This is a genomic window from Pseudomonas sp. NPDC077408 (assembly GCF_050269105.1).
In the GTDB taxonomy this organism is placed as follows: domain Bacteria; phylum Pseudomonadota; class Gammaproteobacteria; order Pseudomonadales; family Pseudomonadaceae; genus Stutzerimonas.
The window spans coordinates 338,245-394,227 of the sequence record NZ_JBNNHS010000002.1 but is presented as its reverse complement, the minus strand read 5'-3'; the positions used below and the strand labels follow the sequence as shown (position 1 = coordinate 394,227).

The 55,983-nt window shown below is 63.2% G+C and carries 53 protein-coding genes, 1 pseudogene and 2 riboswitches (2 of these 56 cut by a window edge); of the genes and pseudogenes, 19 read left to right on the top strand and 35 right to left on the bottom strand.

From position 1 onward, the window contains the following. Both bcsQ and ACQKEK_RS06905 read right to left on the bottom strand, forming a co-directional pair. A protein-coding gene (gene bcsQ / locus ACQKEK_RS06910; protein ID WP_499141751.1) for a cellulose biosynthesis protein BcsQ crosses the window boundary here: on the bottom strand, nt 1-852 show its 5' portion. It extends 357 nt beyond the left edge of the window; the window shows 852 of its 1,209 coding nt (coding positions 1-852); it begins with the start codon at nt 850-852; its stop codon lies off the left edge, out of view. Nucleotides 853-1,311: 459 nt separating this feature from the next. Then, nucleotides 1,312-2,271: a threonine dehydratase gene (locus tag ACQKEK_RS06905; protein ID WP_499141749.1), complete on the bottom strand. Its 960-nt coding sequence runs from the start codon at nt 2,269-2,271 to the stop codon at nt 1,312-1,314. Nucleotides 2,272-2,350: 79 nt separating this feature from the next. Here ACQKEK_RS06905 and ACQKEK_RS06900 point away from each other — a divergent pair, with 79 nt between their 5' ends. Together ACQKEK_RS06900 and amn are read left to right on the top strand one after the other, a co-directional pair. After that, nucleotides 2,351-3,691, top strand: a complete 1,341-nt coding sequence (locus ACQKEK_RS06900) for an aminotransferase-like domain-containing protein (protein WP_499141747.1) — start codon at nt 2,351-2,353, stop codon at nt 3,689-3,691. Nucleotides 3,692-3,767: 76 nt separating this feature from the next. Further along, on the top strand, nt 3,768-5,240 hold the full coding sequence (amn, locus tag ACQKEK_RS06895; RefSeq protein WP_128120723.1) for an AMP nucleosidase: 1,473 nt from the start codon (nt 3,768-3,770) through the stop codon (nt 5,238-5,240). Between the two features lie 22 nt (nt 5,241-5,262). Here amn and ACQKEK_RS06890 read toward each other — a convergent pair whose 3' ends face one another. The 7 genes from ACQKEK_RS06890 to ACQKEK_RS06860 form a co-directional block, all read right to left on the bottom strand. Further along, nucleotides 5,263-7,335: a pyrroloquinoline quinone-dependent dehydrogenase gene (locus ACQKEK_RS06890; RefSeq protein WP_499141745.1), complete on the bottom strand. Its 2,073-nt coding sequence runs from the start codon at nt 7,333-7,335 to the stop codon at nt 5,263-5,265. Further along, on the bottom strand, nt 7,332-7,703 hold the full coding sequence (locus tag ACQKEK_RS06885; protein WP_499141743.1) for a glucose dehydrogenase: 372 nt from the start codon (nt 7,701-7,703) through the stop codon (nt 7,332-7,334). The genes ACQKEK_RS06890 and ACQKEK_RS06885 overlap by 4 nt, the downstream gene beginning before the upstream one ends. A 119-nt stretch (nt 7,704-7,822) precedes the next feature. After that, nucleotides 7,823-8,398, bottom strand: coding sequence for a HupE/UreJ family protein (locus ACQKEK_RS06880; protein ID WP_499141741.1), 576 nt, complete (start codon nt 8,396-8,398; stop codon nt 7,823-7,825). Between the two features lie 157 nt (nt 8,399-8,555). Beyond that, on the bottom strand, nt 8,556-9,170 hold the full coding sequence (gene ureG, locus ACQKEK_RS06875) for an urease accessory protein UreG (protein WP_045424108.1): 615 nt from the start codon (nt 9,168-9,170) through the stop codon (nt 8,556-8,558). 28 nt (nt 9,171-9,198) lie between these two features. Then, nucleotides 9,199-9,876 (bottom strand): urease accessory protein UreF, encoded by a 678-nt coding sequence (locus ACQKEK_RS06870; protein WP_499141739.1) that lies wholly within the window; start codon nt 9,874-9,876, stop codon nt 9,199-9,201. Next, nucleotides 9,873-10,373: an urease accessory protein UreE gene (ureE, locus tag ACQKEK_RS06865; RefSeq protein WP_499141737.1), complete on the bottom strand. Its 501-nt coding sequence runs from the start codon at nt 10,371-10,373 to the stop codon at nt 9,873-9,875. Before ureE ends, ACQKEK_RS06870 begins: the two co-directional genes overlap by 4 nt. 165 nt (nt 10,374-10,538) lie before the next feature. After that, nucleotides 10,539-11,021 (bottom strand): GNAT family N-acetyltransferase, encoded by a 483-nt coding sequence (locus ACQKEK_RS06860; RefSeq protein WP_499142221.1) that lies wholly within the window; start codon nt 11,019-11,021, stop codon nt 10,539-10,541. A gap of 319 nt (nt 11,022-11,340) precedes the next feature. Between ACQKEK_RS06860 and ACQKEK_RS06855 the strand changes: the two genes are divergently transcribed. From ACQKEK_RS06855 to ACQKEK_RS06845, 3 genes are all read left to right on the top strand, one after another. Then, the gene (locus tag ACQKEK_RS06855) at nt 11,341-12,213 is read left to right on the top strand and encodes a DMT family transporter (RefSeq protein ID WP_128120729.1); all 873 of its coding nucleotides are present in this window, start codon (nt 11,341-11,343) and stop codon (nt 12,211-12,213) included. Nucleotides 12,214-12,307: 94 nt separating this feature from the next. Further along, a complete protein-coding gene (locus ACQKEK_RS06850) occupies nt 12,308-13,171 on the top strand; it encodes an isocitrate lyase/PEP mutase family protein (protein WP_499141735.1) in 864 nt (287 codons plus the stop codon). A 60-nt stretch (nt 13,172-13,231) separates the two neighbouring features. Continuing rightward, nucleotides 13,232-14,389 (top strand): MFS transporter, encoded by a 1,158-nt coding sequence (locus ACQKEK_RS06845; RefSeq protein WP_499141733.1) that lies wholly within the window; start codon nt 13,232-13,234, stop codon nt 14,387-14,389. An 11-nt stretch (nt 14,390-14,400) separates the two neighbouring features. Here ACQKEK_RS06845 and ACQKEK_RS06840 read toward each other — a convergent pair whose 3' ends face one another. Then, the gene (locus tag ACQKEK_RS06840; RefSeq protein ID WP_499141731.1) at nt 14,401-15,120 is read right to left on the bottom strand and encodes a TorF family putative porin; all 720 of its coding nucleotides are present in this window, start codon (nt 15,118-15,120) and stop codon (nt 14,401-14,403) included. Between the two features lie 285 nt (nt 15,121-15,405). On the opposite strand from ACQKEK_RS06840, the gene ACQKEK_RS06835 reads away from it, so the two are divergent. Beyond that, entirely contained in the window at nt 15,406-15,672 is a 267-nt protein-coding gene (locus ACQKEK_RS06835) for a DksA/TraR family C4-type zinc finger protein (RefSeq protein ID WP_499141729.1), read from the top strand. A gap of 97 nt (nt 15,673-15,769) precedes the next feature. Then, complete coding sequence (locus ACQKEK_RS06830) at nt 15,770-16,216, top strand: hemerythrin domain-containing protein (RefSeq protein ID WP_499141727.1); 447 nt, start codon at nt 15,770-15,772, stop codon at nt 16,214-16,216. Here ACQKEK_RS06830 and ACQKEK_RS06825 read toward each other — a convergent pair. From ACQKEK_RS06825 to ACQKEK_RS06795, 7 genes are all read right to left on the bottom strand, one after another. Then, a complete protein-coding gene (locus ACQKEK_RS06825; protein WP_499141725.1) occupies nt 16,213-17,400 on the bottom strand; it encodes a GAF domain-containing sensor histidine kinase in 1,188 nt (395 codons plus the stop codon). The two genes, ACQKEK_RS06830 and ACQKEK_RS06825, sit on opposite strands and share 4 nt — an antisense overlap. Nucleotides 17,401-17,503: 103 nt before the next feature. Beyond that, complete coding sequence (locus ACQKEK_RS06820) at nt 17,504-18,976, bottom strand: NCS1 family nucleobase:cation symporter-1 (RefSeq protein ID WP_499141723.1); 1,473 nt, start codon at nt 18,974-18,976, stop codon at nt 17,504-17,506. A 558-nt stretch (nt 18,977-19,534) separates the two neighbouring features. Beyond that, nucleotides 19,535-21,235 (bottom strand): urease subunit alpha, encoded by a 1,701-nt coding sequence (ureC, locus tag ACQKEK_RS06815; RefSeq protein ID WP_499141722.1) that lies wholly within the window; start codon nt 21,233-21,235, stop codon nt 19,535-19,537. Between the two features lie 118 nt (nt 21,236-21,353). Continuing rightward, nucleotides 21,354-21,659, bottom strand: coding sequence for an urease subunit beta (locus ACQKEK_RS06810; RefSeq protein WP_499141720.1), 306 nt, complete (start codon nt 21,657-21,659; stop codon nt 21,354-21,356). Next, the gene (locus tag ACQKEK_RS06805) at nt 21,656-22,165 is read right to left on the bottom strand and encodes a GNAT family N-acetyltransferase (RefSeq protein WP_499141718.1); all 510 of its coding nucleotides are present in this window, start codon (nt 22,163-22,165) and stop codon (nt 21,656-21,658) included. Before ACQKEK_RS06805 ends, ACQKEK_RS06810 begins: the two co-directional genes overlap by 4 nt. 72 nt (nt 22,166-22,237) lie before the next feature. After that, entirely contained in the window at nt 22,238-22,540 is a 303-nt protein-coding gene (gene ureA, locus ACQKEK_RS06800; RefSeq protein ID WP_127840168.1) for an urease subunit gamma, read from the bottom strand. Between the two features lie 142 nt (nt 22,541-22,682). Continuing rightward, the gene (locus tag ACQKEK_RS06795; protein WP_499142220.1) at nt 22,683-23,516 is read right to left on the bottom strand and encodes an urease accessory protein UreD; all 834 of its coding nucleotides are present in this window, start codon (nt 23,514-23,516) and stop codon (nt 22,683-22,685) included. 488 nt (nt 23,517-24,004) lie between these two features. Between ACQKEK_RS06795 and ACQKEK_RS06790 the strand changes: the two genes are divergently transcribed. The 5 genes from ACQKEK_RS06790 to ACQKEK_RS06770 are packed head-to-tail and all read left to right on the top strand — an operon-like array spanning nt 24,005 to nt 28,520. Beyond that, nucleotides 24,005-24,868, top strand: a complete 864-nt coding sequence (locus tag ACQKEK_RS06790; protein ID WP_499141716.1) for a branched-chain amino acid ABC transporter permease — start codon at nt 24,005-24,007, stop codon at nt 24,866-24,868. Then, nucleotides 24,868-25,896 carry a branched-chain amino acid ABC transporter permease gene (locus ACQKEK_RS06785; RefSeq protein ID WP_499141715.1) on the top strand — a complete coding sequence of 343 codons (1,029 nt, stop codon included), beginning with the start codon at nt 24,868-24,870 and terminating at the stop codon, nt 25,894-25,896. The genes ACQKEK_RS06790 and ACQKEK_RS06785 overlap by 1 nt, the downstream gene beginning before the upstream one ends. After that, on the top strand, nt 25,889-26,656 hold the full coding sequence (locus ACQKEK_RS06780; RefSeq protein WP_128120742.1) for an ABC transporter ATP-binding protein: 768 nt from the start codon (nt 25,889-25,891) through the stop codon (nt 26,654-26,656). The genes ACQKEK_RS06785 and ACQKEK_RS06780 overlap by 8 nt, the downstream gene beginning before the upstream one ends. Further along, nucleotides 26,643-27,350: an ABC transporter ATP-binding protein gene (locus ACQKEK_RS06775; protein WP_499141713.1), complete on the top strand. Its 708-nt coding sequence runs from the start codon at nt 26,643-26,645 to the stop codon at nt 27,348-27,350. Before ACQKEK_RS06780 ends, ACQKEK_RS06775 begins: the two co-directional genes overlap by 14 nt. Nucleotides 27,351-27,374: 24 nt before the next feature. Next, entirely contained in the window at nt 27,375-28,520 is a 1,146-nt protein-coding gene (locus ACQKEK_RS06770) for an ABC transporter substrate-binding protein (protein WP_499141712.1), read from the top strand. A 297-nt stretch (nt 28,521-28,817) separates the two neighbouring features. Here ACQKEK_RS06770 and ACQKEK_RS06765 read toward each other — a convergent pair whose 3' ends face one another. From ACQKEK_RS06765 to urtA, 6 genes are all read right to left on the bottom strand, one after another. Further along, entirely contained in the window at nt 28,818-29,579 is a 762-nt protein-coding gene (locus ACQKEK_RS06765; RefSeq protein WP_499141711.1) for an SDR family oxidoreductase, read from the bottom strand. Nucleotides 29,580-29,849: 270 nt separating this feature from the next. Then, on the bottom strand, nt 29,850-30,548 hold the full coding sequence (urtE, locus tag ACQKEK_RS06760; protein WP_045424176.1) for an urea ABC transporter ATP-binding subunit UrtE: 699 nt from the start codon (nt 30,546-30,548) through the stop codon (nt 29,850-29,852). Between the two features lie 170 nt (nt 30,549-30,718). After that, nucleotides 30,719-31,564: an urea ABC transporter ATP-binding protein UrtD gene (gene urtD, locus ACQKEK_RS06755; RefSeq protein WP_499141710.1), complete on the bottom strand. Its 846-nt coding sequence runs from the start codon at nt 31,562-31,564 to the stop codon at nt 30,719-30,721. Beyond that, nucleotides 31,561-32,640 (bottom strand): urea ABC transporter permease subunit UrtC, encoded by a 1,080-nt coding sequence (urtC, locus tag ACQKEK_RS06750; protein ID WP_499141709.1) that lies wholly within the window; start codon nt 32,638-32,640, stop codon nt 31,561-31,563. Before urtC ends, urtD begins: the two co-directional genes overlap by 4 nt. A 169-nt stretch (nt 32,641-32,809) precedes the next feature. Continuing rightward, nucleotides 32,810-34,381: an urea ABC transporter permease subunit UrtB gene (urtB, locus tag ACQKEK_RS06745; RefSeq protein ID WP_499141708.1), complete on the bottom strand. Its 1,572-nt coding sequence runs from the start codon at nt 34,379-34,381 to the stop codon at nt 32,810-32,812. 268 nt (nt 34,382-34,649) lie between these two features. Next, nucleotides 34,650-35,918 carry an urea ABC transporter substrate-binding protein gene (gene urtA, locus ACQKEK_RS06740; protein WP_216707143.1) on the bottom strand — a complete coding sequence of 423 codons (1,269 nt, stop codon included), beginning with the start codon at nt 35,916-35,918 and terminating at the stop codon, nt 34,650-34,652. A gap of 400 nt (nt 35,919-36,318) precedes the next feature. Here urtA and ACQKEK_RS06735 point away from each other — a divergent pair, with 400 nt between their 5' ends. Then, nucleotides 36,319-36,885 carry a pseudouridine synthase gene (locus ACQKEK_RS06735; protein ID WP_181690016.1) on the top strand — a complete coding sequence of 189 codons (567 nt, stop codon included), beginning with the start codon at nt 36,319-36,321 and terminating at the stop codon, nt 36,883-36,885. 40 nt (nt 36,886-36,925) lie between these two features. Here the strand turns inward: ACQKEK_RS06735 and ACQKEK_RS06730 are convergent, their stop codons facing one another. The 5 genes from ACQKEK_RS06730 to pmcY all read right to left on the bottom strand — a co-directional run bounded on the left by ACQKEK_RS06730 (nt 36,926) and on the right by pmcY (nt 39,962). After that, nucleotides 36,926-37,144, bottom strand: coding sequence for a DUF2788 domain-containing protein (locus ACQKEK_RS06730; RefSeq protein WP_046161811.1), 219 nt, complete (start codon nt 37,142-37,144; stop codon nt 36,926-36,928). A gap of 161 nt (nt 37,145-37,305) precedes the next feature. After that, a complete protein-coding gene (locus ACQKEK_RS06725) occupies nt 37,306-37,698 on the bottom strand; it encodes a globin (protein WP_128120749.1) in 393 nt (130 codons plus the stop codon). Nucleotides 37,699-37,828: 130 nt separating this feature from the next. After that, nucleotides 37,829-38,308 (bottom strand): Lrp/AsnC family transcriptional regulator, encoded by a 480-nt coding sequence (locus ACQKEK_RS06720; RefSeq protein WP_045424198.1) that lies wholly within the window; start codon nt 38,306-38,308, stop codon nt 37,829-37,831. Nucleotides 38,309-38,613: 305 nt separating this feature from the next. Next, nucleotides 38,614-39,546 carry a cation diffusion facilitator family transporter gene (locus tag ACQKEK_RS06715; RefSeq protein WP_499141707.1) on the bottom strand — a complete coding sequence of 311 codons (933 nt, stop codon included), beginning with the start codon at nt 39,544-39,546 and terminating at the stop codon, nt 38,614-38,616. Continuing rightward, the gene (gene pmcY / locus ACQKEK_RS06710; RefSeq protein ID WP_499141706.1) at nt 39,546-39,962 is read right to left on the bottom strand and encodes a periplasmic Zn2+ metallochaperone PmcY; all 417 of its coding nucleotides are present in this window, start codon (nt 39,960-39,962) and stop codon (nt 39,546-39,548) included. Before pmcY ends, ACQKEK_RS06715 begins: the two co-directional genes overlap by 1 nt. A gap of 177 nt (nt 39,963-40,139) precedes the next feature. Here pmcY and hrpB point away from each other — a divergent pair, with 177 nt between their 5' ends. Continuing rightward, entirely contained in the window at nt 40,140-42,665 is a 2,526-nt protein-coding gene (gene hrpB, locus ACQKEK_RS06705; RefSeq protein WP_499141705.1) for an ATP-dependent helicase HrpB, read from the top strand. 10 nt (nt 42,666-42,675) lie between these two features. On the opposite strand, the gene cobM is transcribed toward hrpB, so the two are convergent. Together cobM and ACQKEK_RS06695 are read right to left on the bottom strand one after the other, a co-directional pair. Then, nucleotides 42,676-43,431, bottom strand: a complete 756-nt coding sequence (gene cobM / locus ACQKEK_RS06700; RefSeq protein ID WP_499141704.1) for a precorrin-4 C(11)-methyltransferase — start codon at nt 43,429-43,431, stop codon at nt 42,676-42,678. 11 nt (nt 43,432-43,442) lie between these two features. Then, the gene (locus ACQKEK_RS06695) at nt 43,443-43,904 is read right to left on the bottom strand and encodes a cobalamin biosynthesis protein (protein WP_499141703.1); all 462 of its coding nucleotides are present in this window, start codon (nt 43,902-43,904) and stop codon (nt 43,443-43,445) included. 114 nt (nt 43,905-44,018) lie between these two features. Beyond that, nucleotides 44,019-44,237: riboswitch (cobalamin riboswitch) on the top strand. Between the two features lie 95 nt (nt 44,238-44,332). Here ACQKEK_RS06695 and cobW point away from each other — a divergent pair. The 5 genes from cobW to cobF all read left to right on the top strand — a co-directional run bounded on the left by cobW (nt 44,333) and on the right by cobF (nt 51,844). Further along, nucleotides 44,333-45,388 carry a cobalamin biosynthesis protein CobW gene (gene cobW / locus ACQKEK_RS06690; RefSeq protein WP_499141702.1) on the top strand — a complete coding sequence of 352 codons (1,056 nt, stop codon included), beginning with the start codon at nt 44,333-44,335 and terminating at the stop codon, nt 45,386-45,388. 6 nt (nt 45,389-45,394) lie between these two features. Further along, nucleotides 45,395-49,126 (top strand): cobaltochelatase subunit CobN, encoded by a 3,732-nt coding sequence (gene cobN, locus ACQKEK_RS06685; protein ID WP_499141701.1) that lies wholly within the window; start codon nt 45,395-45,397, stop codon nt 49,124-49,126. Nucleotides 49,127-49,345: 219 nt separating this feature from the next. Further along, nucleotides 49,346-50,359, top strand: a complete 1,014-nt coding sequence (locus ACQKEK_RS06680; protein ID WP_499141700.1) for a magnesium chelatase ATPase subunit I — start codon at nt 49,346-49,348, stop codon at nt 50,357-50,359. After that, the gene (locus ACQKEK_RS06675; RefSeq protein ID WP_499141699.1) at nt 50,341-51,039 is read left to right on the top strand and encodes a vWA domain-containing protein; all 699 of its coding nucleotides are present in this window, start codon (nt 50,341-50,343) and stop codon (nt 51,037-51,039) included. The genes ACQKEK_RS06680 and ACQKEK_RS06675 overlap by 19 nt, the downstream gene beginning before the upstream one ends. A 34-nt stretch (nt 51,040-51,073) precedes the next feature. After that, on the top strand, nt 51,074-51,844 hold the full coding sequence (cobF, locus tag ACQKEK_RS06670) for a precorrin-6A synthase (deacetylating) (protein WP_499141698.1): 771 nt from the start codon (nt 51,074-51,076) through the stop codon (nt 51,842-51,844). Nucleotides 51,845-51,868: 24 nt separating this feature from the next. Here cobF and ACQKEK_RS06665 read toward each other — a convergent pair whose 3' ends face one another. From ACQKEK_RS06665 to cobG, 5 genes and pseudogenes are all read right to left on the bottom strand, one after another. Continuing rightward, nucleotides 51,869-52,519 carry an energy-coupling factor ABC transporter permease gene (locus tag ACQKEK_RS06665; RefSeq protein WP_499141697.1) on the bottom strand — a complete coding sequence of 217 codons (651 nt, stop codon included), beginning with the start codon at nt 52,517-52,519 and terminating at the stop codon, nt 51,869-51,871. 36 nt (nt 52,520-52,555) lie between these two features. Beyond that, nucleotides 52,556-52,755: riboswitch (cobalamin riboswitch) on the bottom strand. A gap of 44 nt (nt 52,756-52,799) precedes the next feature. Next, nucleotides 52,800-54,470 carry a precorrin-3B C(17)-methyltransferase gene (gene cobJ / locus ACQKEK_RS06660; protein WP_499141696.1) on the bottom strand — a complete coding sequence of 557 codons (1,671 nt, stop codon included), beginning with the start codon at nt 54,468-54,470 and terminating at the stop codon, nt 52,800-52,802. A 44-nt stretch (nt 54,471-54,514) separates the two neighbouring features. Further along, nucleotides 54,515-55,264, bottom strand: coding sequence for a precorrin-2 C(20)-methyltransferase (locus ACQKEK_RS06655; protein WP_499141695.1), 750 nt, complete (start codon nt 55,262-55,264; stop codon nt 54,515-54,517). Then, nucleotides 55,261-55,887 (bottom strand): precorrin-8X methylmutase, encoded by a 627-nt coding sequence (locus ACQKEK_RS06650; protein WP_499142219.1) that lies wholly within the window; start codon nt 55,885-55,887, stop codon nt 55,261-55,263. Before ACQKEK_RS06650 ends, ACQKEK_RS06655 begins: the two co-directional genes overlap by 4 nt. A gap of 9 nt (nt 55,888-55,896) precedes the next feature. Next, nucleotides 55,897-55,983, bottom strand: a pseudogene (gene cobG / locus ACQKEK_RS06645) (precorrin-3B synthase) (its annotated part continues 1,230 nt past the right edge of the window); the annotation flags it as partial.

Below are 55,983 nucleotides of genomic sequence, written 5' to 3'. Positions count from 1 at the left end.
CTGGCGAGTGATCGCCAACGCCTGCCGCAGGTAAGGTGATGGTCCCTGCGGCGTGTCAAGAATGACGACCGCGCCATCGGCAAGCTCCATTGCTTCGAGATGACGCCCCAGCCAATACCGGTCACGGTCCAGAAGCTGCTCAAACGCTTGGCGCTCGTTCTCTTCTATCAGGCCGTGCGGCAGCAGGGCCGGTCCGGCTGTGGTTGCCATACATAATGACCGCCAGTCCGAAGTGCTTTCGCTCGTACTGGCTATGCCGCGAGCGGCATCTTCTATCGAGCGCTGATTTAGAGGCTGGGCGTGATGAATGAGTGCGTTTTGTGGGTCAAGATCTACGAGCAGCACCGATCGGCCCAGGTTGGCCAAGCCTACTGCGAGGTTTGCAGCAATCGTGCTTTTTCCGACGCCGCCTTTACTAGACATGACAGTGACTACATTCACCTGGCCCAAAGCAGGCGCGAGCGGTTCGATGAGTTGCTCTTGCGATGCTTTCGCTGTTGCGTTGGCGATAGCTTCGTTTTCAGCCAGCTTCAGCTGGGCCAGTAGATCCTGCAGTCTCTCGGCAGGCCAGTCAGTTCGCTCGGTTTTGCTTTGAGAAGGATGCGCAGCTGAGGGTGCATCAGATGGACAAGAAATTGGCGCGACGATAGATGCCTTCTTTTCCACGGTCGGGCCGGGGAGCTGAGCTGCGCTTGGTGAGTCCGCTTGCTGTTCGGGCGTTGCGCTTGCCGCTAAGGCGGGCCAGTGACCGACGGAGACTTGGTCTCGCCCTGCGCGCGAAACCTCTTGGTACTGTTCAGGGGCTACATCGATCTTTCTAAAAAGGCCGAGGATGTCGCTCGAAATGCCCATTCCGAAGCTCCAGATGTAAAACATGTTCAATGGGGATCACAGCCAAGCCTGTGTTGCGCTTATCACGGCGACACTTATCGGGTGGCAGTCTGCTTTTTGGAGGTCATGAATCTGTTGAGCGAATGATGGCATACTGCCATTTCAGATGACAGTGCCGTTTGTCAACCTTTTTCTGGCGTCTACAAATTGACGCTCTGTTTGCTTGAGGTTATCAGTGGCGGAAAACTGTCGCTCGCCGATTGCTAGCAAGTTTGATTCCCATAGACGCTCCGCTTGTCGCCAATCAATCAGTGGCTGCCGGACTAGCGGGTCGGGCCATGTGGAGAAAGGGCTAAGTCGTACTTCATGGGTAACTCAGCCTGGAGCGACAGTGGCGTTGTAGGGCGCTTCTACCGTCGTCCGGATGGACCTGTTTTCTGGTGTTCAACTGGCGGCTGGTCAGTCGGCAGATCGACTCGCTTAGCAAGCTACAGTCAATGATGCAGCCAACACGCCGCGGTCGATGTTGGCACCACTGAGCACCACGCCAATGCGCTCGCCACGGTTGTGTTCGCGCTCCTGCATCGCGGCGGCCAGCGCGGCAGCGCCGGCGCCTTCGGCGAGGTTATGGGTGTCTTCGTGGAAGGCGACGATGGCATGGCGGATTTCAGCGTCATCGACGCGCACGATGCGCGCCGCGCCTTTGCGAATGATCTCCAGAGCGTCCGGAGATGGCATGCGGCATGCCATCCCATCGGCAAAGGTGTTGGCTGTTTCCGTACAGACGATGCGGCCTTGCTCGAAGCTCTGTGCATAGGCATCGGCAGCGCTGGACACCACGCCGATGATCTCCGTGTTCAGGCCCAGCAGGTCGCGGGTTCGGATCATCCCGCAGATGCCTGAGCCGAGCCCGATGGGCACATAAACCCGTCGCAGGTCCGGCACCGCTTCGAGGAATTCCAGCGCATAGGTGGCGACGCCTTTGATCAGGTCCGGATGCAGTGAGGGGACAAAATGCCAGCCGTTGGCCTCAGCCAGCTCCGCGGCGCGCTGGCGGGCGGTATCGAAGTCGCGACCGTACTCGACGACCTCAGCGCCGCATGCACGCATGGCGGCGTTCTTCTCCGCCGAGTTGCCTTCAGGGACCAGAATCTGCAAGCGTAAACCCGCGTTGCGTGCGGCCATCGCCAGGCTGATGCCGTGATTGCCACGGGTTGCGGTGACGAGCCCCGGCAAGCGCGGTTCACGCTTGATCAGCTCATTGATATAGAGCACACCGCCGCGCACCTTGAAAGCGCCGGCCGGCGTGTGATTCTCATGCTTGACCCAGACTTGGCAGCCAAGCCGTTCGGCCAGCAGTGGCCATGTGTATTGCGGGGTTGGCGGTACGCTCTGGTGAATCAGTTCGGCTGCCTGACGCAGTTGGTGTAGATCGAACATCGACGGCTCCTTGGCGGTTTGACGTCGATCCTAGGTGGCGGGCATTGTATGGGTAAATATTTATATTGCATGGCAAACAATGTGGTTACCCAAACTCGAATCTGATGACCAACCGCGCTACCTGGCGCTGGTCGATGCCATTGCATCGGCCATTGCACGTGGCGAGCTGCGGTCGGGGGATCGACTGCCGCCGCAGCGGCGGCTGGCCTGGGCGCTCGGCCTCAATCCCAGCACGGCAATGCAGGCCTACCGCGAAGCGGCGCGTCGGCATCTCGTCGGTGGCGAGGTAGGGCGTGGTACTTACGTGCTCGCCAGCAGCCGCGAGGCCAGCCTGTTCCGGCTGAAGACGCCGGAGGCCTATCCGGAACTGGTCGACCTCTCGACCAACCTGCCGGTACTCGACCCGGACGATGAGGACATGCAGCGCAGCATGGCGGCCCTGTGCGCGACGGGTGAGCTGGCGGGCCTGCAAGGTTATCCCTCAGCGCGCAGTCTGCAGCGTGGCCAGCTGGCGGTGAGCGGCTGGCTGCGTAGTCGGGCGCTTGAAATTCCGCCGCAGCAGGTGATGCTTTGTGCCGGGGCGCAGCAGGGCGTGTTCGCTGCGCTGATCGGATTGTGCGAGCCAGGCGAGCCGGTGCTGGTCGAAGCCCTGACGTCCCCCGGTATAAAGGCCGCCGGGCGTCAGTTACGACTACCGCTGCACGGGGTCGCAATGGACGCGTTCGGTATTCTGCCGGACGATCTCGACCGCCTGGCCCGCGCTACCTCGGCCCGCGTGGCCGTCCTGACGCCCTGCATGCAGAACCCGACCGCCGTCAGCATGGATACGCAGCGCCGCGAGGCTGTCGCTGCCGTAGCGCGACGGCGAGGCTTGCTGATCATCGAAGACGATATCTACGGCGCACTTGGCGACGAGCCACCTTTGGCCGCGACGTTGCCTGAACGGACCCTGCTGATCAGCAGTCTGTCGAAGACGGTCGCGCCTGGGTTGCGCCTGGGCTTTATTGCCGGACCGGACGAGTGGTTGTCGCGTATCGATCCGGAGCGGCAGGCGACCAGTTGGGCCTTGTCGACGCTATGCCTGCAGATCGGCTGCGAATGGCTTGAAGACGGCACCGCGGCGCGTCGGCTGGCCTGGCAACGTGGGCAGATGACCCGGCGTTGGCGGCTGGCGCAGAAACTGCTTGGGTCTGCGTCGTCAAATGCCTCACCGCATCTGTGGCTGGAACTGGCAGACGATCAAAGTCTGCCGGTGCTGTGCCGTGATGCGGGGATCGAGGCGGCTGCAGCGGCCGTGTTCGCGGTCGGTCATGGCGCGCCCAATGCGCTGCGTCTGAGCCTGACCGCGGCGCCCAGCCTGGCGATATTGAAGGCGCGGTTGGAGTCGCTGGCGCTGCGAATAGCCGCGTCTAATCGATGATCGCAGCACTGCGGTGCTACCGCTGTCATTGATCAGCAGGCAAGATGCTTTCAACGAACAGACAAGGAAACCAACCATGATTCCAGCAGGCGAGACTCTTCGCATTGCCACCAGCGCTGAAGCGGCGGTGGACCATCTTGCCGAACTCCACCAGCATGCCACTCGCTCGCTTAACCAGGCACTCAAACGCTATGTGAAGACTCGGCAGGAGCCCGACGCCGCCGAACGCGCCCAGTTTCGCTATCCCGAACTGCGTCTGACCTACGAATGCCATGGCGAGGTGCCGGCTTCCACCCGTGCCTACGCCAAGGTGCAGGCACCGGGTGTTTACAGCGTGACCGTGACCCATCCGGCGTCGTTCCGCAGCTACCTGCTCGACCAGCTGCGACCGCTGATCAAGGACTTCGGCGTCAAAGTTGAGGTGGGCATCAGTGAGCGCAACATTCCCTATCCCTATGTGATCGAACAGGGCGACGAACTGGCCGGAACCGGTGTGACTGCCGCCGAACTGGCGCGGGTGTTCCCCAGCACCGACTTATCCGCCGCCACCGATGACATCGCCGACGGCCTGTATGACTGGGAGCATGCCGATCCCTACCCGCTGGCGCTCTTCGATGGTGCGCGGGTGGACTTTTCCCTGCGCCGGCTGGTGCATTACACCGGTAGCGACTGGCGCCATGTGCAGCCCTGGATCCTGCTGACCAACTACCACCGCTACGTCGATCAGTTCATCCGTCACGGTCTCGACATGCTGCGCGACGACACCCGTTTCGTGCGCATGGTGCTGCCCGGCAACATCATCATCGAGCGCGGCATGGAGGAGGGCGAAGCCCAGGCGATCATTGGCGGCGTGCTCTGGCATCGCTATCAGATGCCGGCCTATCACCTGCAGGCCAAAGATGGCGATGGCGTCACCCTGGTGAATATCGGCGTTGGCCCATCGAATGCCAAGAACATCACCGATCACCTGGCCGTCCTGCGCCCCCATTGCTGGTTGATGATCGGCCACTGCGGCGGGCTGCGGCAGTCGCAGTCCATCGGCGACTACGTGTTGGCCCACGCCTACATGCGTCGTGATGGGATTCTCGACCGGGTGCTGCCGCCGCATATCCCGCTGCCAGCGCTGGCGGAAGTCCAGCAGGCGCTACAGGAAGCGGCAGCGCAGGTGACCGGGGAGCAGGGCGAAGCTCTCAAGCGGCGCCTGCGCACCGGCACGGTGCTGACCTACGATGATCGCAACTGGGAATTGCGCTGGGCTCAGGAGCGGCCGCTGATCAACCTCTCCCGTGCGGTCGCGGTGGACATGGAGAGCGGCACCATCGCCGCTCAGGGCTATCGCCTGCGCGTGCCGTACGGGACGCTGCTCTGCGTCTCGGACAAGCCGCTGCACAGCGAGATCAAGCTGCCAGGCTCGGCCAACGCTTTCTATGAGCGCGCCGTGACCCAGCACCTGAAGATCGGCATCGCCGCGCTCGATCTCCTGCGCACCCAGCTCAATTCACTGCACTCACGCAAGCTGCGCAGCTTCGACGAGCCGCCGTTCCGCTAATGCGCGGCGGCTCGCCGGACACTCAGTCCTTCAGGAAATCCGGCAACGTGGGGTCGCCTTTGGCCGGCAGGCTGTAGGCGACCACATAGTCGCCCGGCGGCGTCTCCATGAAGTGGTGGCCGCCTGCAACGATCACTAGATACTGACGCCCGTTGGCCTCATAGGTCATCGGCGTCGCCTGCCCACCGGCGGGCAGCACGTCTTGCCAGAGCACCTCACCTGAGTCGATATCGATTGCGCGGATGAGGTTGTCGGTTGCCGCCGCAATGAAGATCAAGCCGCCTGCGGTAATCACCGGGCCCCCATTGTTGGGCGTACCGACCGTCACCGGCAAGTGCGATGAAATGCCGAACGGCCCGTTACGGCGGGCGGTGCCCAGCGGCTCGTTCCACAAGACCTCACGGGTGTTGAGGTCGATGGCCATGATGCCGCCAAACGGCGGACGTGAGCAGGGCACGCCCGTCAGGCCGTTGCGCCAGGCCTGGATGGACACGGCATAGGGCGACCCCGCCTGGGGCACCGAGCCGCCGGACGAAGTGCTGCCGCCCGGTACGCCGAGCGGGACCATGCCGCGCTCGTCGGCCTTGTCACGCGGGATGAGCTGGTCATGCATGGCGATGTGGTTGTAGTTCAGCACCAGGATGTTGCGCTCGGTGTCGACCGCCGCGCTTCCCCAGTCGTTACCCCCGTTGTAGCTCGGCCATTGGAGGAACGGCCTGTCCGCGCTTGGCGGCGTGTACATGCCCTCGTAACTGGCGCGCTTGAACTGGATGCGGCACCACAGCTGGTCCAGCGGTGTCACGCCCCAGGCGTCTGCTTCGGTCAGCGGCTCGCGGGGCGTGGATGGCATGCCGACGGAGAAGGGCTGGGTCGGCGAAAGCGTTTCGTCAGGCAGGGGGCTGGCCGGTACCGGGCGTTCCTCGACCGGCGTCAGTGGCTCGCCGGTGCGGCGGTCGAGCACATAGATGTCGCCCATCTTGGTGGGCAGTACGACGGCTGGCACCGTGTGACCGCCTTCGACCGGAAAGTCGATGAGGCTGCCCTGGGAGCCCAGGTCGTAGTCCCAGACATCGTCATGCACCGTCTGAAAGACCCAGCGCACCTCGCCGCGGGTAACGTCGAGCGCAACCAGTGCCGTGGAGTAGGGCTTCTCGAACTCGCGCCGGTTGCCGCTCCAGTAGTCGACCGACGAGTTGCCCATCGGCACATAGACCAGCCCGAGTGCCTCGTCGCCGGAGAAAATGGTCCAGGCGTTGGGTGTCCCCCGGGTGTAGACATCATCCCCCTGAGGCAGCCCGGTCTCGCCAGGGCGGCCCATGTCCCAGGCCCAGGCCAGCTCGCCAGTGGCGGCGTCGTATCCGCGGATCACGCCGGACGGGGCGTCCTCTTTCTGCCCATCGAGCACCTGATGCCCCACCACGGCGACACCGCGGACGATGGTAGGCGGCGATGTCACCGCGACGTAGCCGGGTACGGAGTCGCCCATGCCTTCCATCAAATCGACGTGCCCGGCATGGCCGAAGTCGGCGCAGGGCACGCCGGTATCGGCATCGACCGCGACCAGCTCGGCGTCGAGCGTGCCCTCGATGATACGGCGCTTGCAGGCGGCGTCATCAGGTGCATTCGGCACCTCGTAGTAGCTTACGCCGCGGCAGGTAGCCGAGTAGGGGATGTGGTCGGTGGAGACCTTCGGGTCGTAGCGCCAGCGTTCGCGGCCGCTGCTGGCATCCAGCGAAATCAGCACGTTCAACGCATCGCACAGGTAGAGGTTGTCGCCGACCTTGAGCGGCGTGGTTTCGGGCGCCCACTTCTTTTCCACCACGGACTGATCGGGCAGGTTGCCGGTGCGATAGCCCCAAACCGGTCTGAGGTCGGCGACGTTGTTGCGGTTGATCAGCTCCAGCGGCGAGTAGCGCGTTGCCGCATTGCTGCGCCCATAAGCAGTCCAGTCGGCCGGCTCAGGTTCCGCACCCGCCGGTCCCGGTGACACCGTGGTGGCAGGTTCGAGCGAAGGGTCCGCCGCGGTCGTTTGGGCGTGGCCAAGCGGTAACCAGGCCAGGCTCAACAGGGCAACCAGTCTGATCAGGTTGGTCATGGGTGCGCCTCCCTGCGAGTGTGGTGCCGCAGCACCGGAATGAATGCCAGCGTTAGAAGAGCAATCACGGCCAGCGCCATCAGGCGAGGCAACAGCGCCCAGAGATCGAACCCGACTTCCCAGATTGCCCAGACGACGGTCCCGAGGAATACCGCCCAATAGAGCCAGACACCACTGAGTCGCTGCAGAAACAGCAGTACGCCAGCTATCAGCATGCCGGCGCCGGCGATGAGGTAGTACCAAGAACCGCCGAGGCTAATCAGCCAGACGCCGCCAGCAGCAAGGGCCAGGCCGAACAGGGCAACGATGGAGGCGAATATTTTCAGCGCCCAATAGGCGAAGCCGTGGGCGTGGGGGGATGGGGACACTTGGCGCTCTCCCTAAGGGCCGGTGGATGAAGCGCCGCCGAATACGATCAGCGACAGACGTCATCTTTTGGGTCTTAGGGCGCGCTCAGGTTCCGTAGTTGTTTCGATTTGTGTCTTGCTCAGACGGCTAGCAGCCAGGCACCAGCCAACGCGGAGGCCGCGCCGGCGAGGCGGACGATGGGGGCGGCCGCCGCTGGCAGGTTACGGGCGACGGCATAGCCGAGGCCATGCAAGGCAGCGGTGGCTACGACGAAGCCTGCGGCGTAGCCCCATGGGCTGGACAGCGCGGGCAGCTCTAGACCGTGTGCCACGCCGTGGCTAAGAGCGAACAGCGCGGTCAGCCCGGCCGCAACGGCAAGCGGTGGGCGTACCGCCAGCGCCACCAGCAGCCCGAGCGCCAGCACCGAGCCGGCGATTCCGGTTTCCATCAGCGGCATCTCGAAGCCGGCGAAACCAGCTAGCCCGCCGAACAGCATCGTTACAACGAAGGTCAGCGGCAGCGCCCAGCGTGCCGTGCCGTCCTGTTGAGCCGCCCAGAGGCCGACCGCGAGCATCGCCAGCAGGTGGTCGAGTCCGAAGATTGGATGTGCGATACCGGACATCACGCCGGCCTGGTCATGGCCGGGGTGAGCGAGCGCCAAAGCCGGGCTGAGTAACAGGGCGGACGCGACGAAGAGTTTTCTGTTCAGTTTCATGGAAGGTTCCCTCTGGTGTGCATGGCGGGTCGCGAATCGTTGCTGGCGATCCACAGGAGCCGGATGACTGTCTGTCTCGTAGGAGCCAGCTTGCTGGCGAAGCGCTTGGAGCTTTGCTACTTCGCGAGCAAGGTCGCGCCTACAGGAGTGGTTCATTTCAGGCGGCGCTGAGCATTCCCTGTTTTTCGATGAAGGCGATGATCTCGTCGAGGCCCTGGCCAACCTTCTGATTGCTGAACACGAAGGGCTTGTCGCCGCGCATCTTGCGGGTGTCGCGATCCATGACCTCCAGCGAGGCGCCGACCATGGGTGCCAGGTCGACCTTGTTGATCACCAGCAGATCGGACTTGCAGATGCCCGGCCCGCCCTTGCGTGGCAGCTTGTCGCCGGCCGATACGTCGATCACATAGATGGTCAGATCCGAAAGCTCCGGGCTAAAGGTGGCGGACAGATTGTCGCCACCGGACTCGACGATGATCAGGTCCAGCCCTGGGAAGCGCCGGTTGAGCTGTTCGACGGCTTCCAGATTGATCGAAGCATCCTCGCGGATCGCGGTGTGCGGGCAGCCGCCGGTTTCCACGCCGATGATGCGCTCGGGCGCCAGGGCCTCGTTGCGTACCAGAAACTGCGCGTCTTCCTGGGTGTAGATGTCGTTGGTGACCACAGCGAGGTTGTAGCGCTCGCGTAGGGCCAGGCAGAGGGCGAGTGTCAGGGCAGTTTTGCCGGAGCCGACCGGCCCGCCGATGCCGATGCGCAGGGGTTGGGTGTTCATCGTCTGTATCCTCTTGTGAAAGCGGTGCTCATGAGCGGAACAGCCGGCTGTATTGGCGCTCGTGCGCCATGCTCGTCAGGGACAGGCCAAAGGCAGCGCTGCCCCAGTTTTCCGTCTCGATAAGGGTTGTGTCGCGCTGGGCCTGCTGCAGGGTCGGCAGCAGTTGGGAGGTCAAGCGTTGTGCCGCTTGCTGGCCGAGCGGCAGGGTTTTCATCAGCACCGCCAGCTGATTTTCCAGCCAGCCCCAGAGCCAGGCGGTCAGCGCATCTTCAGGGCCGATGCCCCAGGCACGTGCGGCCAAGGCCCAGCCCAGGGCGAGGCCTGGCTCGTCGATGCGCTGAAACAGCGCGCGGGCAGGGGCGTCGAGTTCGGGCAGGTTGTTCAGCAGTTGCTTCAGCGAGTAGCCCATCTGCCGGCTTTCCAGCCGTAGCTCACGGGTTTCGCGACTGGCGCGATGGCAATCGGCAAGTCGCTCGAGTTCTGTCCAGTCTTCGGCTGCTGCCGCCTGGCAGTGCGCCAGCAGCAGCGGCGCTTCAAAGCGCGCCAGATTCAGTAACAGCTGGTCGCCCAGCCAACGGCGGGCGCTGGCTTCGTCGCGTACTCGCTCGCATTCGACCGCCATTTCCAGGCCTTGCGAATAGCTGTATCCACCGATCGGCAACTGCGGGCTGGCAAGCCGCAGCAACGCGAACGCAGCCGGATTCACGTGCGCACACCAAACTGATGCAGACGTGGCGCGTAGCTGAACTCGGCTTCGCCTGCGTGGGAGTGATGATGGCCGCCCCCGTAGGCGCCGTGCTCGGGCTGGAAGGGCGCCTCGATGGCTTCGACACTGGCGCCCAGCTGCACCAGCATGTCTTTCAGTACGTAGTCATCGAGCAGCCTCAGCCAGCCGTCGCCGACCTGCAGTGCCACATGGCGGTTGCCCAAATGATAGGCGGCGCGCGTCAGTTCGAACGCGCTGCTGCAGGTCACATGAAGGAGCTGTTCGGCGCGGGCCTTTACACGGACGATACGGCCATCCTCGGCGCGCAGGCATTCGCCGTCATGCAGAGGTTGCTGGCCGCGCTCGAGGAACAGGCCGACATCTTCTCCTGTGGTGGAGAAGCAACGCAGACGCGATTTGCTACGGGCTTCGAAGGTCAACTCCAGCTCGGCGTCGGCATTGGCCTGCGGGGAGGTGCGGTGATGGATGACCAGCATGGCGAGCAGTTCCGGTTGTGCGATTGGCACAAGCAGAGCAAGGCCCTTGCCAACCCGCCACAACAGAAGCGCCCCGCAGCCTGCAGGTTATCCGTGCTTGAAAATGGGGCTTTAGGCTGTCTCGTTATGGTGCGTCTATATCTAGGTCGCACCAACTTCGTGCACTCAGTGCAGCGCCCGCACCATATAGACGGCGGGTATCTGGTAGCTGGCAAGGTTGCTGGCTTGGGGCGGCTCCAGCTCCGTGTGCGCTGCATAGCCGAGGCGAGACCAGAAGGCTTCGGACTCCTGCACCGAAACCAGCGCCGAGTAGCGCAGCTTTTGAGTGCGCGCCTGCTCGAGGTTCTTCTGCACCAGTGCCGGCCCGATGCCCTGGCCACTGGCCCGCCGGGATACGGCAAGGTCGTGTAGATACAGGCAGTCGGCTTTGGCGGGGGATTCGAAGTCGCCATCCAGTGGCGTCACCTTGCCGACCCGTGAGTGGTAGGCGAAGAGATAGGCGCAAACGCCCTGATCGTCCTCGGCCACCCAGGCCAGCTGCGGGCAGGCGGCGAGGCGGTTGAGGATCACCGCTTCGTCCTCGTGGACTTCGGCAGCATAGGATTCTTCCTGAATCGACAGCACCGCAGGTATATCGCGCACCTGCATCGCTCGTATCGTGAACATCAAAACAACACTCGGACTGAAGCGGCCGGTAACGAGGCTCGCACGGGGGCGGCGATCATACGCGATTGTCGGGCGAGCGGAGCGGGCGCCGACAGACGTAGCGCATTACAGCCTGACGGGATGACAGTTGCGTGATCAGGTCACGAATCGACGTTCAGCAGACGCATCGACGTGTGAGATGGACCTGCGTGGCAGGCTGGGGCGCACCTCTTCTGGTCGGATCAGCTCACGTCACCACTGACGAAATGGCGATTTATGGGCATAATTCATAGCTTGCTACCTATTGTCGCGGTTTCCCTCATTGAATAACTCTCACCGGCCCCTGCTTGGCGTGTCGCTGATTCTGGTTTCTTGCCTGACGCTCGCCAGTCACGACGGGCTGTCCAAGTATCTGACGCAGCTCTACCCCGTGTTCCTGGTTATCTGGGCGCGTTATATGGCGCAGACGGTGCTGATGCTCACCTTGTTCACGCCACGCATGGGGCGTCGTGTGTTTCATACCCTGCGGCCGAAGCTGCAGATCTGCCGTGGCCTGAGTCTGGTCAGCGTCAGCATGCTGTTCATCAGCGGTCTGAGTTACATCCCACTGGCCGAAGCGACTGCAGTCATCTTCCTGACCCCATTGCTGGTTACCATCGCGTCCGCCTTGCTCGGCGAACAGGTCAGTCGTGCCCAATGGCTGGCGGTCGGCTGTGGGCTGATCGGCGTGATGATCATCGTGCGGCCGGGCGGTGCCTTGTTCACGCCGGCGATCTTGTTGCCGTTCGGCGCGGCGCTGAGCTTCACGGTCTATCAGTTGATCACCCGTCGACTCAGCGCCACGGATCATCCGGTCACCAGCAACTTCATCACCAGCGTGGTTGGCAGTCTGGTGATGAGCGTGCTGGTGTTCTTCAACTGGCAGACGCCAACGCTGCATGACGCGCTGATGATGGCCGGGCTCGGTGCCATGGCCATGAGCGGTCATCTGTTGCTGACCAATGCGTTTCGCTTTGCCAGCGCCGCTGCGCTGGCACCGTTCACCTATTCGCAGATCATCTTTGCCGGGGTGGTAGGCCTGGTTGCCTTTGGACATACGCCGGATTTCGGCGCCATTGTCGGCATGGCCATCATCATCGCCAGCGGGCTGGTCATGGCGTATGTGCAAGGGCGACAACCGCGCCCGGCACTTTGAAACACCGAGACGTGCAATAGGCCGTCCGTACCACTACCAACACTGAACAGACAAGGGCGACTCGACCCTTGCGTGCGATTCATCAGGAACCCCCATGCAACGTATCTCTCATCACACCCTGCGCAGCGAGTTCCGTCGGCTGCTGGCCTCCGATCGCTGCTACCACACTGCATCGGTATTCGACCCGATGTCGGCGCGTATCGCCGCCGATCTGGAATTTGAAGTCGGCATTCTCGGTGGCTCGGTCGCCTCGCTACAGGTCTTGGCCGCGCCGGACTTTGCGCTGATCACTCTGAGTGAATTTGTCGAGCAGGCGACACGCATCGGCCGCGTATCCCGGCTGCCGATCATCGCCGACGCCGACCATGGTTATGGCAACGCGCTGAACGTGATGCGCACGGTGGTCGAGCTGGAACGCGCCGGCATCGCGGCGCTGACGATCGAAGATACCCTGCTGCCCGCCAAATTCGGGCGCAAGTCCACCGACCTGATTGGCATGTTCGAAGCGGTCGGCAAGATCCGTGCGGCGCTGGAAGCACGCATCGATCCTGAACTCGCGATCATCGCGCGAACCAATGCGGGTGTGATCGGCCTGGAAGAGGTGATCGCGCGCGTGCAGGCCTACGAGGCAGCCGGCGCCGATGGGATCTGCCTGGTCGGCATCGAGGATTTCGAACAGCTGGAGCAGGTCGCGGAAAAACTCAGCGTACCGGTGATGCTGGTGACCTATGGCAATCCCAAGTTGCGCGACAACAGCCGTCTGGCTGCGCTTGGCGTGCGCATCGTGGTCAACGGTCACGCGGCCTACTTTGCCGCGATCAAGGCGACCTACGACTGCCTGCGCGAGCAGCGTCAGATCGATGCGTCCGATCTCAACGCCTCGCAGCTGTCGGTCAAATACTCGACCGCCGAGGAATACATGGTCTGGGCCGAGGAATACATGCAGGTCAAGGAGTGACCCATCCCGCCTGGCGGCGCGCGCCGCCGGGCCTCTTTTCGATGCGTTAGCGGAGATCCGATGAGCCCACGCCTGCTGACCTTCATGGTGGCATTCGCCGCCTTTCTCGGCCCGTTCACGCAGACGGTCTACGCACCGATTCTGCCGGAGTTGGGCGAGGCGCTGCAGACGACGCCGCTGCTGATCAACCTCAGCATTTCGATCTTCACCTTCGTTTTGGCGTTTATGCAGATCGTCTACGGCCCGCTGGTGGATCGAAGTGGCCGCAGGCGCACCCTGTTGCTGGGGCTGGCGTGCTACATCGGCGCGTCCATCGGCTGTTTTCTCTCGACCAATATCGAGACGCTGCTGGTGTTTCGTGCGCTGCAGGCGGTGGGCATCGCTGCCGGTGCGGTGGTGGCCGTGACGGTGATCGGGGATCGGTTCGAAGGCGCCGAGCGTGTTCGGGCGATGGGCTCGTTCCAGATGATGGTGGCGCTGGGGCCGGTGGTTGGCCCGGTGGTGGGCGGCTTCATCGGCGAGCACGTTGACTTCCATTACGTATTTCTGCTGCTCGCGGTGGTCGGTGGCGTTGCGCTGCTGAGCAACGCCATCTGGCTGCAGGAGACCCGCCCGGCCGGGAGCACGCCTCGCGCCTTTCATCCCAGGGAGTACCTGGATGTGGTGCGCAATCGCCAGGGCGTGGCGATCATGGTGCTGAGCTTTGTTCAGTACTACGCGTTCTACAACTACCTGGTGTTCATGCCACGCGTCCTCGGTGCCAGCTACGGGCTGAGTGCCAGCGAAAAGGGCTTGGTGTTTCTGCCGCTGTCGATTGCTGTTGTGATCGGCAGCTTCGCCGGTGGGCGACTGTTGGGGCGCTGGCGTCCCCGTCCGGTGCTGGTGACGACCGCGGCACTCAATGCGCTCAGTCTGCTGCTATTTCTCGCGGTTGCGCAGTGGTCACTGGCGGCGCTGGTGGTCGCGGTGAGTGCGTTCGGGCTGTTTCTCGGCCTTTCGCTGCCGGTGCAGACCAGCCTGCTGATGGACCTGTACCCGCACAATCGCGCCACCGCCGTGGGCAGCTACAACTTCTTCCGCTTCATGGGCATGGCCACCGGGCCCGTACTTGGCTCATGGCTCTACCAGGACGGCAATCTTGGCCTGCTGTATGGCTTTGCGGCCACGGCCTTTCTTGTCGCCGTATGGCACGCCAGGATGCGCTTCAAGCAAAGCTGATCGGAGCATCGTTAGAACAGCGACCGCTCGGCCTTGAACATGAAGTAGCTCTCGCAATAGGTGTTCTGCCCTGAATAGACGCCGCACTCGCGGCCGCGAAGGCTCGAGTCGGTGTAGGAAAGATCCAGGCGCACGCCCAGCCAGGGGCGAGACAGGTTCAACGACCAGTCATTGAAAACTTCAACACTGCCACCGGGGTGGTACATCGGACTGTCCATCGAGTGGCTGGCATACTTCAGACGCAGGTCCAGATCGAGTGGGCTAAGAGCACCCAGCTCCAGCAGCAGGGTGCTGTCGGTGCGCCCCGGTCGGCTGCTCAACGCGCCACCCAGCCGACTGCCAGCCAGGTTGAAGCCTGCATAGACTTCGTGATGATCCGCTCCTTCCAGCTCGGGGAAGCTGTAGCGGATCACGCCCAGCTCGTAGCCTGGCGCCTGGTCGAAGCGGGGCTGGACATAGCCGATGTAGCTGTCCAGCTCCAACTGGTTGCCCTCGATGATGCCCATGCTGGGCGCCCACTGGCCGACATACAGGCCACTGTCGTGAGTCAGGTCCAGTCCTCCGCGAAAGGTGCTGGCGGCCGTCGGGTTCACCAGCCCTTGGGCCATGCTACGGGTGGGGGCCGTGCCGAGTCGCAGGTCGAATTGGCCGACTTCGCGTTCAAGCACTTCCGGCTGGCTGGCGCATCCGCTCAGGCCAATTAACAGCGCCGGCAGGATCTTTGTGTGCATCACCGCTTCCCTGGGGGTGTGTTTACAGAAGGCCGGCGGACGACCTCGACGAGGCAAGTCCCGAGATAGAGCATCTGTAGTGGGGCTTGCCGTTCAATCGGCTGGAAGAATAGACAATGCAATGTGGCGCTGAGGTCCGTTCGTCGATTTGACGCCAACGGATCGACGGGTGGTTTTCGGTTGGAGGCGCGGAATGCGCGTCACGCCAGTTGCATTACTGAACGGTGCCCGGGGTAGGTGTTCCAAGCTAGAACACTGTTAGACCTGGCTTGCTGGGAGGTCGCGATGGCTACGGGTTGGGCGAATGAGGGTGCGGTTCAGGAACAGATCGACAGCACCATCGAAGATGCTGTGCAGCGAGCGCGCAGTCGGCTGGGGCAGGGCGAGAGCCTGACGCACTGCGAGGAATGCGACACGAAGATTCCCGAGGCGCGGCGGCAGGCCGTGCCCGGTGTCCGGTCGTGCGTCAAATGCCAAACCGAACGGGACAAGCAGGAAGCCAAATTCAGCGGTTACAACCGCCGCGGCAGCAAGGACAGCCAACTGCGCTGAGTGCGTGACAAAAAAACGCGCCGGTAAGGGCGCACTCGGCGCCCCTGTGCCTGTCACACACCGCGTCCCCACAGGTTCACGGAAGAGGAATATACCCATGATGATTTTCGAAGCGTTGCGCCAAAGCCACGACATCCAGCGTGATCTGTCTGAAAAGTTGGTACAGACCCACGGCGACAGCGCTGAGCGGCAAGCGATTTTCGCTGAGCTCAAGCACGAACTCTGGGTGCATTCGGTGGCCGAAGAGCGGCATTTCTATATCCCGCTGATGCGCGATGACAGCGGGGTCGACCTGTCCCGTCATGCGATCGCCGAACACCATGAAATGGATGAGATGGTCGAGGCGCTGGAAGAAACCGATCCCAGCAGTCCGAGCTGGCTTGTGCAGGCACGCAAACTGTCTGACAAGGTTCATCACCATCTTCAGGAAGAAGAGCACAAGTTCTTCCAGATGGCCGGCAAGATCCTCAGCGATCAGCAAAAGAGTCAGCTAGCTGGTGCGTACCTGGGCGCTTACGACGTCATGAAGGCTGAGCACGCCTAGAGCGCACGCGCTTCGGTGGGCATGCTGAAAACGAAGGTCGTGCCCGCTTCGGCTGTTGACTCCGCGCGCATGCTGCCGCCATGCGAGCGCGCAATTTCATTGGCGATGTAGAGCCCCAGACCGAGGCCGGACTGGCTGCTTGAGGGCTCACGCCAGTAAGGCTGAAACAGTTGATCCAGCCGTTCCGGTGGAATCGGCTCGCCTTGGTTATTCACCGACAGCAACAGCCATCCATTTTCGATCACCGCGCGGACCTGTACCCGGCCATCCGTTGACCCATGCACCAGCGCATTGGCGAGCAGATTGGACAGCAACTGCGCGACGCGATCCGCATCGCAGCGGACCCCGTCGAGCGGAGCGATGTCGGCTTCGATTGCGCGTTGCGGATTGGCACTCTGCATCTCCGAAGCGATATGCGTCAGGGTGACGTGAAGGTCCTTGCATTCGCGGTTCTGCAGTGGAATTCCATTGCCCAGCCGGCCGCGAGCGAAGTCCAGTACATCGTCAACCAGGCGTGATGCGCGACGGGTCGCAGTGAGCATGTGCTCGGCAATGCCGGTGATCGAGGCGTCCTTGGTGCGCCTCATCAACAGCTGCGCACCGGACAGAATCGAGGAGAGCGGATTGCGGAGGTCATGCCCGAGCAGGGCGATGAATTGCTCCCGCAGCTCGGCCGTCTGCTGCGCATCGAGCAGGGCTGCCTCGGTGGCTTCGAATTGCTCTTCCGCCTCCAGCTGAATAGCCAGCAGCTTGGCGAACGATTCCATCATCGGCAGGATCGGCATTTCCGACAGATTCGCAGGCAGCGGATCGAGCGCGCAGACGGTGCCGAAAAAACTGCCATCGGTGCGAAACACAGGGGTCGAGATGTAGCTCTCGAAGCCATACATCTTGGGCGTGTGATGGTTGCAGTAACGCCCGTCCTCACTCACCTTGCTGATGATAATGGTTTCGTGAGATGCGCGGATTTCGTGGCACAGCGTGGTGGTCACGTCCAGCTCGCCGCCGACCTGCAGACCGAAGTTGGTCCGGTCGAGCACGGCGCACGCTGTCCAGGAATCTTCGGTAACTCGCGCAACGGCGGCGAACCGTAACCCGGTGGTCTCGGAGATCACCCGGAGGATCGCTGGCACGGCGCTGATACGGCTGATCGCCGAAATGTCGTCGGTTATCGATCGGTTCATGCAATGTCATGGCGGCGCGTGATGGTGGCCGTGCACTTTATCACGCACCGTTTCGAAGAGCGGAATCGAGCCGACTATCTGCCGACCCGACCCGCCCAGGGCGTTACGCTTGGGTCGTCAGGGGAGGGTTAGCAACGGCCGGAACGATCTGTTTGCGCATCAGCAGGTAATGCACCACGGCGCCAAACAAGGCGCCTAGCAACCAGGCGAAGCCCGACAGGCTTTCCAGCCCCGGTGTCCAGACTGACGCAACGGAAAAGATCGAGCTCACGCCAAAGGCGATGACCGCTTTACGGTTCCAGCCGGCATTGAAGTAGTAGGTCGAGCCGGGTTCCGCGCAGAACAGTTGTTGTACGTCCAGCCGCTGCCGACGGACCAGGTAGTAATCGGCGACGATAATGCCGTACAGCGGTGCCAGCACGGCGCCCAGCGTATCGACGAAGGCGGCGATGCCCACCGCACTGATGAACGATACCCACAACGCACCGATGAAAAACGCGATAGCGGCGGTGATGAAACCGCCGGTGCGGGCGCTGATGTGTGCTGGCGCCAGATTGGCGATGTCGTAGGCTGGCGGGATGAAGTTGGCGACCAGGTTGATGCCCACCGTGGCGGCGAAAAAGGTAATCGCAGCAATCAGCGTGAGGCCGACGTTGTCGATGCGCGCAACGATATCGGTCGGGTTGGTCAGCGTCTCGCCGAACACCACCACGGTGCCGGCCGTGATCACCAGGGCGATCAGCGAGAAGATCGCCAGACTCACCGGCAGGCCGAGAAAATTGCCGATGCGCATCTGACGTTCGTCCTTCACGAATCGCGCGAAGTCACCGTAATTGATTACCACGGCCGCAAAGTAAGCGACCATCGTGCCGACCACCGCGGCGAAGGCAGCAATCGGCCCGCCAGCGTATGTACCAGTGCCACTGAAGATGCTGCCCAGTGCGCCAGCCAGACCTGGGCCGGCCTTGTAGCAGATGGCAATCATCATCGCGATCATTACCAGATAGACCAGCGGCCCAGCCCAGTTCAGAAAGCGCGTCACCCAGTCCACGCCCCTGATGAACAGCGCAACCTGGAAGACGCAGACGATCACGTAGGCAATCCAGTCGATGGTGGTCAGCCCCAGCAGGGTCGCCTCGGACCCAGGCCCTGCCATTGTGCGAATCAACAGCGCCACGGCTGTGGAGGCAAAGTAGGTCTGCACGCCGTACCAGAAGATCGCGACGATCCCGCGCACCACCGCCGGGAAGTTAGCGCCGCGTACGCCCATGCTGGCGCGCGCCATCACCGGGAACGGGATGCCGTATTTGACGCTGGGTTTGCCGGTCAGCTGCACCAGCCCCATGACGATGAAACCCGCCAGCACGATCCCAGCAAGCACGGCCCAACCGTTCAGGCCGTAACTGATGAACAGCGTCGCGGCGAGGGTGTAGCCGAACAAACTCTGGATATCGTTCGACCAGACGTTAAAGATCTCGAACCACCCCCACTTGCGTTTGGCGGGGGCGAGCGGGGCGAGGTCCTCGTTATACAGAGTGGGGTCTATCTGCTTGATGTGGAAATCGTCGTGATTCATAGGTGGGCGCTCTGTGCATGGTTGTTGTCGATTGTTGTATGCAGTTCTTGTTCCGCGTATGGCACAGCCCGCGACATCGAGGCACGTCTTTGGAGCATGAGCGGCCTACAGCTACCTAGACTAGACGCTGCTCTGAAGGGCGTTAGATTTGTTTGTATACAAATCACGGTGTAGGAAATCCATTTCATGCCAACTCTAGGCACCTTATTTTGTGCACCAGGGAGAAGCGCTATCGTGGCCAACGCCCCAGGCAGGGGCTTCGATTCGGGATGAATGTCCGGCCGTGCAACAGGCTTGATGCCTAGGGCGCGAGCCGCGGGAGCCCCGGCCCGCCGGCCCGTTACCATCAGCGGAATGTAGGGTGGGCTTTAGCCCACCGTTGCGCGATCAGGGTATGAATGTGGCAGGGCCGTGCGGGACCTTGGTGGGCTGAAGCCCACCCTACCGATGGATGGGGGCTACGAAAGTGCCGCCCCGCCAACTCGTAGCCATCAAAAGAAATAGAGAAAGTAGGGTGGGCTTTAGCCCACCTTTGCGCGATGCAGGTATTCAGGGCGATCAGAACAGGAAGTACCGCTGCGCCATGGGCAGTACGTCCGCCGGCTCGCACCAGAGCAATTGCCCGTCCGCGCGCACCTGGTAGTTCTGCGGGTCGACCTGGATGTCCGGCGTGTAGTCGTTGTGGATCAGGTCCTTCTTCTGCACCGAGCGGCAGCCTTTCACCACGCCGATCTTCTTCTTCAGCCCCAATTGTTCGGGCACGCCGGCATCGAAAGCGGCCTGGCTGATGAAGGTGAAGCTCGATGCGTGCAGCGAGCCGCCGTAGCTGGCGAACATCGGGCGGTAGTGCACCGGTTGCGGCGTCGGGATCGAGGCGTTGGCATCGCCCATCAGGCTCGCGGCAATAGCGCCCCCCTTAAGAATCAGCGTCGGCTTTACACCAAAGAACGCCGGGCGCCAGAGCACCAGATCCGCCCACTTGCCGACCTCGATGGACCCGACCTCGTGGCTGACGCCGTGGGTGATGGCCGGGTTGATGGTGTACTTGGCGATGTAGCGCTTGGCGCGGAAGTTGTCGTTGCCGGCGCCATCACCGGGTAGGGCGCCGCGCTGCTTCTTCATCTTGTCGGCGGTCTGCCAGGTGCGGGTGATCACTTCGCCAACGCGGCCCATGGCTTGGCTGTCGGAGCTGATCATCGAGAAGGCGCCGAGGTCGTGCAGGATGTCCTCGGCTGCAATCGTCTCGCGGCGGATACGGCTCTCGGCGAAGGCCACGTCCTCGGCGATGCTCGGGTCGAGATGGTGGCAGACCATGAGCATGTCCAGATGCTCATCGATGGTGTTGCGGGTGAATGGCCGCGTCGGGTTGGTCGAGCTGGGCAGCACGTTCGGCAAGCCGCAGGCCTTGATGATGTCCGGCGCATGGCCGCCACCGGCGCCTTCGGTGTGATAGGTGTGAATGGTGCGGCCCTTGAACGCGCCCAGTGTCGTCTCGACAAAGCCGGATTCATTGAGGGTGTCGGTGTGGATCGCTACCTGCACGTCGTACTGGTCGGCGACGTTCAGGCAATTGTCGATGGCAGCCGGGGTGGTGCCCCAGTCTTCGTGCAGCTTGAGACCGATGGCGCCGGCCTTGACCTGTTCGATCAAGGGTTCGGGCAGCGAGGCATTGCCCTTGCCGGTGAAGCCAATGTTCATCGGGAAGGCGTCTGCGGCCTTGAGCATCATTGCCATGTGCCAGGGGCCAGGCGTCACCGTGGTGGCATTGGTGCCGGTGGCAGGGCCCGTGCCGCCACCGATCATGGTGGTGACGCCGCTCATCAAGGCCTCCTCGATCTGCTGTGGGCAGATGAAGTGGATGTGCGAGTCGATTCCGCCGGCAGTGAGGATCATGCCTTCACCGGCGATGACTTCAGTCGCGGCGCCGATGGCGATGGTCACGTCGGGCTGGATGTCCGGGTTGCCGGCCTTGCCGATGGCGGCGATGCGTCCGTCTTTGAGGCCGACGTCGGCTTTGACGATGCCCCAGTGATCGAGGATCAGCGCGTTGGTAATCAGGGTGTCGACCACCTCGGCGGCGCACAGCTGACCCTGGCCCATCCCATCACGGATCACCTTGCCGCCGCCGAATTTCACTTCCTCGCCATAGGTGGTGAAGTCCTTTTCGACCTCGATCCACAGCTCGGTGTCGGCCAGGCGCACCTTGTCGCCGACGGTGGGGCCGAACATGTCGGCGTAGGCTTGGCGGGAAATCTTCATTGAGTCTCATCCTGTCCGTAGGGTGGACAACGCGAAGCTTGTCCACCGCAATTTGGGTGGTGGAAAAGCCTTCGGCGTTTTCCACGGGGTGGCCATCCACCCAACGAATAACGCTGCGTCAGAGTGCGCCCATCACCCGTCCGGCAAAGCCGAACACCCGGCGGTCCCCGGCCAAATCGACCAGCTCCACGTCGCGGCTCTGGCCTGGCTCGAAGCGCACGGCGGTGCCGGCCGGAATGTTCAGCCGCATGCCACGCGCTGCGGCGCGGTCGAAGGCGAGCGCATCGTTGGTTTCGAAAAAGTGGTAGTGCGAGCCAACCTGAATCGGCCGGTCACCGCTGTTGGCCACGTTCAGGGTCAGCGTGCGGCGGCCGGCGTTGAGCTCGATGTCGCCAGCCTGGATCTGGTATTCGCCGGGGATCATGGCTCGGACCTCCTATCTAACGTCAGTTGCATCACGGTCAGGTCCAGCCAGCGGCCGAACTTGCAGCCCACCTGACGCATCTGCGCGGCGTGGATGAAGCCCAATTGCTGGTGCATATGGATGGAGGCGCGGTTCTCGCTCTCGATGGCGGCGATCATCACGTGCTTGTCGAGCTGACGGGCGCGCTCGATCAGCAGCTGCATCAGGCTGCGACCGATGCCGCTGCCGCGGTGGTCCGGGCTGACATACACCGAATTCTCTACGGTATGACGAAAGCCGTCGTGAGGGCGCCAGGGGCCGAACGAGGCGTAGCCGGCTACCTGCCCGTGCTCGTCGATCGCGACGAGCACGGGATAGCCTTGTTCGTGGCGCTCGGCCAGCCAGGCGCGGCGGTTGTCGAGATCGACCGGCTGGTCGTTCCAGATCGCCGTGCTGTTCTGTACCGCGTCGTTGTAGATCTCTAGGATGCCTCCGAGGTCGGCGTCCAGGGCGTCACGTATCTGCACGTTCAATTCCTTCCAAGCGTTTCGGGATCATCATCGTTGCGGGCTTCGCCGCAGTAGACATTGACCCGTGTTTCAAGCGATTGGTTGATGCACGGTGACCAGCTTGGTGCCGTCCGGGAAGGTAGCTTCGACCTGGATCTCCGGGATCATTTCCGGCACGCCTTCCATGACCTGATCACGAGCCAGCAGTGTGGTGCCGTAGTGCATTAGCTCGGCGACCGTCTGGCCGTCGCGGGCACCTTCGAGCAGCGCCGCGGAGATGTAGGCCATGGCTTCCGGGTAGTTGAGCTTTACACCGCGGGCGAGGCGACGCTCAGCCACCAGCCCTGCGGTGAAAATCAACATCTTGTCTTTTTCTCTCGGCGACAAATCCATAACGGCTCCAATCGTGGCGGTGGATATCGCTTGTCGCATCCACCGGCTGGTGGTGGCAACCACACAGCGAATTTCGGGGCGGCCAAGCACCTGATGTTGGCCGACGTAGGGTGGGTAACGGCGGAGCCTTACCCACCGCAGTTTATGTACTCCAGATCCTCGGTGGCACCGCGTCGCGATCGAGCAATGCAGGTCGCAACAACCTCCACAGGTCGATCAGCCAGGCCCGTGCATGCAACGCCTCGCCAGCCAGGCAACGCCCGACGAGCATGCCAGGCAACTGTGTCAGATCGCCCCGCACCCGGTTCGTAATCGCACGGCAGCGCTCCAGCAACTCGGCACTGATCTCGCCACTGACAATCAGGGTGGCGAATACGGGGTGGCCGTCGAGACCGATCGGCGAGTCCAGTAGCCCGTCGCTGCCTGTTACACGCTGACGCTCGTGCCAGAGCAGCTCGCCGTCGCGGCTGATGTTCAGCTGGGCCTGGAAATGGCCAGCGTCGAAGCGCTCGCCGCTGGCCGGTCGACCCAGCGCAATGATGTCCCAGCAGAACAGCCTGGCGTCACCCTCCAGTTCGATGGAGGTGCTCAGCTCCGCCTGCGCAGCGGAGTAGACGATGGTTTCTTGTGGCAGCCATTCCAGCGTCGCGCCGGCCTCGACGCGCAAGTGCACATTTTGAAAAGCCGGGCCGCCAGCGCGATACCACTTCGCCGCGCCAGGACTGGTCAGCTGTGCCCAGGCGCCGCTGCCGACCGCGACACTGATGTCCAACCGGTCACCCCCGGCTATCCCGCCCGGCGGGTGCACGATGATGTGCTGACAAACCGCCGGACCCTCGGGATAGAGATGCTTCTGGACTCTCAATGGGCCGCTGTGACGGCGCAATACCGGGCGTGTCCCACCGTCGAAGCGGGCATAGCCCAGTTCGAGTTCGGCGTTCCAGTGGGGCGTGAACAGCGGAGTCAGAGCAGTCATGAACCGTGAGATCAGCAAATGGTTGAACCAGCCGAGCAATAGTCGTGCCTCTCGCGCCAACGCGGTGCGCTGCGCGGCGCTTACAAGCCTGGTGGGCGAGTAAATGAGCCGGTCGACGGTGAGGTTGCCGGCTTTTGGTGCCCTCCAATGGTGCGTGCGAAAGGTTTTGCGCAGCGAGTGATCCACGTTGGTGCGTATAGATGAGGCCTTGCTGCGACGTGCTCGGCTTGATCGAGCAGCGATCCGTCGAAGCTTGATCTGAGCGACCGGGCAGTCACTGAAATAGCTTGTTGCCAGCATCACGCTGCTTTATGGGCCTTTATCTCTTCCGAGCTGCTCGTTTGACGAGGGTGCGAGCGAGTGCCAATGTCAGTCAGGCGAAGAGTCGATTTGCCCGGCGGCGGTGGCATGTTCGACCTGCTTTGACTGGGACGAATCGGCAGTCGCTCGGTGGCACACATAACAACAAGATCCACGGAGACGCCGCATTGAATCTATTGTTTCAGCAAGTGCTCAACGGCTTGACCCTAGGCAGCATCTACGGTCTGGTCGCCCTTGGCCTGACGCTCGTCTACGGCATCCTGCACATCCCCAACTTCGCCCACGGCGCGCTGTACATGGTCGGTGCGTTCGCGTCGTATTTCTTCATGACCGACCTCGGCCTGCATTACTGGATCGCCATGCTGCTTTCCGGGGTGGTGGTCGCCGCGCTGGCAGTGCTGTCGGAGCGGTTGGTCTTCCACCCGCTACGCAACGCGCCGCCGATTCACGACAAGATCGCGGCCATCGGCATCCTGCTGTTTCTCGAAGCGGTGGTGCAGATGCTCTGGGGCTCTGACTTCCGTCGCATGGCCTCGCCTTATGCTGGCATCCTCAATTTCGACGGGCTGATCATTCCCGAGCAGCGCCTGCTGATCATCGTTGGCGCCTTTACGCTGATGTTTGCGCTGCACCTGTTCCTGCGCAAGACGATGCTGGGTTCGACCATCATCGCCATGGCGCAGAGCCGCGAAGGTGCGTTTCTCGTCGGCATCGACGCCAACCGCGTGGCGATGCTGACCTTCGCTATCTCCGGCATGCTCGCCGCCTTCGCTGCCACCCTCTATGCGCCAATCAATCTGGTGTACCCAGCGATGGGGCACCTGGTGATCATGAAGGCCTTCGTGATCATCGTGCTCGGCGGCATGGGCAGCATTCCGGGCGCCATCATCGGCGCCATGATTCTTGGCTTCGCCGAGAGCTTCGGCGGCTTCTACCTGTCCTCGGACTACAAGGACATCATCGCCTTCTCGTTGCTGGTGGTGATCCTGTCCTTCCGCCCGACAGGGCTGTTCACCAAGGGGGCTCACTGATGCATCGTTTCGCTTCCTTACTGACCGGCCGCGGCGCCAAGTTGGCGTTGCTGGCCCTGGCCATGGCCTTCCCGCTATTCGCCAAGAGCGAGTATCAGGTCTACGTGATGGCCAGCGCTTTCATCTGGGCCATTGCGGTCTACGGCCTGAATATCATCACCGGCTACTGCGGTCAGCTGAACCTGGCACACGGCGGCTTCTTCGCCATCGGCGCCTACACCCTGGCAATTCTCACGGCCGACCATGGCTGGAATTTCTGGCCGGCCTTCGTGGCGGCCGCGTTGGTTTCGGCCGCCGTCGGTGCGCTGGTGGGGATCGTCTCGCTGCGCCTGAAGGAGCACTTCTTTGCCATCTTCACGCTTTGCGTCGGCTTCATCATTTATCTGCTGATCGATAAATGGGAGGAGTTGACCCACGGCGCCATCGGCATTCGCGGCATCGCCGCGCCGGATGGCTTCGGGCTGGTGGATTTCAGCCAGACGGTGCCGTTCTACTACCTCGCGCTGCTGTTTCTGATCCTGGCGATCTGGTTCGCCGGTCGCCTGGCGTCCTCGCTGCTGGGGCGTACCTTCATGGCCATCCGCAACGGTGATGCGCTGGCCCAATCGCTGGGCATCGACCTGATGCGCAACAAGCTGCTGGCCTTCGTCCTGTCGACCACTTATGCCGGTGTCGCCGGCGGGCTTTATGCCTCGATGATCCGTTTCATCGGGCCGGAAGAAGCCAACCCCAACCACACCTTCGACATGATCACCTACCTCTTGGTCGGTGGCTTCGGCACCCTGTTCGGCCCGCTGGTTGGCACTGTCGGCGTGGTTTGGATCACCCAGTCGCTGCAGTTCCTCGAGGACTACCGGATGATCATCTTCGGCCCGCTGATCGTGGTGCTGGTGATCTTCATGCCGCGCGGAGTCATCGGCACCTTTCTCGGCTGGAAGCTGCGCAAGGACACCGCGGCAGCGAGGGCGAAGGACCCACGTGCTGCCACCAAGGTCAGCCCAGGCAGCGAGGTGAACAACAATGCTTAAGGTCGAAAACCTGACACGTATGTTCGGTGGCCTGGCAGCGGTACACGATGTCAGCGTCGAGTTCGAAGCGCGCAAGATCAACGCCATCATCGGCCCCAACGGGGCGGGCAAAAGCACCTTCTTCAACCTCATCTCCGGTGTGCACAAGCCCAGCTCGGGGCGAATTCTCATCGACGGCCATGACGTGTCACGGATGCGTTGCGACCGTGTGGCGCGGCTCGGGGTTGGTCGCACCTTCCAGACCACGCATCTGTTCGAGCAGGCAACCGTCCTCGACAACCTGATCGTCGGCCATCGTCTGCGCACGCGCTCGGGGCTGTGGGATGTGCTGATCAATTCCAAGCGTCTGCAGCAGGAAGAGCGCGAGTGCCGCGAAAAGGCCCGCGCCGCGCTGGACTTCGTCGGGCTGGCGCACTTGGAAAATCGCGTAGTGCTGGATATCTCCCAGGAAGAACGCAAGCGCGTCGCCTTCGCCCTGGCGCTGGCCACCGAGCCGAAGCTGGTGCTGCTCGACGAGCCGGCCGCAGGCGTCAATCCGGAAGAAACCGAAGGGCTGGCGCAGCTGATCCGCAAGATGCCCGAGCATGGTCTGACCGTGTGCCTGATCGAACACAAGATGGACATGATCATGGGCCTGGCGGACAAGATCATGGTGCTCAACTACGGCGAGAAGATCGCCGAGGGCACGCCCGCCGAGATCAAGGCAAACCCGGCTGTCATCGAAGCCTACCTGGGGAGTGACTACGATGCTGCAGCTTGATCGGGTCGACGTCTGCTACGGCAGTTTCAAGGCGCTCACGCAGGTTTCCATGACCGTCGGCGCCGGTGAGCTGGTGGTGATGCTCGGCGCCAACGGTGCCGGCAAGACCACCTTGTTCAACACCATCAGCGGGCTGCTCAAACCGACTGCCGGAAGTATCACGCTGGAAGGCAAGCGTATCGACGGGCTAAAGCCGTCCGGCCTGGTCGCGGCTGGCGTGGTGCACTGCCCGGAGGGGCGCAAGCTGTTCCCGCAGATGTCGGTTGCCCAGAATCTCGCGCTCGGTGCGTACCTGCACCGGCGCGACAGCGAGGGCAACAAGCGCAACCTGAAGGAAGTGCTCGACCTGTTTCCCATCCTGCACGACAAGCGCAACCAGCCGGCCGGTTCGCTGAGCGGCGGCCAGCAACAGATGGTGGCGATCGGTCGTTCATTGATGAGCCGCCCGCGGCTGCTGATGCTCGATGAGCCCTCGCTGGGGCTGGCACCTTTGGTGGTCAACCAGATGTTCGACGTGATCTCCCGTATCAACACGTCCGGCACCAGCGTACTGCTGGCCGAACAGAATGCGTTCGCCGCGTTGAAGATCGCCCACCGCGCCTATGTCATCGAAGGCGGCAGCCTGGTGATGGAGGGGGACCGGCAGGCCATGCTGGGTAACGAAGCCGTGCGCAAAGCCTATATCGGCGCCTGAACAGTCATGACCCAGGAGACAACAATGAAAACGCTCAAAGCGCTTGGAATGGCGATTGCCACCCTGACCGCGGCCCAGGCCGGCGGTGCATATGCCGAGCAGACGCTCAATATCGGTTTCACCGGCCCGCTCAGCGGCGGTGCGGCGCTCTATGGCGAGAACACCTTGTCCGGCCTGCGCATGGCGGTCGATGAAGCCAACAAGGCCGGCGGCATCAAAATCGGCGACGAGACCTACAAGGTCAATCTCATCAGCCTCGACGACAAGTACTCACCGAGCCAGGCGGCGACCAACGCCAAGCGGCTGGTGAAGGAGTCCAAGGCCGCTGCAGTCTTCGTCCCGCACACCGGTGGCGTGTTTGCCCTGCAGGATTTCAACGTCGGCGACGACTTCTTGATCATGGCCTATACCAGCGTGCCCTCGGTAACTGAGCAGGGCAATCCGCTCACCGTACGCATTCCGCCAGAGTTCACCGGCTACGTGGATGCCTTTTCCGACTATGCGCTCAAGCATCATGGCAAAAAGCTCGGCATCGCCGGCGCGACCCACGAGTACGCCAAGATCTGGACTGACATGATGACCAAGGCCTGGGAGGAGAAGGGCGGAGAGATTGTCGAAAGCAATCCCATGGATTACAACAAGTCGACCGACTTCTATACCGGCGTGAGCCGGGTGATTGCTTCCAATCCGGATGTGATGTTCGTCGGTGGTGCATCGGAGCCAACCGGTCTGGTCATGCAGCAGGCGCGGCAGCTTGGCTTCCAGGGCGGCTTCATCGTGATGGATCAGGCCAAGCTGGACGAGATCGCCGCCGTCACGGGCGGTTTCGACCTGCTGGACGGCGCCATCGGCGTCGTGCCGCTGTCCGAATACGAGGGCGAGGCGGCCAAGGCGTTTGTCGAGCGTTACAAGCAGGCGCACGGCAAGATCCCCGGATCGGAGGCGGCCTACAACTACCTGGCCTTCCATGCGCTGGCCAAGGCCATGGAGTTGGCCGGCAGTACCGAGCCGCAGCAGGTCCGCGCCAAGATGGCCGAGGCGATCAGCGCGCTGGACCCCAAGTACAACCTCTATTCGATACAGGGCATCACCGACAAGGGCGGCTTCATCACCCCGACCACCATGGCGGTGGTGGAGGACGGCAAGATCGTGCGCAAGGACATCGAGTAATCCTCCACAGCCAAACGGCCCTCCTGGGCCGTTTCGGTGACAGGCTTCTGCAGTCGCTCTCGATCCTCTTCATGCCCTGCAGGGAGACCGGTCTTGCTCCGGCCCCCCCTGACATCTCTCTCGCTTTCAAGCGAAGCTGGCTCAGCTGCAAGCACCGTCCGGCACAGCTTTTCTATCGTCGAGGTGCCTCATACAGTCGTCGGTAACGGAAGCATCACCGAAGGGTAGGACGCGTACGTTCGCCGTTATGAGGCACGTAGCCTAGAGGCGAAACTGACGCATCCCTCTGCGCCGTCTTTACTTGTCCCGATCAATATTGAACGGCGACCAGGCCTGTCGGGTAGGCATGACTTCGAGTCGGTTGATGTTGATGTGGTCGGGCAGGGTGGCCACGTAGAAGATCTGCTCGGCGATGTCTTCGGCGGTCAACGGCGTGGTGCCGCGGTAGAGCTTGTCGGACGCTTCCTGGTTACCCTTGGTGCGGACCAGCGTGAACTCGGTCTCGGCCATGCCGGGAGCGATGTCGGTGACCCGTACGCCTGTGCCCAGCAGGTCGCAGCGCAGGTTGTAGCTGAACTGCTCAACGAACGCCTTGGTAGCACCGTAAACGTGGCCGCCCGGGTAGGGCCAGTGGCCGGCGACCGAGCCGATGCTGATGATGCTCGCGCCCTTGCCCGTCTCGATCAGACGCGGCAGTAGCGCATGAGTAACGTTGACCAGGCCGGTCACGTTGGTGTCGATCATGGTGTGCCAATCGTTCAGATCAACGTTCTGCGCGGGCTCCGGGGCGAGCGCCAGGCCCGCATTGTTGACCAGTGATTTGACCTGGCGAAAGCCTTCGGGCAGCTCGGTAATCACCTGCTTCACTGCCTCGGCGTCGCGTACGTCGAGCGTGGCGATGTGCACCGGGACCTTGGCCGACAGTTCTTCCTTCAGCGCTTCGAGCCGCTCATGGCGGCGTCCGGTCAGGACCAGCGACCAGCCGGCCTCGGCAAAGCGGCGGGCAGTGGCTCGGCCGAAGCCGGATGTCGCACCCGTGATGAAAACCACGTTGTTCATGCAGGACCTCTTGTCTGTTCGGGTAGGCAGGCCGTACGCGGCCGACCCAGGGAGCTTACTGCGTCAGACCGCCAAGAGCAGCAGCCAGTTGCCCACCACAGGCGAGTCTAGGCTTACGGAGCAAACGAGTCCGACCTAGCGGCCGTTCGGGCGTAGCGCTAGCCGCTTGCTCGGCAGGGCGAATTGTTTGCGAAGGGCGCGACGCCAGACCGAACGCGGCGCCCATCAGCCATGGACGGGTCAAAAAGGCCTCGCCAACAGGGCGAGCCTTCAGATCGCTACCAGCCCGCGTACACCCTCCGCTTCCATCGTCTCGCCACGGCCTTGCTGGATGATTTCGCCGCGGCTCATCACCAGGTATTGGTCGGCCAGCTCGGCGGCGAAGTCGTAGAACTGCTCCACCAGCAGAATCGCCATGTCGCCACGGGCGGCGAGTTTCTTGATCACCACACCGATCTCCTTGATCACCGACGGCTGGATGCCTTCGGTGGGCTCATCGAGGATCAGCAGGCGCGGTTTGCTGGCGAGCGCACGGCCGATGGCGAGCTGTTGCTGCTGACCACCGGAGAGATCACCGCCCCGGCGGTGCTTCATTTCCTTGAGAACCGGGAACAGCTCGTAGATGAACTCGGGGACTTCCTTGGCCTCCTTCGCGCTGAACCGGGAAAGCCCCATCAGCAGGTTTTCCTCTACGGTCAGGCGCCCGAAAATCTCGCGCCCCTGCGGCACGTAGGCAATCCCGGCGTGCACGCGCTGGTGCGGCTTGAAGCTGGTGATCGGCTTGCCTTCCCAGTTCACCGCGCCTTCCTTAGCCGGGATCAGGCCCATCAGGCATTTGAGCAGGGTGGTCTTGCCGACGCCGTTGCGCCCGAGCAGGCAGGTGACTTCGCCGATCTGCGCGTCAAAAGACAGGCCGCGCAGGATATGGCTGCCGCCGTAGTACTGGTGCAGTTGTTGGACTTGCAGCATGTGCGACTCCTTCACTTTGGTGGATAAGCCTCTGGCGTTATCCACCCTACGATTAGGTTTGCGTTGATGCGGGCGTGGACGCTCGGCGGCCGTACGGTGGATGACGCTTCACCCATCCACCATGGGATGCCAGGGTGGATGAGAAGGGCGCCGTCCACCCTTTGAATCAATCACCGCCCAAGATACACCTCGATCACTCGCTCATCGTTCTGCACGGCTTGCAACGAGCCCTCGGCCAGCACCTGGCCCTGGTGCAGCACGGTGACGTGGTCGGCGATGGTGTCGACGAAGCCCATGTCGTGCTCGACTACCATCAGCGAGTGCTTGCGCGCCAGGCTCTTGAACAGTTCAGCGGTGAACTCGGTTTCGGCGTCGGTCATGCCGGCGACCGGCTCGTCAAGCAGCAGCAGTTGTGGGTCCTGCATCAACAGCATGCCGATCTCGAGGAACTGCTTCTGCCCGTGGGACAGCAGCCCGGCCGGCCGATTGCGTGAGGTGTCCAGGCGAATCGTGGCCAGCACTTCATCGATGCGGTCACGCTGCTCGCCGTTGAGCTTGGCTTTGAGGCTGGCCCACACCGACTTGTCGGTCTTCTGCGCCAGCTCCAGGTTTTCGAACACGCTCAATGCTTCGAACACCGTGGGCTTCTGGAACTTGCGGCCGATGCCGGACTGGGCAATTTCCACTTCGCTCATGCGCGTCAGGTCGAGGGTATCGCCGAAGAAGGCCGTGCCGCTGTCCGGGCGAGTCTTGCCGGTGATGACGTCCATCATGGTGGTCTTGCCGGCGCCGTTGGGCCCGATGATGCAGCGCAATTCACCGACGCCGATGTAGAGGCTGAGATTGGTCAGCGCCTTGAAGCCATCGAAGCTGACGTTGATGTCTTCAAGGCTGAGGATGGTGCCGTGGCGGGCATCCAGGCCGGCGCCTTTGACGCGACCGAGGCCGATGGCGTCGCGGCCGCTGCCGCTAGCGTCCACCGGATCGATCAGTTCGGGTACGGGTGCGGTTTTCATTGTTCGCCCCTCCGGCGCAGCAATCCGATGACGCCTTTCGGCAGGTACAGGGTGACGATGATGAACAGCGCGCCGAGGGCGAACAGCCAATATTCGGGGAAGGCCACGGTGAACCAGCTCTTCATGCCGTTGACGATGCCGGCGCCGAGCAGCGGGCCGATCAACGTGCCGCGCCCGCCGAGAGCGACCCAGACGGCGGCTTCGATGGATTGCGTCGGTGCCATTTCGCTGGGGTTGATGATCCCCACCTGCGGCACATAGAGCGCGCCGGCCAGGCCGCAGAGCACGGCGGACAGCGTCCAGATGAACAGCTTGTAGCCGCGTGGATCGTAGCCGCAGAACATCAGGCGGTTTTCCGCATCCCGCAGTGCGGTGAGTACGCGACCGAACTTGCTGCGCGCTAGTTTCCAACCCAGCAGCAGGCTGCCGGCCAGCAACGCCACAGTGGCCAGGAAGAGCGCGGCGCGGGTGCCCGGTGCGGTGATGTCGAAGCCGAGGATACGGGTGAAGCCGGTAAACCCGTTGTTGCCGCCAAAGCCGGTTTCGTTGCGGAAGAACAGCAGCATGCCGGCGAACGTCAGCGCCTGGGTCATGATCGAGAAATACACACCCTTGATCCGCGAACGGAAGGCGAAGAAGCCAAAGACGAAGGCCAGCAGACCGGGCGCCAGCACCACCAGGCACATGGCCCAGAGGAAGCTGGAGGTGCCGTACCAGTACCACGGCAGCTCGGTCCAGGCGAGAAAGCTCATGAACGCAGGCAGCCCGTCGCCGGCGCTTTCGCGCATCAGGTACATGCCCATGGCGTAACCGCCAAGGGCAAAGAACAGGCCGTGGCCGAGCGACAGCAGCCCGGCGTAACCCCAGACCAGATCCAGCGCCAGGGCGACGATGGCATAACAGAGGATCTTGCCGACCAACGTCAAGGTGTAGGCCGACACATGAAAGGCGTTGTCTGCGGGCAGCAGGTGCAGCAGCGGCATCGCCAGCAGGATTGCGAGCACGAGGCCGAGTGCGGCGGCAGTGAGCTTCGGTCCGGCTTTTTGTGTAGCCGTGAGGGTGAGTGGCTGGTTCATAGGTGGCCGTCCTGCCGAGGGTTGATGGCGGGTGCGCCGATTCGCCGGGTGTCCAGTAGGAGCCAGCTTGCTGGCGATCCCGCAGGGTTGCTGACTGACACCGTTATCGAAAGGAAGGACTGGGCGTCACCCATCGCTCCTAGAAGGGAATGGAGAGAGAGACGAGTTTTCAATCGATCACCCTCCCTTTCAGTGCAAACAGTCCCTGCGGGCGCTTCTGAATGAACAGGATGATCAGCGCGAGGATGAGGATCTTGCCCAGCACGGCGCCGATCTGTGGTTCGAGGATCTTGTTGGCGATGCCGAGCCCGAAGGCAGCAAAGATGCTGCCAGCCAGTTGGCCGACGCCACCCAGCACCACGACGAGGAACGAATCAATGATGTAGCCCTGGCCGAGGTCCGGGCCGACGTTACCGATCTGGCTCAGCGCAACACCACCGAGCCCGGCGATGCCGGAACCAAGACCGAAGGCCATCATGTCGATACGGCCGGTAGGAACGCCGCAGCAGGCGGCCATGTTGCGGTTCTGCGTTACGGCGCGCACGTTCAGGCCCAGGCGGGTCTTGTTCAGTAGCAGCCAGGTCAAGAGCACCACGAACAGTGCGAAGCCGATGATCACCATACGGTTGTAGGGCAGCACCAGGTTCGGCAGCACCTGCAACCCGCCGGACAGCCAGCCGGGGTTGGCGACCTCGACGTTCTGCGCGCCGAACAGCACCCGCACCAGCTGGATCAGGATCAGGCTGATACCCCAGGTCGCCAGCAGAGTTTCCAGTGGACGGCCATAGAGGTGGCGGATGACGGTGCGCTCCAGCGCCATGCCGATGGCGGCGGTAACGAAAAACGCCACCGGCAACGCCACTAGCGGATAGAACGCCAAGGCGTCCGGCATAAGCCGGGCCATCAGTGCCTGCACCATGTAGGTGGTGTAGGCGCCGAGCATCAGCATCTCGCCGTGGGCCATGTTGATCACGCCCAGCAGGCCAAAGGTGATGGCCAGGCCCAGTGCAGCAAGCAGCAGGATCGAGCCCAGCGACAGACCACTGAAGGCCTGACCCAGCAGTTCGCCGATCAACAGCTTGCGCTTGACCTGAGCCAGGCTGGTCTCGGCGGCCTTGCGCACGGCGGCGTCGGTTTCCGCCTCATCGGCCAGCAGATTTTCCAGCCGCACGCGCGCCAGCGGTGCGCCGGTTTCGCCGAGCAGGCGCACTGCAGCCAGGCGCACACCCGGGTCTTCGGCACTCAATTGCAGGTTCGCCAGGGTCAGGGTCAGGGCTTCGCGCACGGTCGGGTCATCTTCGGCTTCGAGGCGCTGCTGCAGGAGTGGCAGCTGCTCCGGTTGTCCGCTGCGTTGCAGGCGTTTGGCCGCCGCAAGGCGTTCGGCCGGATCGTCGGAGAACAGCTGGTGGCTGGCTAATGCTCTATTGAGCAGGCCACGCAGACGGTTGTTCAGACGCAGCTTCTTCGGCGTGCCAACGGGTTCGGCGTCGCCTTCGAGGGCACGGTAATCACCGTTTTCGCCGATAAAGGGTGTCTTGTTCTTGTCGATCACCACGCGGTTGGCGCGCAGGGCTTCGATCAGTTCCAGCCGCTCAGGGGCTGGCGCATTGGCCCAGTCTTCCAGCAGCTTGGCCTGTTTTGCCGGGCTGGCTTTGGCGTAGTCGGCCGCGTCTCCGGCGTGGACTGCCCAGGGCAAGGCCAGCAGGAGCAGCAAGAAAAATCGGTACAGGGCAGTGTTCATTCGTGTGTTCCCCAGGGACCCCGGAGCTCTCTTCGTGGAGCTTGTGGTGGTCGACAGGTGGATGAGAAAGGCGTCGACTCCGCGTCCCGATCCACCCTACAAAGCCGAGCGAATGTAGGGTGGATGGCGCTTCATCCATCCACCGCAACGAAAGCAGCAATCAGTTTCGTAGGTGGGCCGGGCGGCGTTCCGCTTCAGCCCACCGAAGACGCCATTGGTGGGCTGAAGCCCACCCTACGCAGGCGATGCGATGCGATTGACGCTTCGCTTAGTTCGACTTCACCGCGTAGTCCGGCTTCTTGTCGTTACCGGGAATGTAGGGGCTCCACGGCTGTGCGCGGACCGGGCTTTCGGTTTCCCAGACCACCGAGAATTGCCCGTCATCCTGCACCTCGCCGATCATCACCGGTTTGTGCAGGTGGTGGTTCTTCTCGTCCATGGTCAGGGTGTAGCCGCTCGGTGCTTCGAAGGTCTGGCCGGCGAGTGCCTGCACCACCGGTTTGACGTCGGTAGTTCCCGCTTTCTCGACCGCCTGCGCCCACATGTGGATGCCGACGTAGGTGGCTTCCATCGGGTCGTTGGTCACGGCCTTGTCAGCGCCGGGCAGGCCTTTTTCCTTGGCGTAGGCCTTCCATTGGCTGACGAACTTGTCGTTCACAGGGTTCTCGACCGATTGGAAGTAGTTCCAGGCGGCCAGGTGACCGACCAGCGGTTTTGTGTCGATACCGCGCAGCTCTTCTTCACCGACCGAGAAGGCGACGACCGGAACGTCAGTGGCTTCCAGACCCTGGTTGGCCAGTTCTTTGTAGAACGGCACGTTGGAGTCGCCGTTGATGGTCGACACCACCGCCGTCTTGCCGCCGGCGGAGAACTTCTTGATGTTGGCGACGATGGTTTGGTAATCGCTGTGACCGAAGGGGGTGTAGACCTCTTCGATGCTGGATTCCGGCACGCCCTTGCTGATCAGGAAGGCGCGCAGGATCTTGTTGGTGGTGCGCGGATAGACGTAGTCGGTGCCCAGCAGGAAGAAGCGCTCGGCGCTGCCGCCGTCTTCGCTCATCAGGTATTCAACGGCCGGGATGGCCTGCTGGTTTGGCGCGGCGCCGGTGTAGAAGACGTTCGGCGACAGCTCTTCACCTTCGTACTGAACCGGGTAGAACAATAGGCCATCGAGCTCTTCGAAGACGGGCAGTACAGATTTACGCGACACAGATGTCCAGCAGCCGAAAGTCACCGCGACTTTGTCCTGGGTGAGCAGTTGACGGGCTTTTTCAGCGAACAACGGCCAGTTGGACGCAGGGTCGACTACCACCGGCTCGAGCTGCTTGCCGAGCACGCCGCCCTTGGCGTTGATCTCGTCGATGGTCATCAGCGCCATGTCTTTCAGAGATGTTTCCGAAATGGCCATGGTGCCGGACAGCGAATGAAGGATGCCGACCTTAATGGTCTCGGCAGCCTGCAGGGTGAACGGGAACAGACCGCTGAGCATCAGGGCACTGGCGGCGAGGGTGGACTTCAGTAGGGGACGGCGTTTCATTGTGGGCGGCTCCTTGGCTGTCCATGCGCAACTGTGGGGTTGGTCCTTGGGGACGTAGAGCCCTATCGCAGCATCCGTGCCAATTCGCCTGTAAGCCTTCTGTTCCGGCGTTTTGCGGTCAATCATGAAATGCGCCATGGCGGGGCATGGACGCGGCATTGTCCGATAACGGTGCGCTTGGTGAGGTTATGGCGCACGCCATGCGCCTTTGTGGTGCTGATCGGTCGCAGCGTTGTTTTAGCCGGTTCGGTGCCTGTAGTAACGCTGGCTTTCACCGCCCCTTGCTGGTCAGCAACGCCCGCCCTAGCATGGCCGGCCTGCCATCAAAGGCTCCGCCATGCCTCGCACCTCTCGTCCCCGTCCACCGCGCCCTGCAGCGGCGCGATCACAACCTCGTCGTGTGGCCAAGGCGCCGCCGGCCGAGCCACGTCTGCTGCTACTGAATAAACCCTTCGACGTGCTCACTCAGTTCAACGATGCCGATGGCCGCGCCACACTGAAGGACTTTGTGCCGGTGCCGGGTGTGTATCCCGCTGGCCGCCTGGATCGCGACAGCGAAGGCCTTTTGCTGCTGACCAACGACGGGCAATTGCAGGCGCGTATTGCTGATCCCAAGCACAAGCTGCCGAAGACGTATTGGGTTCAGGTGGAAGGCGAGGTGACTGCCGAGCAGCTGCAGCGGCTGCGCGACGGCGTTGAACTCAACGATGGCATGACCTTGCCAGCTGAAGCACGGCAGCTCGACGAGCCCCAACTCTGGCCGCGCAATCCACCGGTGCGTTTTCGCAAGAGTGTGCCGACCTGCTGGCTGGAGCTGGTGATTCGGGAGGGCCGCAATCGTCAGGTACGGCGGATGACTGCTGCGGTCGGCTTGCCGACGCTGCGGCTGGTGCGGGTCAGGATCGGGCCCTGGTCGCTGGACGATTTGCAGCCGGGCGAATGGCGGCAGGTGCCGGCGCATTTGTGAAGCGCTGGCCGCTGTGCTCTGTTCAAACGACTTCAGCGGGTCAGTGCGGAATGCCCTGTGTCACTTCGATCACGTAGCCAATGATCGGCTTGGCGAGAAACGCGAACAGGCACAGCCCCAGACCTAAAAACAGAATGGCCGTGCCGAGGCGACCGGCTTTCGACTTCTTGGCCAGGTCCCAGATGATGAATGCCATGAACGCCATCAGGCCGCCGACCAGGACGATCATCATCCACTTCTCAAATACTTCAGGCTCCACACGTTACTCCTGACTGACATCGAAGAATGCGCCCGGGCTGGCCGGGCGAGAAAACGGCGCAGTATACGCCCGTGGAGCGTGCTCAGCTCCCTCAGGCGTTGGACGATTCTGAGCTTCAGGGGTTCGAGCGAGAGGCTCTGTTTCGAGCTCTGGTACGGCTGTTAGTAGTGGGATTTGATCACGTCGATGCCCTTGTTGAGCACCACTTGCCAGGCTTCAAGATCCAGCTGTTCCAGCTGCCGATCATGCTGCCTGATGGTCTTGAGCAGGGCGGCTATCCAAAGGTCATAGAGCTCGGGACGGATGTCGAGATGGGCTCGTGAATGGCTCTTGCCCAACGCCTGGAGCTTGGTATCCGGCATGCCACGGGCGAACATGACCAGGTTGAGAATGCCGGCGCGCAGCAGCTGTTTCTGCGCCACCATGTCGGTTTTGACGAACTTGTCCCGCACCGCAGGGGAGCTGGCAAGGAAGGTGGCATAGAAGTCGTCGAAGAAGGCGGCACTCGCGCAGCAGCGACCGTAGCTCTGCATGACGCGGTTGGTGTCTTTCATGGGCATTTCCCTTGCACGAGACTGATATCGCTGCGCCTGCCGAACACATTCGAGAGCGGGCGAAGCAGAAGGGCGCGGATTATAGGCAATAGCCCTTCTAGCTGTGTGGTTTGCAAGTGTGAGCGGTGTCTCAGCCTCGCAAATGCTCCAGCGGCAGCTCGGTGCTCGATGACACCTGCCGCAGGACAAAGCTGGAGCGCACGCTCGACACCCCTTCGATACGGGTCAGGGTGCCCAGCAGGAAAGCCTGGTAGTGCTCCATATCCGGCACCACAACCTTGAGCTGGTAGTCGGCATCCATCCCAGTCACCAGGCTGCACTCGAGCACTTCCGGGCATTTGCCGATCACCCCTTCGAAGTGCTCGAAGCGCTCCGGTGTGTGTCGGTCCATGCCGATCAGTACATAGGCGGTCAGGGTCAGGCCGAGCTTCTTGCGGTCCAGCAGCGCGACCTGGCGGGCGATGTAGCCGTCGTCCTCAAGCTGCTTGACGCGTCGCGAGCAGGGCGAGGGCGACAGTCCGATACGCTCGGCCAGATCCTGATTGGAAATGCGCGCATCGTGCTGCAGTTCCTGCAGAATGCGCAGGTCGTAACGGTCTAGCTTGCTCATGTTTGGTTGCCTGTGGTGTTTGGTTGCGCATAACTATGCATCTGCGCGCAAGGATTGCGCAACTGGTGTGAATATGAGCAATTTTCGCAATCCTCTGTCGCTGGGCGGGGCGTAAGCTTTATCCAACTTCAGCCCCCGGCAAAACTGACGCGGTACTCACCCCGCCGCGCCAACCGCATACCTTACCGAGGCTATCGGTCCGGGCCCGCACCGCTCAAAAGGCGCTGCCGAAGACGTCGTCACAAGCGACTAGCGAATTCAGAGCAGTATTGAAAAAAGACCACGTCTCGCCACGTGGTCTTTTTTTATGGGCGTTCGGTTGGCTCCAACGGGCGAGGCCTCACTACCTCGAGCGGGTCGGCATGGACCAGTACTTCAGCCCGGGGGTAGTGGCTGTGGATCGCCGTTTCGACCGCGTCGCACAGCGCATGCGCCTCGATCAGTGGCAGCTCGCCCGGCAGCTCCAGGTGCATTTGCACGAACCAGCGGGTGCCCGAAACACGGGTACGCAGGTCGTGGCAGCCCACCACGCCAGGCACGTCGCATGCCAGCTGATGCATGTGTTCGCTGATCTCCGGGGCAAGCTCCGTATCCATGAGCACGGCGCCTGCCTCTCGCACGATGCTCAGGGCGCTCCAGAAGATGTACACCGCAATGGCGATACCGAAGACGGCGTCCAGGCGTTCCAGGCCGTAACCGGCGAGCACCAGCGCGACAAGAATGCTGCTGTTGAGCAGCAGATCCGAGCGGTAGTGCAACGAGTCCGCGCGAATTGCCGTGGAGCCGGTTTCACGCACCACATGCCGCTGGTACATCAACAGCGCCACGGTCAGCGCCAACGACAGCAACATGACGGCGATGCCCAGTGTCGGCGCACCAAGCGGCTGCGGGTGCAGCATGCGGTCCACACCCTGAACGCAGACCAGAATCGCACTCACGGAAATGAAGGCACCCTGGCCGAGCCCGGCCAGGGCTTCGGCCTTGCCATGACCGTAGCGATGGTCCTCGTCGGCGGGGCGCAGCGAGTAGTGCACGGCCAACAAGTTGAGCAGCGAGGCGGCTCCGTCCAATAGCGAGTCGGTCAGCCCGGCCAGCAGGCTGACCGAGCCGCTCAGCCACCAGGCCAGCGCCTTGCTGGCAGCAAGCGTCAGTGCCACGGCGAGCGCCAGGTGTGTGGCCCGGCGCATCAGCCGGGCGTGCTCGGCGCTGACGCCCTTGCGCTCGCGGGTGTGTTGCATCAGGCGGCCGGACGCAGTCCAAAGGCCGCCAGCTGCTCGACGCTGCCGTTGTGTTGGATCAGACGCGGGTCATCCAGCGGCAAGCTACGGCCAGTTTCAGTTTCGATGATGGCCTTGAGCTTGGCCTGGTCGATCACGCCGTCAGCACCAATGGCTTCCTGCAATTTTTCCGGGGCAATGGAGTAGTTGCTGTCAGGCAGATAGATCGCGCCGGTGGCGAAGTCGATACCAAAGGCGATCAGGCCGGGGATGAGATAGAAGAGCAGGCCGACGGCGTTGGCCACTGCGATTGCCGGGTCGATCTTGCCGTCGATCTGGCCACGGCGGTCGGGGTAGAACAGCGTGCCGCAGGCGGTCAGCTGGGTGAACAGGGAGACGGCCAGCACGCCGCCGATGACACGGGAACGAGTACGCATAAGGACCTCCGGGAAAAGTGGCGCAACTATACAAGGGCTGCGTGATGTTTTCCCGATATCAGACACTTCCGCTGCCCGCTCTGTTCGGCATCGTTGCGTCACCTGGGACATAACGCTGTTCGCCGCTGCGCCGAGGCCTGTGCTCGCTATAATCGCGGCCCAGAAAACGGAGTCTCCATGATTGCCCTGCCCATCGATGAAGCCCTCCCAGCGCTGCGCCAGGCCCTGCAAAGCCGTGACGAAGCGGTACTCGAAGCGCCGCCCGGCGCCGGCAAGACCACCCGCGTGCCGCTGGCGCTGCTGGGCGAGTCCTGGCTGGCCGGGCAAAAAATCCTGATGCTCGAACCACGTCGCCTGGCAGCTCGGGCAGCAGCCGAGCGGCTGGCCAGCGAGCTGGGCGAAAAGGTGGGTGAAACCGTCGGTTATCGCATCCGGCTGGAGAGCAAGGTCGGGCCCAGAACCCGCGTCGAAGTGGTCACCGAGGGCATCCTTGCCCGCCGCTTGCAGGACGACCCGGCTCTTGAAGGGGTTGGCCTGGTGATCTTCGACGAATTCCACGAGCGAAGTCTTGATGCCGATCTGGCCCTGGCGCTGACGCTCAATGCGCGACTGTTGCTGCGCGATGAACCGCTCAAACTCTTGCTGATGTCCGCGACGCTCGAAGGCGCACGGCTTTCCACGCTGCTCGACGATGCGCCGGTGGTGCGCAGCGAAGGCCGCATGTATCCCGTCGCGCAGCGTTGGGGGCGACCGTTTCAGGCCGGTGAGCGCATCGAGCCGAGGGTGGTGCAGACCATCTTGCAGGCGCTCGATGAAGAGTCCGGCAGCATGCTGGTCTTCCTCCCCGGGCAGGCCGAGATCCGCCGCGTGAACGACATGCTGGCCGAGCAGCTGACCGATCGAGGCGAGGTGATGCTCTGCCCGCTTCACGGTGAACTGGAGTTGATGGCTCAACGCGCGGCCATCGAGCCCGCGCCCGCCGGCAAGCGCAAGGTGGTCCTGGCGACCAACATTGCCGAGACCAGCCTGACCATTCAAGGCGTGAGGGTCGTGGTCGACGCGGGGCTGGCAAGAGTGCCGCGCTTCGATCCCGGCAGCGGCATGACGCGGCTGGAAACACGGCGGATCTCACGGGCGTCCGCAACGCAGCGCGCGGGTCGTGCCGGGCGCCTGGAACCCGGTACCTGCTACCGGCTTTGGTCCGAAGACCAGCACGCCCAGCTGTCCGCCTATGGCGATGCGGAAATCCTTCAGGCGGATCTGGCCGGCGTGGCGCTGCAGCTGGCACGCTGGGGTGTCGAACCTGATGAGCTCGCTTGGCTGGATGTGCCGCCTGCTGCGGCTTACCGGCAGGCGCAGGATTTGCTGGAGCGTCTCGGCGCGCTCGGTCGGACTGCCCGCGGCGGTTGGCAATTGACCGCTCATGGCCAGGCCATGGCTGAGCTTCCCGCTCACCCGCGTATCGCCCATCTGCTGCTGCGCGGTCAGGCGCTGGGCCTCGCGCCGCTGGCCGCCGATCTCGCTGCACTGCTGGTGGAGCGCGATATCCAGCGCGGCGGCGAGCGCGGCGGCGCGGACATTTCCACCCGTCTCGGCCTGCTCGACGGCAGCGCGGGCCGGCATGCCGGCGCACAGCGGGTGCGCCAGCTGGCCCGTCAGTTTCGCGGCTTGCTGCGTGGGCCCTCGGCGCCGGCACCGCTTGATGCTTCCGATCATCGCTGGCACGGCGCGCTGCTTGCGTTCGCCTATCCCGACAGGATCGCCCGGCAGCGCCGTGATGGTGGCGGCGAATATCGACTGGCCAACGGTCGCGCCGCGGTATTCGGTGAACCGGATGCTTTGATGAAGGAGCCTTGGCTGGTGATCGCCGAACTGGGCAGTCGTCAGGGCCAGCGCGAGGAGCGCATTTACCGCGCGGCGGCACTGGACCCGGCACTGTTCGAGGAGGTGCTGGCCGAGCAGGTCAGCCAGCGCGACGAACTGGAATGGGACGAGCGCGAAGGCGTGCTGCGCGCCGAGCGGCAGCGGCGCGTCGGCGAGCTGGTCCTCAGTCGCGAACCCTTGCCGGGGCTGGATGACGAGGCCCGAGGCCGTGCGCTGCTCGGGCTGGTGCGGCGCAAGGGGCTGGAGCTGCTGCCCTGGACCCCGGAACTGCGCCAGTGGCAGGCGCGAATCGGCCTGCTCAGGCAGCTCGATCTGCGCACGGGCGACTCAAGTGAATGGCCCGACGTCAGCGACGCGGCGTTGCTGGGGCGACTCGAAGACTGGCTGCTGCCGTATCTGGGCAAGGTTTCTCGGCTGGCGCACTTCGCTGGGCTCGACCTTCAAGGCATGCTCGCGACTCTGTTGCCCTGGCCGCTGCCACAACGACTCGACGAACTGGCACCGGTCGCCATTGCCGTGCCATCCGGTTCGCGGGTGCGGCTCGACTACAACGAATCACCGCCGGTGCTGGCGGTGCGCTTGCAGGAGCTGTTCGGTTTGGCCGACACGCCGCGCATCGCTGGCGGGCGGCAGGTGGTGAAGCTGCATCTGCTGTCGCCCGCGCGCCGGCCGGTGCAGGTGACCCAGGACTTGGCCAGCTTCTGGGCCAACACCTACATCGAGGTGAAGAAGGACCTGAAAGGCCGGTATCCGAAACATTACTGGCCCGACGACCCCTTGATCGCCGAGCCGACTGCGCGGGTCAAACCACGGAAGTAGCCCGCAGGACTCAGTCTTTCGCCGCCCGATAGAGGTGCCTTGTGTCGACGTTGTACAGCGCCGAATCGGCAAACGCCTCGGCCGTCAGCACCCGACCGACAAGGATCAATGCGGTACGGCGAAACCCCTTGGTGCTGACCTTGGCCTCGATGTCGGCGAGGGTGCCCGTCACCCAATCCTGATCGGGCCAACTGGCGCGGTGCACCACGGCAATCGGGCAGTCAGTGCCGTAGTGCGGTTCCAGCTCGGCCACGATGCGCGACAGATGCTGCACGCCAAGATGAATAGCCATGGTCGCGCCATGTCGGGCCAGATCGTGCAGCTGCTCACCGGGTGGCATGTCGGATTTGGTGGCGTAGCGGGTCATGATCACTGTCTGGGAAATCTGCGGCAGTGTCAGCTCGACGTCCAGCAGTGCGGCGCAGGCAGCCGTCGCGGTCACGCCCGGAACGATCTGGAAGGCGATGCCGAGCCGGCGGAGCTGCCGAATCTGCTCGCCAATGGCGCCGTACAGGGACGGGTCGCCTGAATGCACTCGCGCCACATCCTGGCCCTGCGCATCGGCCTGTCGGATCAGCTCGATGATTTCGTCCAGGTGCAGCTCGGCGGTGTTGATCACCTGCTCGGCACTATGGCCTTCGAGCACGGCGGCCGGCACCAGCGAACCGGCGTAGAGAATGACCGGGCAACTGCGCACCAGACGCTGCCCTTTGACGGTGATCAGTTCCGGGTCGCCAGGGCCGGCGCCAATGAAATAGACGGTCATGCAAACTCCAATCAAGGAAGACGGGTGATAGCCAAGGCGCAGGTCGCATTGGCGGAGCGCAGCTTTCGGCACAGCAATCGGGCTTTCTGACTACCCATGAGATCGGCCTGTGCGAGCGCGCTGGCCTCGGCAAGTCCAGCGCTGCCGGTCAGGGCCTTGCTGCGCGGCGAATGCTCGCTGACCGACGCATCATAGGGGGCAAGCTGCGTGGCAGACAGCAAGGCAAGGGGCAGCCTCAGGTGCGCGGCCAGCGCCTGCAGCCCCGGTTCGTTCGCCTTGATCTCGCTGCTGGCCAGGCAGCCGAGCGCGGCGATTGTCAATCCGTGCTCGCGCAAGGCGCAATGCAGAAGCGCTTCGAGCTCGACCCGGCTGCAACCCCTGCGGCACCCCAGCCCCGCGACGAGCAGCGCGCCATCCGGTACGGGGCGGGGCTCGGGGAGAGATGAATCGTCAGTAGCGGTCGGGATGGGCATGGCGCTCGTATTGGGATGGACCGCAGCGAGCACGGTCATGGGCAAAAGGGGCGCAAGAACATCACGCGCCTTGCTGAGCGTCAACCGGGCGATTGACCCGCCCCCGGCCTCTGCGTAGCCTTCACGCGTCGAGGTTCTCTGGCGATGCCAGAGCTAAGAGGGAACACGGAAAGCCGTGGCTGCCCCCGCAACTGTAAGCGACTTGACCCTTGGGTGTGCTTTGTCGAGCACACCAGCCACTGCGCATGGCGCGGGAAGGCGAGGGATATTGGCAGACGCACCTCGCGTCGCCCGGTCGTGAGCCAGGAGACCTGCCTCGCCACACATTTACAACCGGGCGGGGTGCTCCGGTGGTGCTTGTTGGCGCTCGTCGCCACGTAAGTGTCCGCCTGCCTGCTCATCTTTTTTCCGATGCTCGCAGGGCTACGATGAAAACCCTTTCCAAACTTCCCGTCACCATCGTCACCGGCTTTCTCGGTGCCGGCAAAACCACCTTGCTGCGCCACATGCTGAGCAATGCCGAAGGCCGGCGGATCGCCGTGATCGTCAACGAGTTCGGCGAGCTGGGCATCGATGGTGAAATCCTCAAGCAGTGCTCCATCGGTTGCAGCGAGGAAGAGGCGAATGGCCGGGTCTTCGAACTGGCCAACGGCTGCCTCTGCTGCACCGTTCAGGAAGAGTTCTTCCCAGTCATGCGGGAGCTGGTGGCGCGTCGTGGCGATCTCGACCATATCCTCATCGAAACCTCGGGCCTGGCACTGCCCAAGCCGCTGGTGCAGGCCTTCAACTGGCCGGAGATTCGTAACGCCTGCACGGTCGATGCGGTGATCACCGTGGTCGACAGCCCGGCAGTGGCTGCCGGCACCTTTGCCGCCTTCCCGGATCAGGTCGATGCGCAACGCAAGCTCGATCCCAATCTCGATCATGAGTCGCCGCTGCACGAGCTGTTCGCCGATCAGCTGGCCAGCGCCGATCTGGTCATCCTCAACAAAGCCGACCTGCTGAGTCCCGATGCGCTGGCTGCGGTTCGGGCCGAAGTGGCCGAGGAGCTTCCCGAAGGAGTCAAGGTCATCGAGGCGCACGGCGGCGAGCTGCCGTTGAACGTGCTGCTGGGTCTCGATTGCGAAACCGAACTGCACATCGATGGGCGCAAGACTCACCACGATCTCGAAGGCCATGAAGAACACGATCATGAAGCCTTCGACTCGTTCGCGGTCGAGCTGCCGGAGGTGCCTGAAGACAAGCTGCTGCACGTATTGAAGAGCGCCGTGATCAAGCACGGAATCCTGCGCATCAAGGGCTTCGCCGCGATTCCGGGCAAGCCCATGCGCCTGCTGTTGCAGGGCGTCGGGCAACGGTTCGACAAGCACTTCGACCGCCCCTGGCAGGCCGGTGAAGCACGCGTCAGCCGGCTGATCATCATCGGCCAGTCACTTGACCCATCGGCGATTGATGCCGAACTGAACGCTGCATTGGCGGGCTGACCGGCCGTGCATCTGCTGCGAACCCAGCCCGGCCAGCAATTGCCGGCCGACAGCATTGCCGACCTGGGCCAGACGCCTGGGGAAATCGTCGTGCTGTGCACGGGGGATTCACACCTGTCACTGCTTGCCGAGGTGGCCGGCCAGCTGCCCGAGGACTACCCCAGCCTGCGGCTGGCGAGCCCGGCGCAGTTGGGCAACAACGCGTCGATCGACTTCTATGTCGAGCAGGTGTTGCAGCATGCAAAGGTCATCCTGATTTCCGTGCACGGTGGCGTCAGTTACTGGCGCTACGGGATCGAGCGGCTGGTGGAGCTGGGTCAGCGCGGCGCTACCGTCATCATGGTCCCGGGCGATGACTGTGCCGATCCCGAGCTGAGCGAGCTGAGCAACGTTCCAGCCGAGGATAGCCATCGGCTGTGGCAGTTTCTGCGCCAGGGTGGTTTGGACAACGCGCGGCAGTTTTTCCATTGCATTGCCAACCGTTGGCTGGGCCGTGACTATGCCTGGCACGAGCCAGAGGCGCTGGCTCGTGTAGCGATCTATCACCCTCATCATTCATCCGCGGCGCTGGCTGATTGGCAGCGCGACTGGCAAGCGAACGCCCCGGTGGTTGGGCTGATCTTCTATCGCACCCAGGTGCAGGCGGCGAACACCGGCTTTATCGACACCTTCTGTGAGCGGTTGCAGGCGCAAGGGCTCAATCCGTTGCCCATCGCCGTAGCCAGCCTGAAGGAGGCTGCCTGCCTCACGCAGGTCGAAGCCTGGCTGGAGCAGAGCGCCGCCGGGGTGATCATCAACACCACAGGCTTTGCCCAGTCCAGCCCGGACGCGCCAAACCTGCGGCCGTTTCGGCTGGACGTCCCAGTGCTGCAGGCCATCTGCGCGCTGGACAATCATGAACAGTGGCAGGCCAATGCCCAGGGTCTGGGCTCGCGTGACCTGGCGATGCATGTCGTGCTGCCGGAGCTGGACGGCCGGCTGATCACCCGACCCATCAGCTTCAAGGGCCTGGCGTGGCGCAGCGAGCGCAGCCAAAGCGACGTGATCTGCTACCAGCCGCATCTGCCGGGCATGGACCACGTGGCAGAGCTGGCCTGGCGCTGGACCCGGCTGGCGCGGCTGCCGAACAGTGACAAGCGCGTCGCCCTGATCCTGGCCAACTACCCCACACGCGACGGCCGCATCGGTAACGGCGTCGGCCTGGATACCCCGGCCGCCGCGCTGAACATCCTCCACGCGCTGAAGGCGCAGGGGTATCCGGTCGCCGATCTGCCAGAGAGCGGCACCGCGCTGATCCACCAGCTGCTCGGTGGGGTCACCAATGATCTCGACAACCTGGATCTGCGACCTTGCGCGCAGAGTTTGGCAATGGAGGAATACCGGGCCTTTTTCGAGCAGTTGCCGGCCGCCAATCAGCAGGCGGTGATCGATCGCTGGGGCACGCCCGAACAGGACCCGATGTTTCGCGCCGGCCGGCTGATGATCGCCGGGCTTCGCTTCGGTTCGACCTTCGTCGGCATCCAGCCGGCGCGCGGCTATCAGCTGGATGCGGCGGCGATGTATCACGATCCCGATCTGGTGCCGCCGCATGGCTATCTCGCATTCTATGGCTGGCTGCGCGAAGTCTACGGCGCCGATGCGGTCATCCACGTCGGCAAGCATGGCAATCTCGAATGGCTGCCCGGCAAGAGCGTCGGTCTGTCCGACAGCTGCTGGCCGGACGTGGTGCTCGGCGCCATGCCTAATATCTATCCCTTCATCGTCAACGACCCGGGCGAGGGCGCTCAGGCCAAGCGGCGCACACAGGCGGTGATCATCGATCACCTGATGCCGCCGCTGACCCGCGCCGAAAGTTACGGCCCGCTGCGCGATATCGAACGTTTGGCCGACGAGTATTACGAAGCAAGCCAGCTCGACCTGCGCCGTGCGGCGGAACTGCGCAGCGAGATCCTGGTGCTGGTGCGTGCGGCCAATCTGGACCGCGAGCTGGGGCTGCAGCTCAGCGACGATCCCAACAGCTGGCTGCCGCAGCTTGATGCCTACCTCTGCGACCTGAAAGAGTCCCAGATACGCGATGGTTTGCACGTCTTCGGCGAGTCTCCCGGCGGGCAACTGCGGCGCGACACCTTGCTCGCGCTGCTGCGTATTCCGCGCGGTGACGGGCAGGGCGCCAATGCAAGTCTGTTGCGCGCCCTGGCCGATGATCTGGCCCTGGGCTTCGATCCCATCGATTGCGACATGGCGGCGCCCTGGCACGGGCCGCGTCCGGACCCCTTGGCACACTGCGACGCCAGTCTCTGGCGCACCGCGGGCGATACCCGTGAGCGGCTGGAGCTGCTTGCGCTGCAGATGATCGAAAGCGAATCCGCAGGTGTCGGGCCCGCCAGTCGTGACGTGGTGCAGCAGCTGCGAGGCCGGATCGCGCCATTGCTTGACAGCTGTGGGAGCAAAGAAATGGCCGGATTGCTGGCCGCATTGCAGGGCCGTTTCGTCCCTGCTGGTCCCAGTGGTGCGCCGAGCCGGGGACGTATCGATGTGCTGCCGACGGGGCGTAATTTCTACACCGTCGATGTGCGCAACCTGCCGACGCCTACGGCCTGGCGAATCGGCGTGCAGGCGACCGAGCGGCTGCTCGAACGGCACATGCAGGATCACGGTGATTATCTGCGGCAGCTAGGCCTGTCCATGTGGGGCACCGCGACCATGCGCACCGGCGGCGACGATATCGCCCAGGCCATGGCGCTGCTGGGCGTGCGACCGGTCTGGCAATCAGGCAGTGGCCGTCTGGAGCGCTTTGAGATCGTGCCGCTAGAAGAGCTGGGTCGGCCGCGGGTGGATGTCACGCTGCGAGTGTCCGGCTTCTTCCGTGACGCCTTCGCTAACCTCATCCGCATCTTCGACGAAGCGGTGCAAGCGGTGGCCGACCTCGACGAACCAGAGGACATGAACCCGCTGTCGGCCCGGGTCTGGCGCGAATCGCTCGAACTTGAAGACGGCGGCCTTGATGAGCCGGAAGCGCGGCGCCAGGCCGGCTGGAGAATCTTCGGCTCGATGCCGGGTGCTTACGGCGCGGGCGTGCAGAACGTCATTGATGATCGGCGTTGGCAGAGCCGCGAAGACCTGGCCGAGGTGTACCTGAACTGGGGCGGCTACGCCTACGGCAAGGATGCCGAAGGCCTGCCGGCGCGGGCGCGCTTCGCCGAGCGGCTGCAGCAGGTTCAGGCCGTGCTGCAGAACCAGGACAACCGCGAACACGACATTCTCGATTCCAACGACTACTACCAGTTTCAGGGCGGCATGCTGGCCGCCGCCGAGACCCTGCGCAGCGGATCGGTCGCGAGTTACCACGGCGACAACAGCCAGCCGGACAACCCCCGAATTCGCAGCCTCAAGGAAGAGCTCGGGCGGGTGGTGCGTTCGCGTGCGGCCAACCCCAAGTGGATCGCCGGCATGAAGCGGCACGGCTACAAGGGCGCCTTCGAACTGGCGGCCACGGTGGATTACCTGTTCGCCTTCGATGCCACGACCGAGCTGATCGATGATCACCAGTACGCGCTGCTGGCCGATGCCTACGCGCTGGACCGCGATACCCGGGAGTTTATCCAGCAGCACAATCCCGAGGCGCTGAAAGACATCCTCGAACGTCTGTTGGAAGCTCAGCAACGCGGGCTCTGGGAAGAGCCGGGCGAGTATCGAGAAGCCCTGGAAAACCTGCTGATCGACAGCGAGGAATCATGAGCAGGCGCATTTGCTTCGAGCCACCGAAATGGGCCAGCCGCGAGTCTCGCTTGTCCTATGCCAGCATGATATCGACGTGGCGTAACCCGCCATCGCTGCAGCACGTGCCATCGCGTGGTGGGTTACGCGGCGCGTCACGATCGCTTGCGTATCGTTGTCCCGAGTTCTGCGCCGCTAACCCACCCTACATATTCCTCTTTGCCCCTACGGATGCCTTCCATGCCCGATAGTCACTTTCCCCTGGCCGCCGTGGTGGGTGCCGACGATCTGAAGTTGGCCCTGTGTCTGGCCGCGATCGATCCGGCGATTGGCGGGGTGTTGATCGAAGGCCCTCGCGGCATGGCCAAGTCGACCCTGGCGCGCGGGCTGGCGGACCTGCTGCCGAGCGGCCAGTTCGTCACCTTGCCGCTGGGCGCCAGTGAGGAACGCATCGTCGGCTCGCTGGACCTCGATGCCGCATTGGGCGAGGGGCGCGCCGAGTTTTCCCCCGGCTTACTGGCCAAGGCCGATGGCGGCGTGCTCTACGTCGATGAGGTCAATCTGTTGCCGGACCATCTGGTCGACCTGTTGCTCGATGCAGCCTCCAGCGGCGTCAATCACGTCGAACGTGACGGCGTGTCCCATCGCCACGCGTCGCGCTTCGTCCTCATTGGCACCATGAACGGAGAGGAAGGCGAGCTGCGTCCGCAGCTGCTCGACCGCTTCGGCTTGAACGTTGCGCTTGATGCCCAGCCGCAGCCCGCCCAGCGATCGGAAATCGTGCGCCGGCGGCTGGGTTTCGATGCCGATCCCGACGGATTCCTGTCCAGCTGGTCGGCCGAGCAGGAGGCTTTACGCGCGCGCTGCCAGAGCGCTCGGACACTCTTGCTGGACATCCCGCTGGACGATGCTGCACTGGAGCAGATCAGTCAGCGCTGCTTTGCAGCTCAGGTTGATGGTTTGCGCGCGGATCTGGTCTGGCTGCGCGCGGCCCGTGCTCATGCGGCCTGGCGCGCCTCGGCTCGAATCGAGGATCAAGACATCGAGGCCGTCGCCGGTTTCGTGCTGCGCCATCGTCAGCGCCAGGCAGCGCCTCCTTCATCGACTCCGCAATCACCGCCCCCACGCGAGCCTGACCAGCCCGGCGCGCCTCGGCAGCAAAACGAGGGAGCAGGTGACTGGGGGCAGTTGCCGGCCCTGGCACAGCCCGTTGGCGCTCGTCGAGAGCCGCCGCAATGGCCAAAAAAGTCCTGAGCATCCGCCCACCCAGCGCCCGCGGCGCGGATGCACGAGCAGCACCGGGCAGCCTGAACGGTGGTCGGCAGGGCGCCGCTCGCAGTGGTGCAGCGGGACGGATCGACTGGGCAGCCACCTTCTTGCTCAACGGGCGACCGCAACGCCGTGAAGATCTGGTGATGCGCCCCCGCAGCCTCCGGGCAAGCGAGCTGTGGCTGGTGATCGTAGATGCTTCGGGCTCGACGCGTCGACATGGCGCGCTGAGCAAGGCCAAGGGCCTGCTCGGTGAGGTCTTCGAGCAGGCACGGCGTCAGCGTGTCCGCTTGGCCCTGATGCAGGCCAACGGAACGCGCGCCGATTGGGTGTGGCCGGGTCGCAAGGTTTCAGCTGCACAGCAGCAATGGCTGGCTGATCTTGGTGCCGGAGGCGGTACGCCGTTGCTGGACGCACTGCAGCAGGCGGCGGATTGGCAGACGCGTCGACAACGCCTGAAGCCCGCCGAGCAGCATCGACTGCTGATCCTCACGGATGGCCGGCTGCGTGACGCTGGGGCTCTGAACCCGACCCGTTGCCCGGCGCTGCTGGTGGATATCGAGAGCTCGCCTATTCGCCTAGGTAGGGCACGGCAATTGGCCGAACAACTGGGCGCGGAGTATCGACACATCGATACGCTCGCGGCCCTCAATGACAAACTTTGAACAACAAACCCTGAGCGCAATGGAGCCGGAATCCGTGAAAACCCTATTGATTATCGGCATTGGCGCAGGTGATCCCGACTTCATGACGGTTCAGGCAATCAAGGCGCTGAACCGTGTCGACGTGTTTTTTCTGATGGACAAGGGCGCCTCGAAGGACTCGCTCATCCACCTGCGCAAGCACATTTGCGAACGCTTCATCGAAACGGCGGGGTATCGCTTCGTCGAGGCGGAATGCCCCGAGCGCGTTCGAGGCGTCGCTGATTACCGGGCCAGCGTCGTCGACCTTAATCAGGACAAACAGCGGGTGTTCGAGCAGATGGTTCACCACGAACTGGCCGAGGGCGAGGTGGGCGGTTTTCTGGTCTGGGGCGACCCGGCGCTGTATGACAGCACGCTGCGTATCGTCGAGGACATCGTGCAAGCCAGTCCGGAGCCCATCACCTACGAGGTGATTCCGGGCATCACCAGTCTGCAGGCGCTAGCGGCCCGGCATAAGGTCTGCTTCAACAGCATCGGCCAGGCCTTTCAGGTCATGCCGGCCCGGCGACTGGCCGAGGGCTTTCCCGAGGGGCTTGATAGCGTGCTGGTGATGCTTGATGCGCGGGACACCTATTGCCTGTTCGTCGATCAGGAGATGGATATCTACTGGGGGGCGTATGTCGGCACCGCGGATGAAGTGCTGATTGCCGGAAAGGTAGGGGAGGTTGCGGAAGAGATCCGCAGCACCCGCGCCGCGCTCCGCGAGCGGCATGGCTGGATGATGGACAGCTACCTGTTGCGTCGCCGCAGCGCTGACGAGGACTGATCGTCAGCGCTGGGCTTGGCCTGATCAGGCGGTCGCGAGGGTTTTGACCGTGGTGAAGCGGCTGATCAGCGGCTTGTCCGCAAAGCGCTTGAGCGTGCGTACGACCAGGCAGGTAAACAGCGGCTCAAGCAGCACCAGGGGCAGGTAGGACACAGCGAACATCGCCCAATTCTGCAGCGGCGTGGGTTCGTTACCCAGGGACAGCCAGAAGCCGACCATCAGCACCACGCCGCCGTAGAAGGCCGCGTCGAACTTGACGACTTCTGCCCAGCGAACCACGCGCCCGCCTTGGGCGAAGAAGTGCCGGCCAAGCAGGCCATGGGCAGCGATCAGCGGCAGGATCAGCGACAGTGAGTTGACCGCCAGGTGCACCAGATCGGTCGGTTCGAACAGCAGCCCTTGCAGCAGCAAGCCAATGGCGAATCCGAACAGCGTCGGCACGAAGCCGAAGATCACGTACACCGCCGACGCGCCTACGAAGTGCAGCTCCGACGCGCCGACCGGCATGTGAAATACCTCCATGAATATGGAGAAGAACAGCGCGGCGAGCAGGGTCTTGATCCAGATGTCCGGCCGCCACATCAGCTTGGGCAGGAACACCGCCAATGTCGAAACGGCAGCAGCGTTGGCAAAGACGATTTTTGCGGCGTTGAGTACGCCAGGTTCGATATGCATCGTTCTCCCTCCGAGGGATGCGGGTTGAAAGGCGCCGGGATCGGCACGCTGATGGCAGGTCTCCTGGCTCGCGGGTCGTCGTGCACCTGCGTCTTCCCAGCCGATCAGGCCAGTGACTTCATTGCAGGTGAACTCGCCGTTCACAGTTGCGGGGGCAGCGCAGGAATAGCCCTGAGGCGTACCTGCTTCCCTCTTGCCTCTGCCTTTGGGGCAGAACCATCAAGCGTCGCTAGGGTAATTGGTTTGCCTGTATTGAGCACGTCTAAAACGCGGGCTCGGTTCAGGAGGCCGGATAGCTTCTGGGGGTGTAGACCCAGTCGCCTCCGCCCGGCTTGGCGAACCGGCAGGTCTGCGATGAGCCGATGATGACCAGCGTGCGCATATCCACTTGTTCGGGTCCTAGTTCACCAAGCGTGGTGACGGTCAGCATTTCGGCTGGTCGCCCTACATCGCGGCCCAGCACTACCAGGGTTTCCGGGCTGCGCTGTTGGCGGAGAATCTCCAGCGCCCGGCCGAGCTGCCAGGGTCGTGCCTTCGAGATGGGATTGTAGAAGGCCATCACAAGATCGGCGGCCGCGGCGTGCTCCAGGCGCTTTTCGATCATCGCCCAGGGTTTGAGGTTGTCCGATAGTGAGAGCAGGCAAAAATCGTGGCCCAGCGGCGCACCGACTCTTGCCGCGGTCGCCAAGGCTGCAGAAACGCCCGGCAGGATTTGCAGATCGACCGCATGCCAGCGCGGGTCGCTTGATGCATGCAGCGCTTCCAGTACCGCGGCAGCCATGGCAAACACGCCGGGATCGCCGGATGAGATCACCACGACCCGACGACCAATGGCGGCGAGCTCGAAGGCGTGGCCCGCGCGCTGCAGTTCCTCGCGGTTGTCGCTGCTGTGGCTGACCTGGCCTGGCCGTAGCGGGCCGGCCATGCGGATATAGGTTTCGTAACCGAGCAAGTCTTGCGCCTCGTCCAGCGCCTGCCGCGCCGCAGGCACCATGAACTCGGGTGCGCCGGGACCGAGGCCGATCACCGTCAGGCAGCCGCGCGGCTGCCCAATCTTCTCAACCTCGATGAGCCCATCTGCCATTAACAGACGCACGCGCTGGCTGCGGCTGTGCTGCGGCGGCAGCTGTTCGGCGTCATCGCTGTAACGGATCGGCAGGTCCAGTTGGCTGGCGACCTGTTGCAGTTCGGCGCTCGTAATAAGGTCGGGCGGGGCGATCAGGCAGGCCAGGCTATGCGGGGATAGACCAGATTCATCAATCAGCTGCTGCACTTCCGCATACAGTTCCGGGCCGCCGTGTTCGATATGGATCGCGACCTGCCGGGGGTGAATGCTCAGCGTGGAAGCGTCGTCCTGCCTGAGCGGGCTGACGGTCACCCGGTGTTTCGCATTCGGGTCGAGTGGCAGGCTGAGTTCATCCAGCCAGGGCGCAGGTCCTTCGACCCGCACCGGCGCACCTGCCAGGAGATCGCTGACGAATCGCTTGCCTTGTTCCAGATCCGCCAGCACGTAGCCGGGCGGAGGGGAGAGCAGGCAGGCGCCGAAGCGCAGCTCGCCGCTGGTGGTGATGGCCGGGTTGACCTCCAGCGCGTCGGCGATCTCCCGGGCCATCCGGTTTACGCCTGCCAGGCCGCCGAGCAAGGGCACCACGGCGCTGCCATCTTCACCGACCACCAGTACCGGAGGCTCGTCGCCCTTGTCGCCGAGCACCGAGGCCAGACTGCGAATTACGATGCCGGCCGCGCAGAGCGCAATGATCGGCGTGTTGGCTCGATAAAGCGCGCGCAGGTGTTCGCCGAAGTTTTCGTACGGCCTGTCGACCTCGTCCGTGCGGCCTCGGAGCCCGTGGACCTGCGCCTCTGGGTAGAGGCGCTGGATCCGTCGGGCGGTTTCGAGGGCGGAGGCGCCGATTACGACGATGGCGGGTGCTGGGGTGGCGGGGCCGGGCATAGTGCATCCAATAAATCAGGGAAGACGGGTGATGAGGAAGGCTTCTAGCCGCGCCATTTCTCGCCAGGAACGAGGATCATCGAGAAGTACGGGGACGACATCGGCTCCACTTCATCGAGCGGGACGATTTTCTGGTTGGCCATGGTGGCCCGTTCGACGTAGTGCGCACGCTGCTCAAGCCCAAGCTCCTGCAGTACGCGACGGACCTTTTCGAAATTGCGCCCGAGTTTCATGATCACCGCCGCTTCGGCGTCGCGAAGGCGTTGCTTGAGTTCCGGCTCCGGCAGCACGCCGGACAGCACCGAAAGGCTCTGATTGCGGTAGACCAGCGGCGTGCCGAGCACCGAGGTACAGCCCAGCATCGAGCAGACGCCCGGCACAACCTCGACTGGATAATCCGCCGCCAGCCGGTCGTGCAGGTACATGTAGGAGCCGTAGAAGAACGGATCGCCTTCGCAGATCACCGCCACGTCGCGCCCGGCGTCGAGTTCAGCGGCAATTTGCACCGCGCAGGTGTCGTAGAAATCGCTGATCACATCCTCGTAGGAGAACGGCGGCGCGAGCTTTTCGGTGGTGACCGGGTAGACCAGCGGCATGCGCTGCTGGCCGTCGGTCAGGTGCTGCTCGATGATGCCGAAGGCGTTGCCGCCCTGGCCCTTGCTGGCTTTTGCCTTGGCCACGAAATACCCGACCACAGCCGCGCTCTGCAGCAGGCGCAGGGCTTTCAGCGTGATCAGTTCGGGATCGCCCGGGCCTACGCCCAGGCCGATCAGCCGTCCTTTGCCCTCCATCATTCCACCTCCGTGGCAAGGGCGTTGACCGCGGCCACCGCCATCGCACTGCCGCCGCGCCGACCGCGCACCACCACGTAGGGCACGCCGCGGCTGTCCGCCGCCAGCGCATCCTTGGATTCCGCCGCGCCGATGAAACCGACCGGCATGCCGATGATCAGCGCAGGCTTGGGCGCGCCGGCATCGAGCATTTCCAGCAGGTAGAACAGTGCGGTCGGGGCATTGCCGATCACCACCACGCTGCCTTCCAGATGCTCACACCAGTGCTCCAGCGCCGCCGCGGAGCGGGTATTCCCGAGCGTCTTGGCGAGGTCTGGCACGCCGTCGTTGTGCAAGGTGCAGATGACCGGATTGTCCTTTGGCAAGCGCGGCCGGGTGATGCCTTCGGCAACCATGCGGGCATCGCAGAGGATCGGCGCGCCGGCCTGCAGCGCTGCACGACCGGCCGCTCCGGCACCGGGAGAGAAGGCGAGATCGCTGACGATGTCGACCATTCCACAGGCGTGGATCACCCGCACGGCGAGTTTTTCCATGTCAGGCGGAATCGCACTGAGGTCGGCTTCTGCCCGAATGGTGGCGAAGGAGCGCCGGTAGATTTCCTGGCCGTCGCGGATGTAATCAAGCATGGGTGCGTCCTGTTGCGTGATGCTGGCGAGCCATGCGCCCGCTTGGTCGATGGTCATAGGTGAGGCAAGTGGTTGACCGAAGCCGGCCATACCCGC

Bases quoted from the DNA above. Each gene is read 5' to 3' on its own strand.
- ACQKEK_RS06905 (WP_499141749.1), bottom strand. From the start codon at position 2,271: ATGTTCGATCTACACCAACTGCGTCAGGCAGCCGAACTGATTCACCAG.
- ACQKEK_RS06900 (WP_499141747.1), top strand. From the start codon at position 2,351: ATGTGGTTACCCAAACTCGAATCTGATGACCAACCGCGCTACCTGGCG.
- amn (WP_128120723.1), top strand. From the start codon at position 3,768: ATGATTCCAGCAGGCGAGACTCTTCGCATTGCCACCAGCGCTGAAGCG.
- ACQKEK_RS06890 (WP_499141745.1), bottom strand. From the start codon at position 7,335: ATGACCAACCTGATCAGACTGGTTGCCCTGTTGAGCCTGGCCTGGTTA.
- ACQKEK_RS06880 (WP_499141741.1), bottom strand. From the start codon at position 8,398: ATGAAACTGAACAGAAAACTCTTCGTCGCGTCCGCCCTGTTACTCAGC.
- ureG (WP_045424108.1), bottom strand. From the start codon at position 9,170: ATGAACACCCAACCCCTGCGCATCGGCATCGGCGGGCCGGTCGGCTCC.
- ureE (WP_499141737.1), bottom strand. From the start codon at position 10,373: ATGCTGGTCATCCATCACCGCACCTCCCCGCAGGCCAATGCCGACGCC.
- ACQKEK_RS06860 (WP_499142221.1), bottom strand. From the start codon at position 11,021: ATGCAGGTGCGCGATATACCTGCGGTGCTGTCGATTCAGGAAGAATCC.
- ACQKEK_RS06850 (WP_499141735.1), top strand. From the start codon at position 12,308: ATGCAACGTATCTCTCATCACACCCTGCGCAGCGAGTTCCGTCGGCTG.
- ACQKEK_RS06845 (WP_499141733.1), top strand. From the start codon at position 13,232: ATGAGCCCACGCCTGCTGACCTTCATGGTGGCATTCGCCGCCTTTCTC.
- ACQKEK_RS06840 (WP_499141731.1), bottom strand. From the start codon at position 15,120: ATGCACACAAAGATCCTGCCGGCGCTGTTAATTGGCCTGAGCGGATGC.
- ACQKEK_RS06835 (WP_499141729.1), top strand. From the start codon at position 15,406: ATGGCTACGGGTTGGGCGAATGAGGGTGCGGTTCAGGAACAGATCGAC.
- ACQKEK_RS06830 (WP_499141727.1), top strand. From the start codon at position 15,770: ATGATGATTTTCGAAGCGTTGCGCCAAAGCCACGACATCCAGCGTGAT.
- ACQKEK_RS06825 (WP_499141725.1), bottom strand. From the start codon at position 17,400: ATGAACCGATCGATAACCGACGACATTTCGGCGATCAGCCGTATCAGC.
- ACQKEK_RS06820 (WP_499141723.1), bottom strand. From the start codon at position 18,976: ATGAATCACGACGATTTCCACATCAAGCAGATAGACCCCACTCTGTAT.
- ureC (WP_499141722.1), bottom strand. From the start codon at position 21,235: ATGAAGATTTCCCGCCAAGCCTACGCCGACATGTTCGGCCCCACCGTC.
- ACQKEK_RS06810 (WP_499141720.1), bottom strand. From the start codon at position 21,659: ATGATCCCCGGCGAATACCAGATCCAGGCTGGCGACATCGAGCTCAAC.
- ureA (WP_127840168.1), bottom strand. From the start codon at position 22,540: ATGGATTTGTCGCCGAGAGAAAAAGACAAGATGTTGATTTTCACCGCA.
- ACQKEK_RS06795 (WP_499142220.1), bottom strand. From the start codon at position 23,516: ATGACTGCTCTGACTCCGCTGTTCACGCCCCACTGGAACGCCGAACTC.
- ACQKEK_RS06785 (WP_499141715.1), top strand. From the start codon at position 24,868: ATGCATCGTTTCGCTTCCTTACTGACCGGCCGCGGCGCCAAGTTGGCG.
- ACQKEK_RS06780 (WP_128120742.1), top strand. From the start codon at position 25,889: ATGCTTAAGGTCGAAAACCTGACACGTATGTTCGGTGGCCTGGCAGCG.
- ACQKEK_RS06775 (WP_499141713.1), top strand. From the start codon at position 26,643: ATGCTGCAGCTTGATCGGGTCGACGTCTGCTACGGCAGTTTCAAGGCG.
- ACQKEK_RS06770 (WP_499141712.1), top strand. From the start codon at position 27,375: ATGAAAACGCTCAAAGCGCTTGGAATGGCGATTGCCACCCTGACCGCG.
- ACQKEK_RS06765 (WP_499141711.1), bottom strand. From the start codon at position 29,579: ATGAACAACGTGGTTTTCATCACGGGTGCGACATCCGGCTTCGGCCGA.
- urtE (WP_045424176.1), bottom strand. From the start codon at position 30,548: ATGCTGCAAGTCCAACAACTGCACCAGTACTACGGCGGCAGCCATATC.
- urtD (WP_499141710.1), bottom strand. From the start codon at position 31,564: ATGAAAACCGCACCCGTACCCGAACTGATCGATCCGGTGGACGCTAGC.
- urtC (WP_499141709.1), bottom strand. From the start codon at position 32,640: ATGAACCAGCCACTCACCCTCACGGCTACACAAAAAGCCGGACCGAAG.
- urtB (WP_499141708.1), bottom strand. From the start codon at position 34,381: ATGAACACTGCCCTGTACCGATTTTTCTTGCTGCTCCTGCTGGCCTTG.
- urtA (WP_216707143.1), bottom strand. From the start codon at position 35,918: ATGAAACGCCGTCCCCTACTGAAGTCCACCCTCGCCGCCAGTGCCCTG.
- ACQKEK_RS06725 (WP_128120749.1), bottom strand. From the start codon at position 37,698: ATGAAAGACACCAACCGCGTCATGCAGAGCTACGGTCGCTGCTGCGCG.
- ACQKEK_RS06720 (WP_045424198.1), bottom strand. From the start codon at position 38,308: ATGAGCAAGCTAGACCGTTACGACCTGCGCATTCTGCAGGAACTGCAG.
- ACQKEK_RS06715 (WP_499141707.1), bottom strand. From the start codon at position 39,546: ATGCAACACACCCGCGAGCGCAAGGGCGTCAGCGCCGAGCACGCCCGG.
- pmcY (WP_499141706.1), bottom strand. From the start codon at position 39,962: ATGCGTACTCGTTCCCGTGTCATCGGCGGCGTGCTGGCCGTCTCCCTG.
- hrpB (WP_499141705.1), top strand. From the start codon at position 40,140: ATGATTGCCCTGCCCATCGATGAAGCCCTCCCAGCGCTGCGCCAGGCC.
- cobM (WP_499141704.1), bottom strand. From the start codon at position 43,431: ATGACCGTCTATTTCATTGGCGCCGGCCCTGGCGACCCGGAACTGATC.
- ACQKEK_RS06695 (WP_499141703.1), bottom strand. From the start codon at position 43,904: ATGCCCATCCCGACCGCTACTGACGATTCATCTCTCCCCGAGCCCCGC.
- cobW (WP_499141702.1), top strand. From the start codon at position 44,333: ATGAAAACCCTTTCCAAACTTCCCGTCACCATCGTCACCGGCTTTCTC.
- ACQKEK_RS06680 (WP_499141700.1), top strand. From the start codon at position 49,346: ATGCCCGATAGTCACTTTCCCCTGGCCGCCGTGGTGGGTGCCGACGAT.
- ACQKEK_RS06675 (WP_499141699.1), top strand. From the start codon at position 50,341: ATGGCCAAAAAAGTCCTGAGCATCCGCCCACCCAGCGCCCGCGGCGCG.
- ACQKEK_RS06665 (WP_499141697.1), bottom strand. From the start codon at position 52,519: ATGCATATCGAACCTGGCGTACTCAACGCCGCAAAAATCGTCTTTGCC.
- cobJ (WP_499141696.1), bottom strand. From the start codon at position 54,470: ATGCCCGGCCCCGCCACCCCAGCACCCGCCATCGTCGTAATCGGCGCC.
- ACQKEK_RS06655 (WP_499141695.1), bottom strand. From the start codon at position 55,264: ATGATGGAGGGCAAAGGACGGCTGATCGGCCTGGGCGTAGGCCCGGGC.
- ACQKEK_RS06650 (WP_499142219.1), bottom strand. From the start codon at position 55,887: ATGCTTGATTACATCCGCGACGGCCAGGAAATCTACCGGCGCTCCTTC.